The following is a 55,902-nucleotide window of genomic DNA, read 5'->3' as shown; positions in this document are numbered from 1 at the left end:
TCGTCGTACACCGCCGCGGCGTAGTTGCCGGAAGGCATCAACCACCCGTTGTGGTGCTCGTCGCGAAGTGCTCCCATGCCGCGCCTCCTTGCCTCGTCCCGTACCGTCCCCCCGGGTGTTCGTGTCCTTTTGACACGTCATCCACTCGTCGGAACTGTCCGAGTATCGCACTGATCACCGCTCCGGTGCCCGCTCGCGACCGCCGTACGGTACGTGGCGAGCAGGCCGGTTCGGTATCTGCTGCGACGTCACAGTCCGGTCAACGGTTGCGCGCGTAGACCATATCGGTGTCTGTCGGTGGCGAATTGACTCCCTGTCAACGATCGTGTAACAGCTTCACTCGCCGGTGGTGCCGTCGATCAATTCCCGGATCAGATCGGCGTGTCCGTTGTGCCGGGCGTACTCCTCGATCATATGGACCAGGATCCAGCGCAGCGTCACCTGCTCGCCGGCGCGGAGCTTCTTGCCGGGCGTCTCCAGCGGGACGCCGGCGGCGGCCTCGCGGGCCAGTTCGACCTGGGTCCGCCAGGTGGCGAACGCCTCGTCGGCGTCGGCGGTGTCCACCTGGTTGAAGTCGCCGTCCCGGTCCTCCTCGCAGTACAGGCTCTTCGCGTCGCCGCCGGAGAGGATGATCTGGAACCAGTAGCGCTCCACCTCGGCCAGGTGCCGCACCAGGCCGAGCAGGGAGAGGGACGAGGGGGCGGCGGAGCGCAGCCGGAGCTGCTCGGCCGTCAGGCCCTCGCACTTGACGGCGAGCGTGGCCCGGTGGAAGTCCAGCCAGGCGGACAGCATCGCCGTCTCGTCGGCGGCCATCGGCGGCTCGACACGGACCGGGCGGGCGGAAGCGGAGTCGGTGCTCATGCCGGACATTGTGGCGGGTGGCACTGACGGGCTGACAGCGAATTTGGCCGCAGGCGGGCACCCGGCGGCGGGGTCAGCGGCCGTCCCCGGTGCCCACCTGCGTCGGCTGCGGCGCCACGAGGGCGTTCTTGCTGCGGCGGCGGGAGGTGCGCCAGAGGGAGAGCAGGCTGAGGACGGTCATCAGGCCGATCGCGGCGGCGGAGAGCAGGAAGGCGGGGGAGCCGGGAGATCCCGCACTGGCGCCCGCGAGCACGTAGGCGGCGGTACCGGGCAGGACCCCGAGGGCGGTGCCGCAGAGGAACGGCAGCGCCCGTACGCCGGAGAAGGCGGCGCCGTAGTTGGCCGCCTGGAACGGGATGCCGGGGACGAGGCGGAGCAGCAGCACGCTGCGGAAGCCCTGTTCGGTGAGCCGGCGGTCGAGCGCGGCCAGCGCCTTGGCCTTCAGCAGCGGGCGGAGGGCGTCGCGGCCGAGCAGCCGTCCCAGCGCGAAGGCGACGGCCGCGCCGAGGGTGGTGCCGGCCACGGCCAGCGGAAGCCCCCAGCCGATGCCGAGGAGCAGCCCGGCGGCGGTGTTCAGGGCGGGCTTGGGCACGAACACCAGCGTCCCGAGGGCGTAGACCAGGGCGAAGACCGGCAGCCGCCACAGCCCCGGTGCCCCCGTGGTCAGCACCCGGGTCGGGTCCCAGAACAGCAGCGAGGCGGCCGCCGCCCCGAGGATCGCCAGCAGCAGGCCGAGCCGCAGCCACGGCGAGCGGTCCGGGCGCGCCCGGGGCGGGGCCGCCCCGGCCGTCGGCGGTGGATCCGCCGGGGTCGGGCCGTGCGGGGCCGGGGCGCACAGCGCGGTCGGCGCTGCGGCGGCCGGCGGCGGTTCGTGGAGCATCCGGCGAGCCTAATGCCTGTCCGGTGATTCCCGCGTCGGGCCGATCCGCCGCGAACCGTCGGCCCGGCCTCAGCCCTTGCGGTCCCGGTCGCGTCGGTGCCCGCCGCGCAGGACCAGCGCGGGCGCCTGGTCGTCGTACGCGCCGCAGGCGCTCACGGACCACGGGGACCACTGCTGGGGGACCGCGTAGTACGGCACCAGCAGCGGGCCGCCGCTGCGCCCGGCGGCCTTGGCGGGGAGCAGGGCGGGCAGCACATCGGGCGTCTGGCCGGCCAGGATGGCCCGGCGGCAGTCGGTGCAGGCGGGCCTGCGGTCGGCCGCCGCCTGCCGGGCGCTGGTCCTGGGCCGCTGCCGCTCCTTCTTCGGGCTCCGGCCGGCCGTGGGCGAGGCGCTCCCGTGCAGGGGGTTGTAGAAGCAGCGCAGCACCGGTGCGGTGGGCCGCAGCCCGGCGTGGACGGCGTGCGCAGCCGCGAGCCGCTCGACCGCGCGTTCGGCCAGCACCGCGGCGGCCGCCAGGTCCGGCAGGTCGGTCGCGTCGTCGAGGAGCCGGCCGGCGGCCTCGTACGCCTCCAGCGCCCACAGGTAGTCCCGGCGGGCGGACGCCTCCTCGGGGGCCAGCCGGAGTTCGGCGGCCTGGATGATCTCCCCGGCCGTGGTGACCCGCTCGCTCGCGTGGACGGTCAACCGCTCGCGCAGCACCTCCCACTCGCGGCGCACCAACTCGTCCTGCTCCTTGGAGTGGTGACGGCGCGGGGCGGCGGACTCGGGTTCGCCGCGCAACAGTCCGACGAACCACCAGCGGCGGAACACCTGGGCCTCCTGCATGTGGGTGGGACGCTCATTGTCCGCACCCGGAGCTCGAGAACGGAAGGCGGGTCAGCGTCCGGGCGCCGGCCGGGCCTCGGTGCGCAGGCGCTTGAGCAGGTCGAGGTCGGCGGTGTGGCGGGCGCCTTCGACGCGGTCGGGGTCGTGCCGGCCGTCCGGGGTCTCGATGATCAGCGGGACGCCCTCGGTGGCCGGGTGGGCCAGCAGCGTGCGGAAGGCCTCCGCGCCGATGTGCCCGGTGCCGATGTTGGCGTGCCGGTCCTTGCGGGCGCCGACCACGTCCATCGAGTCGTTGGCGTGGATCAGCCGCAGCCGTCCGGGGCCGACGGCGGCGAGCAGCGCGTCCAGCGTCCGCCCGACGCCGTCCGGGGCCGCGAGGTCGTGCCCGGCGGCGAAGGCGTGGCAGGTGTCCAGGCAGACGCCGACCCTCGGGTGGTGGTCGAGTGCGGCGGCGTACGCGGCCAGGTCCTCCATCCGCGAGCAGAGCGAACTGCCCTGCCCGGCGGTCGGTTCGAGCAGCAGCCAGGGGGCGTCGTCGCCGAGCGCGTCGAGTTCGTCCAGCAACGGCCTGACGTCCTCGCGTACTTGGGCCATCGCCGCCGCGTGGCGGGAGGTGCCGTCCGCCGCCCGGCCCACCGCCGAACCGGTGTGCACCACCACACCGAGCGCGCCGATCCGGTGGGCGCGCAGCAGCGAGTGGCGCAGTGACGCGGCGGAGCGGGTCCTGGTCGCGCCGGAGTCCGAACCGAAGTTGATCAGATAGGGGGCGTGGACGTACGCCGGTATGCCGGCTGCCGTGCAGGCCGCGCGGAACTCCTCGTCCTGGGCCGGGTTGCCCTCCGGGGTGGCCCAGCCGCGCGGATTGGCGACGAAGACCTGGACCGCCTCCGCGCCGACCTTGCGCGCGTACGCGAGCCCGGTGCCCGCCAGCCCGCGCCCGGCGACGGGTACGTGGGCCCCGACCGGGTTGCGGAGGGCGGAGAACGGGGGTCGGGCTGCGAGGTCCATGGGAGCGAGGATGCCATGCCCGGTGCGTCGGCCCGCACCGCGGGACGTCCAGGACCGCGCCCCTGCGCCCGCGCCGCTCCGGTCCCGCTCCCGCGTGGTGCACAGCTGCCGGGCCGCCGCGCTCCGGTGTCTGCGGCGGCCCGGTGCTCAGCCGGTGGAGCGCTCCAGGTCCGGGGCGGCGCTCTCGGGCGGGCCGCCGCGCGGTCGCCGCCGGAGGGCACCCGCGCCCGCCACGAGCGCGGCCGCCAGCAGCGTCACCACGGTGAAGGAGACCGTCAGCGAGGTGGCCTGCGCGATGCCGCCGACGATCGCGGGCGCGACCAGCCCCGAGGTGTAGGTGACGGTGGCGACACCCGCGATGGCCCGGCTCGGATCGGGACCGCTGCGCCCGGCCGCCGCGAAGGCCAGCGGGACGACGACGGCGATGCCGACGCCGATCAGTGCGAAGCCGGGGACGGCCACACCGGGGGTGTCCGCCGCGACCACCAGGAGGCCGCCGAGGGTGGCGACGGCCCCGCCGAGCCGGACCGCGCGGACCGGTCCGAGACGGCGGATCACCAGGTCCCCGGTCAGCCGGGCGGCGGTCATGGTGGCGGCGAAGGCGGTGTAGCAGGCGGCGGCGGTACCGGCCGAGGAGCCGGTGACGTCCCGCAGGTAGACGCCGCTCCAGTCCATGCTGGCGCCCTCGGCGAAGACGGCGCAGAACCCGACCAGGCCGATCACCAGCGCCGAGCGGGGCGGCAGCGCGAAGCGCGGTGGGGCCTCGGCCTCCGGTGCGGGGCGGACGTCGAGCAGACCGGCGCAGGCGGGCTGCGCCAGCAGCGCCAGTACCACTGCGGTGACGGCGAGTTGGAGCCGTGCGTCCAGCTGCTGGCGGGCGGCGAGCACGCCGAATCCGGAGGCGACCAGGCCGCCGGCGCTCCACATCCCGTGCAGACCGGACATGATCGAGCGGCCGAGGCGCTCCTCGACCTCGACGCCCTGGGCGTTCATCGCGACGTCCGCCATCCCCGAGGTGCCGCCGTAGACCAGCAGGGCGAGGCAGAGCGTGGCGAGGCCGGGCGCGAGCGCGGGCAGGGCCAGCGCGAGGCACCAGAGCGTCAGCAGGCCCCGGACGGCGGCGCGGGCGCCGAAGCGGTGCACGATCCGGCCGGCGAGCGGCATCGCGAACGAGGCGCCGAGTGCGGGGGAGACCAGGGCCAGGCCCAGCTGACCGGGGCTCAGGTGGAGGTGGTCCTGGAGCCACGGGATGCGGGTGACGAAACTGCCGGTCACCGCGCCGTGCACGGCGAAGACCAGGGCGACGCTCACCCTGGCCCGGCCGGCGGTCCCGGAGCCCCGTGCGTGCTGCTGGTGCGGCATGGCCTCGTCCCCTCCCGGACAGTACGGCGCGGCCCGGCGGTGCGGGCACGGCCCTGGCGTTCGATAAGCTATCAGGCAGGGAACCTGATAGAAACCTCTGGAAGGATGCATTCCCATGACCACCGCGCGCACGGCCACCCCGAGCACCGCCCGCGCCATCAACGACCGGCTGGCGCTGGACCTGCTGCTCGGTCAGGGCCCCCTGACCGCTCCCGAACTGCGCAGCCTCACCGGCCTCTCCCGTCCCACCGTGGCCGACCTGCTGGAACGGCTGCAGCGCAGCGGCCTGGTCGCGGTGGTCGGTGAGAGCGGGGAGGTGCGCCGCGGCCCCAACGCCCGGCTGTACGCCCTGGTTGCGGACCGGGCCCACCTGGGCGGCCTCGACATCCGGGAGGCCGGCGTCAGCCTGGTGGTCGCCGACCTGACGGGCCGTACGCTCGCCACCGCCGAGATCCGGGCCGGTGCCGGCGCCGCCACCGGGGACGTCGCCGCCCGTACGGTCCGCACCCTGCGCGAGCGCGCGCGGGAGGCCGGAGCCGAGGTCCTGCACACCGTGGCGGTCGGCGCGCCGGGCCTGGTGGACCCGGCCACCGGCGAGCTCTACGGCTCGGGCGGGCTGCCCCGCTGGCACGCCGGACTGCTGGCCGCCCTGCGGGCCGAACACGGCACCGGACTGATCCTGGAGAACGAGGTCAACCTGGCCGCGGTCGCCGAACACCGGATCGGCGCCGCCCGGGACCGGGACACCTTCGTCCTGCTCTGGCTCGGCCACGGCGTCGGCGCCGGCGTCGTGCTGGACGGACGGCTGCGGCGGGGAGCCTCGGGCGGCACCGGTGAGATCGGCTTCCTGCCGGTGCCCGGCACCGGGACCCTCCCGAGTGCCGCCGGCTGCGAGGGCGGGTTCCACTCCCTGGCGAACAGTGCCGCGATCTGCGCCCTGGCCGCCGCGCACGGCCTCCCGGAGCCGGCGGCCGGCCGGCCGCCCCGGGCGCGGGCGCAGGCCGACGTGGTGACCCGGGCCGAGGAGGTGGTCCGCACCGCGCTCGGCGGCGGCCCGGCCGCGGCGGCCTTCCTGGACGAGCTCGCCGAGCGGATCGCGGTCGGCGCGGCGGCGGTCTGTGCGGTGCTCGACCCGGGCTGCGTGGTCCTGGGCGGCGAGATCGGACGGGCGGGCGGCGAACGGCTGGCCGCACTGGTGGAGCGCCGGCTGGCCGGGCTGCTGCCGCTGCGCACCGAGGTCCGGGCCGGGACGGCGGGCGGCGGTGCGGTGCTGGCCGGGGCGGTGCTCACGGCGGGCGACACGGTGCGGCGGGAACTGTTCGGGGGCGGTGACCAGCTCGCCGGCGCTGCGGGGGCGAGGTGAGGTGTCCGGCCCGGCGCTCCCCGGCGACCCGGCGGGGCCGGGTCGCCGGGGGCGGCTCGGATCAGGTGGTGGGGGTGCTCAGGGCCGACATGCCCACCAGGACGGCCGTGGTCAGGGCCGCCACCACCAGCAGGGTGACCAGCACCCCGCCCAGGACCGATTTCATCGAACGCCGTTCCCGCGCGGGCGGGGTGACGTTGCTCTGGTAGCGCTCCGCCTCGGCGACGAACGCGAACGGGACCGACTCCGCCCCGGGTGCCATCCGGATCTCCTCTTCAGTTCTCTGTACCGTCAGATCGGGCAACGGCCGGATACATGCGATCGTGCCCAATTCATACTATTTAAGACAGGTCAATGGTGGCGCCCGGCATACGGGGGATGGTGACGGGGGTCCCCCGGCGTACGGCAGGATGGCCCGGACGGGATCAGCACCCACCGGACCACACCGCCAGGAGCACTCATGGGCCAGCCCGACCGGCCGATCAACCCCTATCGCATCGGCGAGGCCGCGGCGATGCTCGGCGTGAGTGCCGACACCATGCGGCGCTGGGTCGACGCGGGGCGGCTCGCGGCCCAGCGGGACGAGCACGGCCACCGGATCATCGCCGGTGCCGAACTGGCCTCCTTCGCCCGTGAGCTGGCCAGGCCCGAGAACGCCGAGTCGGAGGGCCGCCCCTCGTCCGCCCGCAACCGCTTCCCCGGCATCGTCACCGACGTGCTGCTCGGGGACGTGGCCGCGCAGGTGGAGATCCAGGCCGGTCCGTTCCGGGTGGTGTCGCTGATCAGCCGGGAGTCGGCCGAGGAGCTCAACCTCGTCCCCGGCGCCCCCGCCACCGCCGTCATCAAGTCGACCAACGTGGTCGTGGAACGTCGCAGCTGACGAGCTGTCATCATGGTCCGCCATGTTCCGCCACACACCGCCGAGTGAGATAACCGTGCCCGCTCCGTCTTCCCGTCCGGTGCTCGCCGTCGCCCACCGCGGCGACCCGTACCGCCACCGCGAGAACACCCTCCCCTCGGTCGAGTCCGCGCTCGCCGCCGGGGCCGACGCCGTCGAGGTGGACGTCCAGCTCACCCGCGACGGCGTCCCCGTCCTGCTGCACGACCGCACCCTCGACCGGCTCTGGGGCGACCCCCGCCGGATCGGCTCGGTCACCCTCGACCGGCTCGGCGAGATCGGCAGCGGCGAACTGCGCGTGCCGACCCTCGCCGAGGCGCTGAAGGCGGTCGCCGCCACCCCGGCGGCCAAGCTGCTCATCGACCTCGACGACGCCGCGCCGGCGGCCGCCACCTGGGCGGCCGTCACCGGCCTCGGAGCGGAGGACCGGGTCGGCTTCTGCGGCCCGGTCGCCGCCATGCTCGCGGTACGGGAACACGCGCCGGACGCGGAGCTCGCCCTCACCTGGAACCACCCCCGGCTGCCGGGCCGCCCGCTGCTGGACGACCTCCGCCCGCGCTACGTCAACCCGCCCTTCGGCCTGGTCGACCCGCTCTACGTGGACGCCGCGCACGAGCTCGGACTCGCCGTCAGCACCTGGACGGTGGACACCCGCCGCACCATGCTCAGGCTGGCGGCAGCGGGAGTGGACTCGATGACCAGCAACCGGATCGGTGTGCTGCGCCGGGTCCTGGACCGCAGGCGGTAAGCGGTCCGCGGTCAGCGGTACGGGCAGGAGCCGCCCGGTGCCCGGTGCCCGCGCGCTCGACCGCGCCTTCCCGGCCTCCCTGCGCTGCCGAGGTGGACGCGCCGAGGCCGGGAGACCGGGCGTTCCGTCGGATCGCGTGCTGAGATGGGCCTGACCACGGCCGGCTAGTCGGAGGTGCAGGCGGGAATGTCGGCAGATCCCACACCCCCGGGAGCGTCGGACGGCCGGCCCGGGGACGACCGCAGGCCGTACCACTCGCTGCCGCCCGTGGTGCGGAGCGCGGCCGCGTGGTCGGCCGCCGTGATCCTCTTCCTCGCGGTGGCCGGGTTCGTCGTCTTCGCCCTCGTCTCGCTGCGGGCGGCCACGGTTCCGGTGATCCTGGCGCTGCTGGCCACGGCGCTGCTCCAGCCCGTGATGCCGAGGCTGGTGGACCGTGGCCTGGGACGCGGCGCGGCGGCCGCGCTGACCTGTGCGGCGCTGCTGGTCGCGGTGTTCGTGGTGCTGGCCGTGCTGACCAACTCGCTGGTGCACAGCGCCCCGCAGATCGCCGACTCGCTGCGGCAGGCCGGTGATCAGCTGGCCTCCTGGTTCGGGCCGCTCGGCGAGAAGATCAGGTACGCGCTCTCGCAGTCCGCCGGTTCGGGGAGCTCGCTGGTCTCCTCGCTGGCCAACGGTCTCCTCTCGGGACTCGGGTTCGCCACCCAGGTGATCACCGGCGCCGTGCTGACCCTGGCACTGGTCTTCTTCTTCCTGCGCGACGGCCACCGCAGCGGCGACCTGGTCCGCTCGGTGCTGCCGGACGACCGGGCCGAGACGGTGATCGCCTGCGGGCGGAAGGCGTTCGCCGCGCTGGCCGGGTTCATGCGCGGCACCACCCTGATCGCCCTGATCGACGCCGCCTTCATCACCGTCGGCCTGGTCGTCCTCGGGGTGCCGGGCGCGGCGGGGCTGGGCGCGCTGGTGTTCATGGGCGCGTACATCCCGTTCGTGGGGGCGTTCCTGTCGGGGACGGTGGCCGTCCTGGTGGCGCTCGCGGACGGCGGTCTCGGCACCGCACTGTGGACGCTCGGGGTGGTGCTCGCCGTGCAGATGATCGAGGGCAACATCCTGCAGCCGGTGATCCAGAGCCGGACCGTCGAACTGCACCCCGCCACCATCATGGTCGCCGTGGTGGCGGGCGCCGGGGTGGCCGGGATCCTCGGTGCGCTGCTCGCCGTCCCGGTCAGTGCGGCGGGCCTCGGCGTGATCACCGTCCTGCGCGGCGGGGCCGCACCGGTCCCGGACGGCGCCGAGGGCTGAGACCAGGAGCCCGACCGGTATCGTCGGTGCTCCGGTAACGGCAGGTCAGACAGAGATAGGGTGCGGCAGCAGACGTGGAGTTCCGAGAAGACATCCTGGGTGCCCCGTACGAGGCGGCCGAGTTGCCGCTGGTCGCCGACGAGGAGGGTGACGTCAGCGCGACCCTGGTCAGGCGGCTGGTCCCCGGGGCCCAGCGGGCCGTGCTCTACCTCCACGGCTACACCGACTACTTCTTCCAGACCAATCTGGCCGAGCACTTCGTCGCGGCGGGCTTCTCCTTCTACGCCCTGGACCTGCGCAAGTACGGGCGGTCGCTGAGGCCGCACCAGTCGCCGAACTTCGTCCGTGACCTGCGGGCCTACGACGAGGAGCTGGACGAGGCCGTCCGGATCATCCGGGACGTCGACGGGCACACCCAGCTGCTGCTCAACGGCCACTCCACCGGCGGGCTGATCGCCGCGCTCTGGGCCGCCCGCCGGGCGCGGCGCGGACTGCTCGACGGGCTCTTCCTGAACAGCCCCTTCCTGGCGATGCCCGCCGCCCCGGCCGTGCGCACCCTCGGCGCGCCCGCCGTCGAGGCGATGGGCCGGCTCGCCCCGACCCGGGTGCTGCCCACGGCCATCAACCCGCACTACGTGCACAGCCTGCACCGTGACCACCGGGGCAGCTGGGACTTCGACCTGACCCTCAAGCCGGCCGAGGGCTTCCCGCTCTACGCCGGCTGGCTGGCCGCCATCCAGCAGGGCCACCGCCGGATCCGCCAGGGCCTCGCCATCGACTGCCCGGTCCTGCTGATGGCCTCCACCGCGTCCATCGTCACCACCAAGTGGGACCCGGCGATGCTCCAGCGCGACGCCGTCCTGCGGGCCGACGACATCGCCGCGCTCGCACCCCGCCTGGGACGCCACGTCACCACCGTCCGGATCGAGGGCGGGATGCACGACCTGGTGCTCTCCGGCGAGCAGGCCCGCGCCCAGACCTTCGCGGAGCTGGACCGCTGGATCGGCGCGTACTTCCCGGCGCCGCCCGCATGAGCGGGGAGGAGGCGGAGCGGGAGGAGGCCCGCCCGGTCGAGCGGGAGGTCGCGCTCGGCACCGCGAAGCTGATGCCCGACCTCGACCGCGAGCACGGCTGGCTGCTGACCCTGAACGGCACCACCCAGTCGTACGTGGACCTCGCCGACCCCACCCACCTGGAGTTCGAGTACATCCAGCGGATCGCCCACCTCCTCGACGCCCTCGCACCCACCGGGGAGCCACTGGAGGCGCTGCACCTGGGCGGCGGCGCGCTCACCGTTCCGCGCTACCTGGCCGCCACCCGGCCGGGGTCGCGCCAGCGGGTGGTCGAGGTGGACGGCCCGCTGATACGGCTGATCGCCGACCACCTGCCGTGGCCGTCCGGGATCGAGGTCGCGATCGGGGACGCCCGCGAGGGGCTGCGCGACACCCCGGCGGGACGTGCGGACCTGGTGGTGGCGGACGTCTTCCACGGCTCGCGCACCCCCGCGCACCTCACCTCCCTGGAGTTCCTCCAGCAGGTGCGGGCCGTCCTGCGCCCCGGCGGCTGCTACGCCGCCAACCTCGCCGACGGGCCGCCGCTCGCCTTCGCCAGGGCCCAGGCCGCGACCGTGAGCGCGGTCTTCCCGTACACCGCCCTGGCCGCCGAACCCTCCGTCCTGCGCGGCCGCCGCTACGGCAACATCCTGCTGATCGGCTCCGACCGCCCGCTGCCGGCCGGGGAACTCGGCCGCCGCCTGGCCGCCGACCCGTTCCCGGCCCGGCTCTGCGAGGGTCCCGACCTGGCCCGGCTGATCGGCCGCAGCCGGCCGGTACGGGACGCGGACGCCCAGGACTCCCCGCCGCCGCCCGACGGCGCGTTCGGTCTCGGCTGACCGGCCGAGCCGCCGGCGCGGTGCCGGAGCGCAGGCGTCGGACCAGGTGCGGGTCAGGCGGAGGAGAGCCGGAAGACGGTGGATCAGCCCGACGGTCCGGAGACCTCGCCCGCAGCACCGCCGACCGTGAAGGTGCCGGCTTCGTCCTGGACGCGGTGCCGCGCCGGTTCGGCCGCCTGGCCACTGCGGGACGGCTGCGCAGCCGGGGCTACCGGGTGCCGCCGACGCACTTCGCCACGGACGCCGACGAACGTGCCGGGCCGGCCACCGCGCACCCGGGCACCGCGCACCCGGGCACCGTCGAGCTCCGGGACGTGCTGCTGCTCCGGGGCCGGGGCCGCGCGGCGCGCTGATCCCGTTCGGGGCCCGGCTGCCGCCGGTCGGGGCTTGGCGACCGTCGGTGGTGGTGCTGCGTTTCACCGGGCGGGAGCCGGCCGGTGGCGGCCGGCGGTAGGAACCAAAGGCGGGCACTGTCCGTTACCGGTGCGGGCCGGCCGTCGGGTTAGGCTGCCCTCACGGGGACTCGTAGGGGAACGCGGGCCCTTCCTGCTCGTTTCGGGCGAGACGCGCCGTCTCGTCCTGCCCACGGAGGTAACCGGCCTTGCACATCGATCAGTGGATCGAGAGTGTCCCCCCGGCGGCGGTCTACGCGCTGGTCGGACTGATCATCGGACTGGAGAGCCTCGGCATTCCGCTGCCCGGTGAGATCGCCCTGGTCACGGCGTCCATCATGGCCGCCACCGGTGCGGTCAATCCCTGGGGGGTGGCGATCTGCGCGGTCCTCGGGGCGATCATCGGTGACTCGATCGGCTACTCGATCGGGCGCAAGGGCGGCAAACCGCTCTTCGAGAAGCTCGGCCGCAGGTTCCCCAAGCACTTCGGGCCCGACCATCTGGACAGTGCGGAACGCTCCTTCCACAGGTGGGGCATGTGGGCGGTCTTCTTCGGCCGGTTCATCGCCCTGCTGCGGATCTTCGCCGGTCCGCTCGCGGGTGCGCTGCGGATGCCGTACTGGAAGTTCCTGGTCGCCAACGTGCTCGGCGGTGTCATCTGGGCCGGTGGCACCACGCTGCTGGTCTACCAGGTGGGCAAGGTGGCCGAGAAGTGGCTGAAGGACTTCTCCTACATCGGCCTGGCCGCCGCCGTGCTCGGCGGTGCGTTCTCGGCCTGGCTGTTCAAGCGCCGGGCGGCCAAGGCCCGTGCCGACCACCCCGAGACCTTGGGCGGCAGCAGCGGTGAGCCGCTGGAGTCGGTCCGGGACTGACGGTGACGGGGCCGCCGGGGGCGGCCGTCGGCGGTGGAGGTGGCGGTGCGGGACGGAGGCGGAGGCATGCGGGTAGGGCTGTTGGGTACCGGGCCGTGGGCCGGGCGGGTGCACGCGCCCGCGCTGGCCGCGCACCCGGAGGTGGAGTTCGCCGGAGTCTGGGGCCGGCGGCCCGAGGCGGCGGCGGCGCTCGCAGCCGAGCACGAGGTGCCCGGGTACGGCGGGCCGGACGGCCTCGACCGGCTGCTGACCGAGGTGGACGCCGTCTCGATCGCGCTGCCGCCGTCCGTCCAGGCCGAGCTGGCGGTCCGGGCCGCCGAGGCCGGGTGCCACCTGCTGCTGGACAAGCCGGTGGCGCTCACGGTGCCCGAGGCCCGGCGGGTGGCCGACGCCGTCGAGCGGGCCGGGCGCGCCTCGGTGGTCTTCTTCACCCTCCGCTTCGGCGGGGACCAGGCGGCCTGGCTCGCCGAGCAGTCAGGGCGGTCGGCGCCGGGCGAGTGGTTCACCGCCCGCTGCGAGTGGCTCGGCTCGGTGTACGCCGCCGGGAGCGACAGCCCGTACGCCGCCTCGCCGTGGCGGCACGAGAAGGGCGCCCTGTGGGACGTCGGGCCGCACGCGCTGTCCGTCCTGCTGCCGGTGCTCGGGGACGTCGTGCGGGTGACGGCCGCGGCGGGGCCCGGCGACACGGTGCACCTGGTGCTCCGGCACGCCGAGGGCGCCTCCAGCACCGCCACGCTGAGCCTCACCACCCCGAAAGCGGCCGCCGTCTCGGGGGTGAGCCTCGAAGTACGGGGTGAGGCCGGGCTGGTGCGGATGCCTGAGCGCAACGAGAGCCCGCTGGCCGGCTTCGGGCGGGCGCTCGACGCACTGGTCGCCGCGGCGGACGGCGGGGCGGCGCACCCGTGCGGGGTGGCCTTCGGCCTGCGGGTGGTGGAGATCCTGGCGGCCGCGGAGCGGTCGCTGGCGACGGGTGAGACCTGCCGGGTGTGACGGGTTCCCGGTCCCGGTGAGAGTCGGGCCCGCCGTGCTGTGCCGGAGAGCCGGCTCCTACGGGACTCACTCGAGGCGCTGCGGCGGGGCAGTTCTACGAGCCTGTACTCCAACCAGGGCAGCAGAACCGCCATGGGCTCGTTTCGCGATGAACGGACCTCGTCGACGCCGTTGCGGTGACGCGGAGCAAGCCCGCCTCCCTGACCGAAGCCCGCTTCCGTCGGAGGCCGGTCGGGTGAACCACTACGGAGCGCCGTCAGTGCTCGGGGTGGAGTTTGCGGGCGGCTTCGTGGCGGGTGTGGACGCCGAGTTTGGCCAGTACCGCGCCCACGTGATGCCCGGCGGTCTTGGGGGCGATGTAGAGGCGGGCGGCGATCTCGGCATCCGACAGGCCCTCGTACAGCAGCTTCAGGACGTCCAGCTCCCGGTTGGTCAGCCCGTACGGATTGGCCCGGGTGGCCGCCCGCGGACCACGCCGGACCGGGCGGACACCGCGGGTGCGCATCACGGCGCGGGTGCGCGCCACGGCCGGCCGGGCGCCGAGGGCCTCGAAGGCGGCCAGGGCCTGCTGCAGCGCGGCTGCGTCGCCGGACAGGCGGGCCAGCGCGGCGTCGTACGGGCAGCCGAGCCTGTCCCATCGTGCCGCGGCGCCGGCCCAGTCACCGGCCAGCTCCAGCGCGTAGGGTTCGGCCGCCGGCACCTGCGGGGGTGCTCCTCCGGCGCGGCGGATCCAGCAGGCCAGGGGCCCGGACAGCCAGGGATGGGTACGCTCCGCCAACGCGGCCAGACCGCGTCGTGCCTCTTCCTGCACCAGCTCGTGGTCACCGGCCAGCCAGGCCGCCTCGACCCGGGCCTCCCACCCCAGGCCCGTGTCCAGCAGGCAGTCCGTGTCGACCAGGCCCGCCGCCTGCTCCAGCAGCGGCGACACCTGGGCCTTGCCCTGACGGGCCCGCACCAGGCCCAGGACGGTCAGGGCCACGGCCCGGCCGACCGGTGGCGAACCGGGATGGGACAGGACGTCCTGTGCGGCATCCTCGGCCTGGGTCCACAAGCCCCGGTTCAGCAGCCCCCAGCTGCCCCAGGCCCTCGTGCACAGCAGGTAGGACAGCAGGTTGCGATCGAGGCAATGGGCTTCCGCCCGGTTCACGGCCGCAGTGGTCCGGGCGGCATCACGCTGCAGCGCGGCGAACCAGCACATGACGAGCTCCATGAAGCCCGCGTCCACCGGCAGATCCTGTGCCATCGCGCCGGACACCGCCTGTTCGCAGTCCCCCCAGCCGCACCCTTCGCTCAGCGCTCGTGCCGCCGCGGCGTGGAAGCGGGCCTGGACGACCACCCCCGCATCGCCGAAGCGCTCACCCAGAGCGATCGCCTGCGCGGCACGGGCGGCGACCACTGCCACCCCTTCGTGCTCGTAGCAGGCCAGCTGACAGAGGTTCAGGTACGCCCAGGCCAGCTCCCGGCTCGGCCCCAGTCCTTCGAGTACCCGCACTGCATCCAGGCCGGTCTGTCCGGCCTCGGCGGTCCGCCCGGACGGCCACAGCCAGCACGACAGCCAGCGCAGGTTCTCGCCCTCGCGCAGCCGGTCGCCGAGCGTTCGGCGCAGCCTCACCGCCGTACGGCGGGAAGCGACCCCCTCGTCCAGCCGGCCGGACAGGAGACAGGCCCGTGAATGGCCCTCCAGAAGGGAGGTCTGTTGGTCGGGCGGCAGGCGGTCGGCGTACCGCAGCGCGCGGGCGTACTGCGCGGCCGCTTCCTGGTGCGCGCCCAATGCGGCAGCACGGGCGGCCGCTGCGGGCGCGTACTCCAGCACGGCGGTCGGATCCCCGGCGCCCTCGGAATGATCGGCCAGCAGTGCCAGATCATCCGCAGCGACCGGACCGGACCGCATCGCCGCCAGCACGTGCTGGTGTACCTGCAGACGGTAGGTGGCGGGAACGGCCTCCAGCACCGCCAGCCGGGTCAGCTCCTGGCGGAACTCGGTCACCTGTCCGTCGGTGCAGACAATCCCGCAGGCCACGGCCTCATCGAGCGCCTCCTCCGGGGCCGGCAGGATGCCGGCCAGCAGCGGCAGCGAGACCCGGCGCCCCAGGACGGCCAGCACGTCGACGACGGTGCGCGCTGCGGCCGAGAGACCGGTCAGGCGACCGGCGACGGCCTCGCGCACCGTGGCGGGGATGGGCTCGGCGGGGGCAGCGAGGACCTCGGTGACGATGAACGGGTTGCCGGCGGAGACGCGGTACAGCTGCTCGGCGTCGACCGCGTGTCCGGTGGCCAGCCGGGCCACGGCCCGGCGGCTGAAGGGAGCCAGGTCGTGGCGGTACACCCACGGATAGCCGGCCAGGGTGCCGAGGAGAGAGGTCAGGTGGTGGGTGCGGCCGATCTCGTCGTCGCGGTAGGTGGCCGCCACCAGCGCCGGAACGCTCGGCAGGCGCCGGGCCAGGTAACGCAGCAGGTCCATCGTGGCCTCATCGGCCCAGTGGATGTCCTCCAGGACCAGCAGGCTGGGATAGGCGCTCAGGTCGGCGAGCAGACAGTCGAAGACCTCATCAGAACGGCAGGGGCCGGCCAACGCCCCGCTCAGGGCAGCGCGTACCGCCCGGCCCAGGCGCGGGGCCAAGTCCATCAGAGGGCCCAGGGGGCGGGGTGTGGCCAGCGGGTCACAGGCGCCGATCAGGACCCGGACGTTGGGATCAGCCAGCCGGGCCAGGTGGTGCACGACGGCGGTCTTGCCGATGCCGGCCTCGCCGCGCACAAGGGCCAGACGTCCAGGGCCGTTCACGGCCGCCCGCAGGTGACCGGCAAGGTCCTGGAGCACGGCCTCTCGCTCTAGCAGGTCCATCACGAGCCAGTTTCCCCTCGTGGCCGGAGCCGCGCAAAAGATCCGGACCGATCCAGACCGATCCACGCAGGCCCAGGCAGGTCGGCCGGCAGGGTGGTGTCGCGGGATACCGGGGGTGGGACGTGGGGTGTGCCGGGGTGGAACTTGGGGTGTTCACCCGATGTACCCCCCGGTTGCAGCAAGGCATGCTGGCGATGGAGTTCCAGAACCCGTGTCTCCCGGTTCGCGGCTTGAACCGGCCCGTGAGCATGCCGCTTACCCCGCGCCTTCGAAGTGACTCTGGAAGCGAATCCAGCCATAAATGAAAGGTAACTCAGGTTGCCGTCGTTTGCCGAGTCACGAGACTTCGGTGGGTGAAGTAGTGGGAGCGTCAGCGGCTTAAATGAGTCATCGGGTCATCCGGATGGCTCACTCGAATCGCCGGGAACTGACCTGGTGGCGTATTTTTCCTAGAAAATCCCCGTAATCAATTTGGCTGCGAATCAGTACGACCAGTACTCATTTGATTAAGGAATCATCATGTTCAGCAAATTTACAAAGCGTACGGCGTTGCTGACGGCATCGGCTGCGCTGGTTGCAGCGGGTGCTATGACTCCCACCGTCGCCTTCGCTGCCCCGGCACCTACGGGCGTTCACACGATGGTGCCGAATGATAACGGCGGCAATAACAACAACAACAACAATAACAACAACAACGGCCGGGGTGGCAACAACAACAACAATAACAACAACAACGGCGGCGGGGCGAACAACAACAACAATAACAACAACAACGGCGGCGGGGCGAACAACAACAACAATAACAACAACAACGGCGGCGGGGCGAACAACAACAATAACAACAACAACGGCGGCGGCGGAGCCAACAACAACAATAACAACAACAACGGCGGCGGAGCCAACAACAATAACAACAACAATGGCTGAATTTCGGGGTCCGACGGCCGGGTGGTCTAAAGTCACCCGGCCGCCGGACTGTCACGTGCGCGCCTTGCGGTGGGCGGAGGCGGGTTGCTCCTGGCCCGATGCCTGTGGATCCTCGAGATCGGCTGGCTCGGACACCCCAGAGGCCGTACGGCCTCGTGCCGGGTGCTCAGGTTCCGCGGAGTGCTCCACGGCGCAGTCCACAGCGCCCCGGAGCCCGCGCAGCCTTGGGGCGGGCAGCCCGGGCGGCTGGCGATTCCAGGCTCACGTTGCGGTGCGCCTCGTCCCGGAAGCAGCGATGCCCAGGGTGGGAGTGCGTCGGCAGGCAACTGCCTGCTGGTCGGCGGGGGAGGAGGCCGGGGTGTGACGGCGGCCGTGCATCGACGCCGAGTCCGGTGCAGGTGCGGGCGAGGTCGGATTTGAGGGTTCCCTCGGCGGAGCGGATGTGGTCGGCGATGGCGGAGCCACAGAGTGATGAAGGGCGTGGTGACCAGGCGCGGGCGGAGGTCGAACGGGCCGATGCCGCACCGGGAATCCGTGCCCAAGCGCTTGACGATGACCCCGGTCTGCCGACGGGATCACGGTGTTCACGCGGTCCCTGTCGCGGACAAGCTGAACTTGTTCTTCAACCGCCGGCCGGTGAGCAGAGGCCGACTCGGTCGTCGGGTTCTGTAACGGAGGGGCGGGTGCACCGCCTTTCGTCGGAATTACAAAAAGTGACGCCTGGCGGTCAGTGTAAGCAGCCGACCGCAGTGGCTGTGCATTGCAGAGGATTTCGTGGAAGAGGACCAGTTGCCCCGCCCGGACATTTTCCGTGGCGAGCGCCGACGGGCCGACAGTGCGGTCGATCTTCTCGGATGAAGGCGAATGGTCGGACACCTGGTGGTCTCGCGAGGCCGTGGCCGGGGGCCGACCTCGAACAACGCCCGCAGCGGCGCCGGCCCGAGGCGTTGCCGCAGGTGCCGAAGCACCTTCTCCGAGGGCGCACGTCGATCCGACCCGTGCAGGCCCGCGACAAGCTCGTCCCGCACCCGTCGGTAGCCCAGCGCCGGGAACAGACCCAGGGACGAGGAGGAAGTGCCCGCCCACGTGCGGGGGCAGGCAGCGCACGCGGGCCTGGACGGCGCGGGTCCGCTCCAGCACGTCGTCGACGAGTTCGAAGGGAACGTACTGCGTCAACTCGCCCAGGTGCCCTGGAGTGAAAACGCCCTCGGCGACGGTGACGGTGCGCGTCAACGTGGTGATGGCAGAAGGGTCGGGCGACGGGACCTCTCGGAGCAGGAACGTCTTGGTCGACTTCCCTGCCTCTACCAGAGGTCCCGTTCTCGTAGCTGCCGAACTATCAACTTCCGCCGCAGGGCCTTGACAAGGCTATCGGCCGCTCAACGTCGCGGCCTTGGTGCAACCGGAGCCTCGTTGCGTGCGTGACGGCCCAGCCCGCACCCCTCGGACCGCCGCGACCTGTGGACCCACACGATCACCGGGTTTCTGGAACGCCCTGCTGTCCGGACAGCCGGATCACCCGGCGGAGGCCGCCCGCAGGCCGCGTTCCCGACCTCACGAGACAGAACGGTGAGGCCCCACGGGCTGCTGCGTTCAGGGCGGGTCGTACCAGGAGAACGCCCGAGCCGAAAGGCGCTGCGGCGCCGCTGTCCTGACTCGACGTCAGGACAACGACGCCGCGGATCGCCGTTCAGTCGACGTTCGTGGAGCTCAGGACCTGCTGCGACGAGGGGAAGCAGGCGGTGGGCACCTGGACGGTGAAGAAGCCGAGCGGGACGGTCGCCGTGAAGGTCAGGCCGGGGGAGGCGTAGCTGGTGCCGCCGAGCATGGTCCGGACGGTGCCGCCGGCGGCACCGGCCGCCAGGTCGAGGGTGAGCGCGGGCAGCGTGAACGTGCTCCCGCCGGGGATCGAACCGTTCACCGTGACAACGACGTCGGAGCCGCTGACGGCGACGCTCGCGCTGCCCGGGCTGGTGCCGCCCGTGATCGACTCGCCGAGCAGGGTGGCGTTCGCGGGCACCGGGACGGTGAGCCGGATGCCGCTGATGGACCGCAGGGTGTACCCGCTCACCGAGCCCGGGACCGTGAGCGGGTCGGGGGCCAGGGTGACGGAGAACCGGCTGCCGGCGGCCACCGAGTCCGGCGCGGTGGCGTTGACCCCGGCGTGCAGGTCGAAGGTCTGCGCGGAGCCGATCGGCGGCGTCGCCTGGCAGGCCAGGTCGACCGGGGTGTCGGCGGCTGACGCGGGGGGTGCGACCAGCCCGGCCGTGACCAGTCCGCCGATCAGTACCAGTGTGACGCGTGGGAGGACGGACGTGCTTCTCATCTGCTGCTCCTGTCCTGCCTGTGGTTTGGGCCCCGAGGGGTTTCCCTGGCCATGCCAAGGGGTTTCAGGATGAGTGCCGCCTTCGACCGCAACAAGCCTTTCCATCAAGGTATCTGAGTCGATTTCAGCCATTCCCGCCGCCCGTGACCCGGAACGTGATATGGGACGTTCGGCCGGTGTCACGCGGCAGGTGCGGGTGCCGGCGGGGCAGACCGCTACGATCACCGGATGACCGATCCGAGTGTGCCGCAGCCGGTGTTGACCGAACGCCTGGAGCTACGGGCCGTCGGCCCGGCGGACCTGGCAGCCCTCTACGCCATCACCTCCGACCCCGCCACCTGGCGTCACCACCCCGAGGGCCGTCACACCGCTCCGGGGGTCACCGAGCGGTGGATCGAACGCTGCACCGAGCACCGGGAGTCGACCGGGGTCAGCTACTGGATGGCCCGGCTCCGCAGCGACGGCACGGTGGTCGGCGTCGGGGGCGCCCAGCGCCAGAACCCGGGTTTCTGGAACCTCTACTACCGCCTGGCTCCCGCCCACTGGGGCAACGGCTACGCCACGGAGCTCTGCCGGGCCGCGATCCGCACGGCCGTCCGGCAGGACCCCGACCTCCCCGTGGTCGCCTGGATCCACGCTCACAACACTGCCTCACGGGCGGTCGCCGCCCGCCTCGGACTGCGTGACCTCGGCCTGCGGCCGGAGCCCTGGAAGCACGAACCCATGCACGCCTACGCGGACCGCGACCTGACCTTCGGCTGACCCGGGCCCCGGTCGGCACTCAACGCGGTGCCGCCACCCGGCCCGGGCCGACCCAGTAGACCGTCTCCCGGCGGACCGGGACGAAGCCCGCCGCCTCGGCCAGGGCACGGCTGGGGCCGTTGGAGCTGGGCACCGACCAGGTCGGGATCCGCCCGCGGCGGCGGACGGCACCGCTGACCGCGCCGACGCAGGCGAGGCCGAGTCCCGCCCGGCGGAACTCCGGGACGGTCACCACGGCGACGTCCTCGTAGCAGCGGCCGCGCAGGTAGGTGGCCGCCACCGAGACCAGCCGACCCCGGTCGAAGGCGCCCCAGGCACCGGCCGCCGCGGCCGGCGCACGGTTCGGTCCCCAGGTCTCGGTGATCCAGCGCAGGCCCGGGTCCAGCCCGGCGAGCTGGGCCGCGGCGTCCGCCGTGGTCAGGGGGCGCAGCCGGATGCCGGGCGGGAGGTCGGGGAGGCGGGGCGGGTGCTGCTGGGTGCAGATCACCCGCACCCAGGGCATGACCGAGGCGAAGGTCCGGCCGAGCAGCGGCAGGAAGCGGTCGGGCGCGCTGAACTGGCCGCGTCCGAGCGGGGCGAGCCGCTCGGCCGTGATGAACCGCGGATCTCCGCGCAGGACGCGGTGCGGACCGCACTGCACCAGCACGGTCCGCGGCGAGAGCGGCCGGTCGGCCCAGTACACACCGTTCCCGGTGAGCAGGACGTGTGCGGCCAGGACGCCGGGACCGGGTGTCTCCGGCAGGAACCAGGGGTCGAGCAGCGGTTGACGGCTCGCGCCGTGCACCACCGGACGCGGCAGCACGGCGGCCGCCGGAGCGGACCTCGGAAGAGGACGGTTGGGCACCCGTCCAGTGAACTCCCTTTTCCGGGAAAAGCATGCGACGTTGACGTGCTTCTGGCGGCGCGCCGCGGGTTGCCGACGGATCCTTGGCGGAGGATCAGTCGGACTTGGGACGGCGGTCGGCCGGACGACGGGGCGGGATCGGGCTGGAGGGGAAGTCGCGCGGGCCGGACCACAGGGCGGGTACGGCGTCGCAGCGCCGGGCCAACTCGTAGGCCAGTGACTCGTAGTTGACCCGCCAGCCACGGAAGTGCGGCCAGGCGTCGACGACTTCACGCTCCTTCATGACTCCACTTGCGACGATCATGGCGACCGCCGCGTCGAACTCCTCGTAGCTGAGCCGGATCGGGGCTTCCGGCTCGGGGTCGGCGTCGAAGTCGATCCGCAGGGTCCGGGCGATGTCGCGCATGGCGGTGAACCCGGCGCGCAGCACCAGCCGGGCCTCCGGCGGAGCGGAGCGCGGGCAGATGGCGAGCTGGATCGCCGCCGCGTCCAGCACGGCGATCAGGGCGACCACCCAGTTGCGGTTGGGCTGCGGGGAGCGGAAGGAGAGCAGCACCGGGTAGTTGGAGTGTCCCTCGCCGATGTCGGCGGCCAGCCGCTCCCAGTCGCGGTAGAGCTGCGGCAGCGCGGTCTCGGTGTCCACCAGTGACTGACGGGCCAGCAGCTCGGGACCCCAGGCCGGTTCGCCCGCCCGGGACTCCAGCAGGGTCACCTCCACCTCGCGCCGGTTGTAGGAGCCGTAGAGGGTCGGCAGGTAGCCGATCAGCAGGGCGATGGTCAGCGGGCCGCTCGCGGCGGCCACGAAGTCCAGGGCGCTCAGCCGCAGCCGGTCGCTGCTGGCGAAGCCCAGGGTGAAGAGGCTGGACCCGGCCTCGCGGAAGGAGGTGCCCCAGGGCAGGGCCGAAGTACCGTGCAGCAGCAGGGTGTAGGCGCAGAGCATGCCGATCAGCCAGGTGCTGAGCATGCCGACCAGTATCAGCGGGGCGAGCCAGGTCTGTGCCCGGTCGTGCACCTGGTAGCCACCGCCGAACGGTGCCGCCAGCCACCTGAGCGCGCCGCGCAGCACGGCCCAGAGCCGGTAGACCAGGGCCGAGTACAGTCCGCGCGGTACCACCAGGGTGCGCAGGATGCTCGCCACTGTGATCAGCAGGACGAGCAGTCCGGCCAGGGTGTAGATCAACGTCATGGCGACATTGTGACCCGGCGGCCGACCCGCGCCGTGCGGGTCGTGGTCGAGATGAGGTCGAGGCCGACGGTGGGTGGCCAGGTCCGTGACGAGGGTCCGGGCGGTCGGCGGCCGGGTGGGGAGCGGCGGGGCTCCTTGGGGCAGGAGGGGCGGCCGGGCCGGACACCCGCCCCGGCGAGGAGCCCCTGCTGACCCGGGGGCGGAACCGGAGCCGGAGGCGGACCGGGGCCCGCCCGGTCACCGGCGCCCCGTCCGGTGCGGGCGGTGGCCAACTCCTCCGCACCCTCGCGGACTTCGAGGACCGCGAGGCGGCAGGCTGCGGGACTCGGGAGGGGCGGTGCCCGGAAGACCGCTTCCGGGTGTGGCACGATGCAGTCGGGCCGCTCGGAGACCGGCGGTCCGCGGAGCAGACGGAGCAGAGGGAGAGGCGCGTGTCGTCCGAGGGTGCTGAGCTGACGTTCCGTCCGGCCGGGGCGGCGGACGTGCCCGCGCTGGTGGCGCTGGTCGAGTCCGCCTATCGGGGTGACGCCAGCCGGGTCGGCTGGACCACCGAGGCCGACCTGCTGGACGGCCGGCGTACCGACGCCGAGGGCGTCACCGAGGCCATCGAGCACCCGCACGGCCTGGTCCTGGTCGCCGAACGGGCCGGCCGGCTGCTCGCCTGCTGCCAGTTGGAACGGCGGGACAACGTCGCCTACTTCGGCATGTTCTCGGTCCGCCCGGAGAGCCAGGGCGGCGGACTCGGCCGTGCCGTGCTCGAACACGCCGAGCACGTCGCCCGGGAGCAGTGGGGCGCCGCCGAGCTGGAGATGACCGTCATCGAGCAGCGGGCCGACCTGATCGCCTGGTACGAGTGCCGGGGCTTCCGCCGTACCGGCGTCTACCTGCCGTTCCCCTACGGCGACGAGCGCTTCGGCATACCGCGCCGGCCCGACCTGCGCTTCGAGAAGCTGGTCAAGGACCTCTGACGGCTGCGGCCGACGTCAGCGGGCTCGCTCGGAGCGGGCTGCCCGGTGCAGAGCGCCGGCGTGATCGGCGGAAGCGGTGACCGGTGGGGGAGACGGGTGGGGGACACGCAGTGACGGACCGGGGACTGGACCTCGACGGGTACATCGCCCGCGAGGGTGCGCTGAGCCGCGTACCGGACGCCTTCGCGCCCGTGGTGGACGCGGCCCGCACCCGGATCACCGAGTCCTTCGGCCCCTCGGTGCTGCACAGTGCCTACCTCTACGGCAGCATCCCGCGCGGCACCGCCGTCCCCGGCCGTTCCGACCTCGACCTGCTGCTGGCGCTGCGCCGCGAGCCCACCGCCGCCGACCGGACGGCGGCCGCGGCGCTCGGGGCGGCGCTCGACGCGCAGTTCCCGCAGGTCGTGGGCGGCGGTGTGCTGCTGTTCAGCGAGGCCACCGTGCTGAGCGAACTCGAACGGTACGACCTCGGCTGGTTCCTCGCCTGCCTGTGCACGCCGTTGCTCGGCGAGGACCTGGCCGGCCGGCTGCCCCGTTACCGCCCGACCTCACTGCTGGCCCGGGAGACCAACGGCGATCTGGCAGCGGCGATCCCGGGCTGGCGCGAGCGGCTGGCGCGAGGCACCGGAACCGGGGCGGGGGCTCTCGCCCGGAGCGTCTCGCGCCGCCTGGTCCGTGCCGGGTTCACCCTGGTGATGCCGCGCTGGGGCGGCTGGACCAGCGATCTGACCGCCTCCGCCGAGATCTTCGCGCGCTACTACCCCGAGCGGGCCGAGCAGATGCGCACCGCCGCGACGGTGGCCCGGACCTCCACCGCCGAGCCGGAGGTGCTGGCCCTGCTGGTCGAGGACCTGGCGCCGTGGCTGGCCGCCGAGTACACCGCCGTCCACGGGGAGAAGACGCCGCGCGGGTGAGCCGCGGGGCACCCGCCCGGCGGACCGGGGCAGCGGGTCGGGACGGCGGGCGGGAGCAGCCGGCCCGGGCAGCGGGCCGGGATCAGCTGCCGTAGAGGCTGCGGCAGAGCTTGGCCTGCTCCGACCCCGGCGCCCACTCACCGAGCCGCTCGGCCTCGGAGCACACCTTCAGGGACGGGAACAGATTGCCAGGGGTCCCGTTCGACGGCCGCGCGGGGTGCGGCCTGGGGTGGGGCGGCGCGGCCGGTCCGGGCCGACCGTGCTGACGGGGCGTCCGCGTCTGCTCGGGCTGCCGGTCGGACTCGTCCCCGGACGCGGCGGCCGCCGTGCCGGGGTCCGTGCCCGGGTCCGTGGTCGGGCCCACGTCCGGGGCCGTCGACGGCGAGGGGGACGGCGAGGGGGAGGACGAGGCCGACGGGCTCACGGAGCCCGTGGCCGCGGCGGCGGTCGGGTCGAGGGCGGCGCTCGCCTCGCCGCTCGGGCCCGGGCTGCCCGAGACGGGCGCGGTGACCAGCTCACCGGTGCTCCGGCCGGACGGCCCGCAGGTGGCCAGCAGCGCGCCCAGCAGCGCGAAGCCGGTGAGGCCGCCGATCACCATCGCCGCCCGGCGGGCCCGGCGTCCCGGTGGCGGCGGAGGAGTGACCGGCGGCTCCCACGGTGTCGGCGGCGGCGCCAGCGGCCTCGGCGGGACGGGCGGTGCCGCCGGGAACGGGGCGTCCGGCTGCTGCTCCCACTCGTACTGCCACGGTGCCTGCCACTTCTCTTCCACGCGTCCTCCCGCACACTCCGGGCCCGCGCGGGCGGCGGGCCGCCGTGTTCAACGAGCCAGGACCGTGCGGCGGAACGCCCGTCCCGCGGCGTGTCGGCGCGCGCCGCGCCCCGGGCAGGACCGTCGGCCGGGTGCGGTTCTGAGGGGCCACCAGGACAGCGGCGCGGCATCCGCACGGCGGTCGTGCGGGTGCGCGAACCTGCGGGCCCGCCGATCCTGAGGACATGAGCAGCAACAAGGACGACGCGTCCGAGACGACGCCGTTGGTGGAGATCGCCGAGTTCCGCACGGACAGCCGCTACCGGCTGGTGCACTTCCACGGGACGGGCTGGGAGCCGCTGGCCCCCGAGGAGTTCGAGCCACGGATCAAGCAGCTCTTCCCGGATCTGGACCCGCACGACGCCGTCCGGGTGCGCTGGGCGGACCGCCCCTGGGAGTGGCCGGCCTGGCACCCCGGCGAGGCGTAGGGCCCGTCTTCGAACTCCCGTCGTCCGCCCCCGTCCACTCGTCCGCCCCGTCCACTCCGTCATCCACCCCCTTCGTCGGCACCGACCGGTCTCGGACCCCATCCCGGCCTCCGGGCGGGTGACCCCCACCCGAGCCTGACCGGTCTGCCGGAAGCGGTCCCGGCGGGCCTGTCCGGACCGTACGCTCGGACGATGCGAGCCGCATCGTGGCAGGACGCCTGGACGGGTGGCCGACGAGCCGTTCACCTCGGCAACGTCGCCGACTTCAACGGGCAGTTCCTCCCGCAGGGTCCGGAACTGCGCAGGCTGGGCCACCACTACTCCTGCCTGGCCGCGTTCTACACCCCGCACCCCGCCCTGCTCGTCCTCCCGCACCAGGCCGAGGAGGGCTGGCTCCGCCGGCTGGCCGAGGTGCTGGCCTGGGAGCCGGTGGAGGTGCACAGCGGGATCGCGGACGAGCACTCCACGCTCGCCGAGGGGCTCGCGGCCCGTCCCGCGCTGCGGCGGCGGATCGAGGAGCTCGGGCTGCCGGTCCGCCCCTGGGGTGCGGCCGCCGCGACGGCCGAGACGCCGGGCGCAGCGCCGCACGCGGTGCTCGAAGCCGTCCGCCGCTTCGAGTCCAAGGTCGAGTCGCACGCGCTGTTCAGCCGGCTCGCCCCGCACCATCCCGCGGTCCGGGTGCCGGGCCGGCAGACGGCCCGGTCGCCGCGCCGGCTGGTCCGGCTGGTGCGGGAGCACGCCGCACGCGGGCGGACCGTCGTCCTCAAGGCACCGCACGGCGTCGGCGGTTACGGCACCGTCATCCTGACGGCCGACCAGGTCGGTGCGGCGGGCGGTCCCCGGGCGGCGCTGCGCGGGCTGACGGCCGCCCGGGTCCTCCCCGCGCAGGGCGGGATCCTGCTGGAGGAGCACATAGCCGCCCACCGCGGCCTCCCCGACCTCACCTTCGACGGCGTGGTCGCCGAGGACGGCAGTGTCCACGCCGTGGGGGTGGCGGTGATGGACGTCGACGAGGTGCACTACCGGGGTGCCACGGTCGGCCCCGGGGTGGTCCCGGAGGCGCTCGCGGCCCCGGCCACCGCCTTCGGCACCGCGGTGGGCCGGGAGCTGGCCGAGGCGGGCCACCGGGGCTGGTACGACATCGACTTCGTCGTGGACCGCACCGGCCGACTCGCCCCGACCGAGACCAACCTGCGGCTCACCGGTCCGGCGGTGGCCTTCATGCTGCAGGCCAGGCTCGACGCCGTACGCGACCGGGCCGGCCACTGCGTACGCACCATCGACCAGGTCCCGCTCGGGGTCCGTCTCCCGCAGCCGGCCCTGCTCGACCAGCTGGAACGGGTCGCCGTCCGCTGCGCCCGGCTCGGGGCGACGCTCCTGCCGACCATCCCGACCGCCGGGTTCGAGGAACTTCCGACGGTGGGGGTCGCGTTGGCCGCCCGTTCGACCGACGTGCTCACCGCGGCCGAGGCGGTGCTGCGCACCGCGCTCCGTGCGGTCGGGGACTGCTGGGAGTGACCGGGCCCGGCGGCGACGGCCCGTCCGCATCGGCGGTTGCACCGGGTGTGCGGGCGGACACGCGGGGGAATCCCTGCGGTTGGGACGCCGATCCGTGCGGCCGGGCATGCCGGTGCGGCGGGCCGGGGTGTCCCGGTGCTGTCCGAGGGTTGCCACAACCCCGTAACGCGCGGGTATCCGGGGTTCCAGCGGGCAGGTTGGAAGTGTCAGGGCTCGCAGGATCAGTGCCGTTGCAAGGGGTACAGCCAATGCGCATCAGGTCTGTTCATCGGATGGGCGCCGCGGGGCGCGCGATCGCGGCGCCGGTCGCCGTCCTCGCTGCCGTGGCGCTGACGACCGCGGCGTGCTCGTCGTCCTCGGGCGGGGCGTCGGCCGGCTCGTCGGCCGCGGCGCCGCCGGCCGCGGCGGCCTCGGGGAGCGGGTCCGCGGGAGACCCGGGAGGTACCGGAGGCACCGGGTCGGCGAGTGCGGGCGCGGGCGGTGGCGGCGGGCAGTCGCAGTCGTCCGGGGCCACCGCGGTGCGCGTCGGTACCGCTTCGACGCGGGCGTGCACCAGCAGCCAACTGTCGGTGGTGCAGAAGGATCCCAGCGTCGGTGCGGGGCAGTACTACGCGACCCTGGTGTTCACCAACACCTCGGCCGGCAGCTGCACGCTGACCGGCTACCCCGGCGTCTCCTACGTCGGTGCCAACGGCGTGCAGTCCGGCAACGCCGCCGCGCGCGCCGCCGGCAGCGTCGCCGCCGTGACGCTCAAGCCGGGCGGGACGGCGAAGGCGACCCTGCACGACAGCAACGGCGTCGGCGGTTACGACCCGGCGGAGTGCCAACTCGCACCGGCACAGGGACTGCGGATCTACCCGCCGAACGAGCAGGCCGCCCTCTTCCTGCCCTGGAAGACCGACCACTGCGCGGGGCCGGCCGTCCACGCCCTCACCATCGGCCCGGTCGAGCAGGGCTGAACCCGGGGGCCGCAACCGGGTCGGCGAGGCCCTCGGGGTGCTTCGGGCGTCCCGCGCGCGGGGTTCCAAGCGCAACGTCCCGCTACCGGTCCCGTGTCCGGTCCGATCGCCCCGGAACGACACTCCGGAACGACACGCCGGCCCCCCGGGAACGACAGAGGGTGGTACCACCGAGTTGCCGGTGGTACCACCCTCCCTTCCTGCGCCGTCAGTCCTCGATCACCGGGGAACAGGGCGAGAGGAACGGGTCGAGACGCTCGGTCACGGTTCCGCGAGCCATGACGCTCACCCGGAACGCGCCCGGTCCGGGCGGTTCGACGAGGTCGTCCGACCGCTCGTACAGCAGGCCCCAGGATCCCGGGAACCGCTTGGCGACGTGGTCCAGCAGCGCGGCGACCTCCTCAGCCTCGTCCCGGCGCCGGTTGACCAGACCGTCGAGGTTCAGGAAGAACTGCCCGTTGTGATCGGTCAGCCGGACCTCGGCGGTTGCCCACTGAATTCCCGCGATCCGCTCCCGAAGGTCCTGCACGCCTTCCGAGAGTGCCCCGGCGTCGGCCTCCTCGGTGGACTCCGCAATGCCGAACCATCCGTGAAACTCATACATCGGGGTCACCCTCCCAGCGGGTCGGTGTCGATCACGGGCTGGAGGCCGTAACGCTGTGCGTACTCCTGCAACTTCGAGATCACGCCCGGATCCGGCGAGCCCTCGAAGTGGAAGTAGGGCGTACGGCCGGTGCGCAGTGCGGCCTCGAAGGTGGCCTTGGCCTGGTTCCGGAACGCGCTTCCCACCTTGAAGTCCTCCGGCTTGGACTGCGCAACGTACTGATCACTGATCACATCATATTCGCGAGGGTCGGAGCCATCCGCGAAGCGGACGCGGGAGACACCGCCGATCCTCTTGGCCAGGGCGTCCGCGGCGGGATCCGGCTTGTTCACCTTGATCAGGCCGTCCATGTCACCGCTGCCGGAGGATCCGGCAGCGGCACCGGACTGGCTGCTGTCAGCGGCCTCCTGCAGTGCGATTCGAACGCCGTCGCTGAAGCGGGTCACGCCGTCGGTGGTGATGTACGCACCACCCGCGGCGATGGCGGTGCTGGCGGCGATGGCGGGGGCGCCGGCCAGACAGCCGACACCGGTGAGGCACAGGCCGCCACCCGCGACGTCGCCCGACGCACCGAACGTGGTCACCGCGGCGCCGAACACCGTTTCGCTCGCCCCGACCCAGAGCTCGGGAGTGGTGAAGACGGCCTTGGTGTAGTTCCACGCGGTACTGGCGCCGCTGGAGAGCCAGTCCGGGATCCAGCTGTCGTCGTCGTGGTCGGGCTGGTGCTGAGCCTCGGCCTTCTTCCGCAGCTGTTCCTGCAGCTCCCGCCATTTGGCGAGCTGCGCCTCGCGCTTGGTGACCGCGATGCCGAAGGCGTCCTTGGCCGCGGAGTCGGCAGCAGCCGAGTCGCGCCCGGCCGCCGCGGCCGAGCTGCGGGCCTGCTGGGCGGCGGTGAATGCCGAACTGGCGGAGCCACGGGCCCAGTTCGCCGACGTCTGGGCGTCCGCCGCGGAGTCGAGAGCGCGGGCGACGGCGGCGTTGGCGTCGGCTTCCGCCTTGCGGGCGGTCTGTGCGGACTGGGACGCCTGCGCGGCGGAGGCAGCGGCGTCGTTGGCGGACCGGGCGGCCTGGTCGGCGTAGTTGTGCGCGTCGTTGGCCGAGTCGCGGGCCTGGCGCGCGTAGTCGGCGGCCTGGTCGGCGGCCTTGCGGGCGGTGGCTGCGGCCTGCCCGGCCTCGGCCGCGTTCTGCCGGGCCGTGGCGGCGGTCGCCGAGGCGTCGGCGATCAGCCGGTCGATCTGCGCGTTGTGGACGTCGGTGAGCTGGTCCTGACGCTGGGCCTGGTACTGGCCGACCTGGACGAAGGCGTGCAGCAGGGCACTCGGGCCCTCCAGGGCGATCCTGGCGGCGGCCTTGACCCTCGGGCCGCCGCTGTCGATCAGCTGTGCGGCGCGGACCCGCTCGTCCTGGTACCGGGCCGAGTACTGTCCGGTGGCGACGAACTGCCGGTAGGCGTCGACGGAGCCGGCGTCGAGCGCGGACCGGCCCGCCGCCTGCACCTCCGGGCCGCCGATCGAGATCGTCTTCGCGATGAATACCCGCAGGTCCTGTACGGCCGCCTGGTACTGACCGTTGTTCAGGAAGTCCGTGACCTTCGCGGGACCTCCGTCGAGTGCGGTCACGGCGGCGGAGCGAATCGGATCCGAGCTGGACAGCACCGAAAGCCGCTGGACCTGCGCGCGCTCGTCCTGCTGGGCGGCCTGGGTGAAGCCGGTGCCGATGTAGTCGGCGACGGCCCGGTCGGATCCGGTCAGGGCCACCTCGGCCGCGGTCTGGCTCCACGGCCCGCTGGTCTTCATCGCCTGCAGGGCGACCTGTCGGCCCTGCGCGGCGATGGCCCCGGTGTCGGCGCCGGGCTTGGCGGCGTCGGCGGCGAGCTGCCGGGCCCGGGCGGTGAGGTCCTTGGCCTGCTGGACGGCGGCGGCCTGGACCGCGGTCGTCCGGTCCTCCTGGGCCTTCAGGTCGCGGGCCCTCTCGATGGCCGCGTTGGTGTGCGCGGTCAGCTCCTCGGCCTCGATCTGCTGGGCGAGGTCGTGGGTGGCCTTGGCCTTGGCGACCGCCGCGCCCGCCTCGTCGGCGGCCTGCTTGGCCGCGTCGGCGTGGGCGGCGGCCTGGTCGGCGGCGGTGGCCGCGTCGGCGGCGTGGGCGGCGGCGTCGTCGGCGGCCTTCGCGGCGGCGTTGGCGTGGGCGGCGGCCGAGCGGGCCGCATCCCGTGCTTCGCCCGCGGCGGAGGCGGCCTTGCCGGCCAGGGCCTCGGCGGCGTTCGCCGCACGGGTGGCCTCGCGGGCGTGACGACGCGTCGCCGCCGCCGCGGCAGCCGCCGCGTCGGAGTGCGCCCCGGCCTGGTCCGCGTAGCTGCCGGCCTGGTCGGCGGCGTCGGCGGCGGCGTTGGCCTGGTCGCCGGCGCCGGCCGCGGCCCTCGCGGCGTCGCCTGCGGCCTTGGCTGCGACACCGGCCTGGTCGGCGGCGTCGGCGGCCATGTCGGCGCCCGCGGCAGCGGTACGGGCGTTCTCGGCGGCCTGGTGGGCGGCGGCGGCATCCGTCGCGCCCGAGGCGGCGCCGGCCGCCGCACTCTGGGCCCGGGCGGCGGCGTCGGCCGCTCCGGCCGCGGCCGAGGCGGCCTGGGCGGCCGCGTTCGCCGCCACCCGGGCCGAGTTGTTGGCCGCGCGGGCGGCGTCGATGGCCTGCTGCGCCGCAGCGGCGGCGTCCGCGGCCGCGGTGGCGGCCCGGCCGGCCGCGGAGGCGGCGTGCTGGGCGTCGCCCTTGGCCGCCCGGGTCTCGGCGGCCGCCTGCTGCGCGGACTCCCTGGCCTGCTGCGCGGCGGTCACCGCACGGGCGGAGGCGTCCTTCGCGGCCTGGGTCTCGGCCGCGGCCCGCTGCCCGGCGTCGCGGGCCTGCTCGGCCAGCTGGGCGACGGTGGTGTGCTCCTGGTCCCGGTTGCGGGCCACGTACTGGCCGACCTCCAGGAACTCGCGGATGTCCTCCGCAGAGCCGTGCAGGGCGAGCCGGCCGGCCGCCTGGACGTTGGGCTCGCCGGTGCTCATCAGCTGTGCGACCTGGACCCGGTCGTCCTGCGCGCGCTGGTCGTACTGGCCCTGCTCCAGGAACGCCCTGATGTCGTCGGGCGTACCGTTGAGCGCGGCCCGGCCGGCGTCCTGGACGTTGGGCCCGCCGACGCTGATGATCTGCGCGACCCGCACCCGCTGGTCCTGTGCCAGCGGGGCCTTCCAGCCGTCCGCCAGGAACGCCGTCAGGTCCTGTGCGCTTCCGCCCAGGGCCTTGCGGCCGGCGTCCTGGAGGCCGGCGCCGCCGACGCTGATGATCTGCGCCACCGCGACCCGCTGGTCCTGGAACTGCTCCCCGGGAGCCTCCTGGAGGAACCGGCGCACCTCGTCGTCCCGGCCGGTGAGGGCGACCTCGGCGGCGGCCCGCACACCAGGACCGCCGTTCAGCCACAGCTGGACCACCCGGCCGCGGTCGGTCGCCGGGAGCGGTCCGGCGGGGTCCACGGCTCCGGCGGCGCCGTCGGCCCAGGCAGCCGGTGCGGCCCCGATCAATCCCAATATCAGAGCGGAAGGCAGCAGTGGAAGGCACAGCGCGCGTAGTGCGCGAGATTCCCTCCCCCGGCTGCCTTTCCAACGCAATACACGCGTCAAGGCAAACTCATCTCGCTGAATGGCGGCCAATTGCCGCCAGCGCCGCACATCGGCATGGCCGACGATACCCATGCCGCTTAACCGGCTTTGACCGAACGCTCAGGAAACATACAGGAACAGCCACTTGGCGGGGTACGAATCCGTCATATCAGCCATCGCCCCCGTCGGCCGGCGACACAATCTCCTTCCCGGGAACGGTGCCGTTCGAAATTCCCGGTATATGGGAAACGAATTCGACTTGACGATCCGCAGGCCGGGTCGGATAGTTTCCCCGCATCACCGGGGCATAAAACGCCATCCGCAGTGATGAATACCCGCCCTTTGACGCAAGGGAATCCCTGATGACATCACGTGCCCGCAAGCTGTTCGTCGCTCTGGCCTCCACCATCGCCCTGGCCGGTGCCGGCGCCCCGGCTCTCGCCTGGGCCGCGCCCACTGCCGGCCCGGCGTCCGGCGCGGCCGCCGCTCCGACCGCGTCCGCCACGCCCGGTGCCGACGCCGACACCCCGCCGTCCGCGGTCGAGGACTTCTCCTACCCGGACGCGGCCCGGATCCTGCAGGACAAGAAGATCAAGCTGATCAAGGGCGACGGGCACATCATGCTCACCGACTGCGGCGCCTCGGACCAGCAGATCCACGTCATGAGCACCACCGGCGACGTGTGCTTCAGGACTCTCGGCAAGACCGGCTACCTCAGCCTGGAGATCCCGCGGGTCTTCTACCTGGAGACGGTCGACCACCCGATCAGCGCCGACCTCAGCGCCAACGGCACGACCAAGACCGTCAACATCGCCCAGGGCGGCTTCCAGAGCGTCGGCGAGGGCACTCCCGGCGGCGCCCGCTCCGTCCTGCTGGAGCTCCGCGTCACCGGCTGACCCGCACCACGCCGAACCCGACATCCCAACGCACAGACACCCTGGGGGGATCACATGACCACGACCCGTCCACGCGGCCGATGGGCCGCAGCTCTCGTCGCCACCGCGTTCTGCGCCGGCATCGCCACCACCGCCACCACCGCAAGCGCCCTCGTGGGTGACTCCGCGTCAGCCGACGCGTACGCCTTCACCGCGAAGCTCGACATCGGCGGCAAGCGGAGCTGCTCCGGAGCGCTGGTCGACCCGCGGTGGGTGGTCACCGCGGCAAGCTGCTTCGTGGACCAGCCGGCCCAGGGCGCCAAGCCCGCCGCGGGCGCGCCCAAGGACCGGACCACGGTGACGGTCGGTCGCGGCAACCCGGCCACCTCGGCCGGGCACGTCGTCGACGCGGCCGAGCTGGTGCCGCGCGACGACCGCGACCTGGTCATGGTCAGGCTGGCCCAGCCGGTCTTCGACGTCACCCCGCCGGCACTGGGTACGTCGGCCCCGGCCAAGGGCGACACCCTGCGCGTCACCGGCTTCGGCCGCACGAAGGACGAGTGGGTCCCGGACCGGCTCCACGCCGCCGACTTCGGGGTGGACTCGGTCGGCGCAGCCACCATCGGTGTCGTCGGGAAGTCCCCGTCGGGCGCGAGCATCTGCAAGGGCGACACCGGCGGCCCGGCGTTCCGGGAGAGCAACGGCCGGACCGAGCTCGTCGGCGTGAACAGCCTTTCCTGGCAGGGAGGTTGCCTCGGCAGCAGCGAAACCCGCACCGGCGCCGTGGAGGTGCGCACGGACGACGTCGCCGGGTGGATCGACACGGTCCGCAACCGCCGCTCCGCCGCCGTGGACGAGGTGGGCGGCGCCGGCCGGTTGCGCTTCGCCGACTTCGACGGCGACGGCAAGCCCGACTACGTCACGATCGAGGACGACGGTTCGGTGAACGTCTGGCTCAACCACGGTGGCGACCCCGCGGGCGGCTGGCAGTCCCTGGGCCGGGTCGCCACCGGTGTCACCACCGACCGCAGCCGGGTCAGGCTCGCGGACTTCGACGGTGACGGCCGGGCCGACTACATCGTGATCAACCCCGACGGCTCGGTGAACGTCTGGCTCAACCGAGGAGGCGACCCCGCCGGTCCGAACGGCTGGCAGCCCATCGGCCGCGTCGCCACCGGTACCACCACCCGGCAGGACCAGGTCCGGTTCGCCGACTTCGACGGCGACGGCCGGACCGACTACCTGACCATCAGCGACGACGGCTCGGTGAACGTCTGGCTCAACCGCGGTGGTGACCCCGCCGGCGGAAGCGGCTGGCAGAGCATCGGCCAGGTCGCCACCGGCCTGACCACCGACCAGAACTCCGTCTTCCTCACGGACTTCACCGGCGACGGCAGGGCCGACTACCTCTGGAACCCCGGTGACGGGAGCACCCACGCGGCGGCCAACCACGGCGGCGACCCGGCCGGCGCAGGCGGCTGGGCGGACCTCGGACGGATCGCCACCGGCGCCTGATCCCGCCTCGGCGAGCGGGTGGGCACCCGACCCGGCGGGTTGGGCGCCCACCCGCTCGCGTGACCGCCCACCCGCTCGGCGCGCCGCACGACACGCGAAGCGGTCGTGCCCCACCGCGAAAACCACGGCCGGCCACCACCGGCCCCGTTCGAAAACCGGATCCTCTGCCATGAAACTCACCGTCACCCGCACCCTGGCGGTGCTGACCGCCCTGACCGGCGTCAGCCTCGGTCTCGCTCCGACCGTCGCCCTCGCCGCGCCGAAGCCCGCGCCGCCCCTGGTCAAGGTCATGCCGCTCGGCGACTCGATCACCGCCGGCGCCGGCAGCTCCACCGGTGCGGGCTACCGGGCGCCGCTGTGGGACCTGACCGCGCAGCAGTCCCCCTACACCATCGACCTGGTCGGCTCGGGATCCGCCGGAAGCGTGCCGGACCCGGACCACGAGGGCCACAGCGGCTACCGGATCGCACAGATCCAGGCCGGCATCGACAACTGGCTGTCGGCCGCCGACCCGGACGTCGTCCTGCTGCACCTGGGCATCAACGACCTGAAGTGGGACAAGGACGCCGACGCGGTGCAGGCCGCGCACCGACTGTCCGACCTCGTCGACCGCATCTACGCCGACAAGCCGCGGGTGACCGTCATCCTCCAGGGACTGCTCACCGCCACCCCCGGGCTCGAACAGAAGACGGCGGACTTCAACAGCACGGTCAGCGCCCTCCAGGCCGACAGGCAGCGGGCCGGCCGGCACTTCCGGTACGTGGCACCGGCCGCCCTCGATCCCGCCGCCGACCTGCCCGACCAGCTGCACCCGAACGACAACGGCTACCGGAAGATGGCCCAGGTCTTCCACGCTGCCCTCGACCGGGTCGTGGCCGACGGCTGGGCCTCCCGACCCGCCGTCCCCCGGGCCGGCACCGAGGCCGGTGGCAGCGGCCGCGTACGGTGGGCCGACTTCGACGGCGACGGCCGACCCGACTACGTCACCATCAGCGACGACGGTTCGGTGAACGTCTGGCTCAACCACGGTGGCGACCCCGCGGGCGGCTGGCAGTCCCTGGGCCGGGTCGCCACCGGTGTCACCACCGACCGCAGCCGGGTCAGGCTCGCGGACTTCGACGGCGACGGCAGGGCCGACTACATCGTGATCAACCCCGACGGTTCGGTGAACGTCTGGCTCAACCACGGTGGTGACCCCGCCGGCGGAGGCGGCTGGCAGTCCATCGGCCGGGTCGCCACCGGCACCACCACCCAGCAGGACCAGGTCCGGTTCGCCGACTTCGACGGCGACGGCAAGGCCGACTACCTCGTCATCGCCGACGACGGCTCCGTCACCGCCTACCTCAACCGTGGCGGCGACCCCGCAGGCGCGGGCGGCTGGGTCGGCCTCGGGCAGGTCGCCACCGGTGTCACCACCGACCGAAGCCGCGTCAGGCTCGCCGACTTCGACGGCGACGGCAAGGCCGACTACCACGTCATCAACCCCGATGGCAGCGTCACCACCTGGCTGAACCACGGCGGCGACCGACACGGCGGCTGGCAGTCCATCGGGCGGATCGCGACCGGTGTCACCACCGACCACACCGGCGTCCAGCTCGTCGACTTCACCGCCGACACGCACGCCGACTACCTCCACACCGAGGCGGACGGCCGTGTCACCGCGTATGCCAACAACGGTGGCGACCCCGCCGGCGCGAACGGCTGGAGTGACCTCGGTGAGATAGCCACCGGCAACGTCTGACCATCGACGCCTCCGCACTCGCCCGCGACGGTCCGGTGGCAGGGCGCAGCGGGATCGGGTCGGTGGTGCGGGCGGCGGGAAGCCGTGCGGCGGGGACCGCTACGATGCCGGGCCCACCGCCGCCCGGTCGGCACGGGCTCACCGAGGCCCCACCGACCGTCCTTCAGGATCGGGAGGTGTCCGCGTCGTCCAAAGCCCGACGGCCGGGGGATCCGTCCATCGAACGCCCCCTCAGGGCACCACGGTGACCGGCCAGCGCGCGGCCTTGACCAGGCGGACGGCGAGTGAGCCCATCACCCGGTGACCGGCCTGCTCGGAGGCGCCGACCACCACGGCGTCGGCGCGCAGGCCGTCCGCCGTGTCGGCGAGACCGGTGAACGGGTCGCCGACCAGGGTGTGGAACTCCCAGTGGACGCTGAAGGTCGAGCCGAGCCGTTCGGCGGCCTCGCGGGCCTGCTGCACGATCTCCTCGGCGACGCTCTCGGTGGTGCCGCCGAGCTCGCCGCCGAAGCCGGTCATCGCCAGCATGGCGGACACCGGCTGGACGTACACCAGCGCGAGCTTCGAGCCCTGTCGGCGAGCCAGTCCGGCGGCGTAGGCGGCGGCTCGCCAGGACGAGTCCGAGCCGTCCACGCCGACGACGATCACCTTGGGGCCGTCCGTGCCGCGTTCGAACATCGCCGCGCCTTCCCTGGGGAACGTGTGACCCCAGTCTACGGACGGCCTGCCGGGGCGGCGGGCGCAGGGCGGGGGAGCAGGGCGCGGGGTGGCGGTGACCCGGTGGCCGCGCGACAGGGCCTCGGCCACCGCTCGCCCCCCGTGCCTCCGTCTGCCCCGAGGACGGTGACGCGCACGGTGCCCGGCTCCTCCACCGGGTGGCCGTGACGGCCTGCCTGTCACTTAGCGCTAAGGCATGACCACTACACTGGGCCGATGGCAGATCACGTCGACCGCGTAGTGGAGCAGTGGGCTGCGGAGCGCCCCGATCTGGACGCGTCGCCGATGGCGGTGATCGGTCGGCTGAAGCGCCTCTCGCGGCTGGTCGAGTCCGAGCTGCGCCGGACCTTCGCCGAGCACGGGCTCGACGCCGCGTCGTTCGACGTCCTCGCCACGCTGCGCCGCAGCGGGCCGCCCTACCGGCTCACCCCGACCGGGCTGATGCGCGCGTCGATGATCACCTCGGGGGCGGTCACCCAGCGGCTCGACCGGCTGGAGGCGCGCGGTCTGGTGGCGCGCGTCTCCAGCGAGTCGGACGGCCGCAGCGTGCTCGTCGAGCTCACCGATGAGGGCCGCGAACTCGTCGACCGGGCCCTGCCCGATCACCTCGACACCGAGCACCGCCTGCTCGCCGGGCTCACCGGACCGCAGCGGGCGGCCCTGGCCGAGTCGCTCCGGACCCTCCTGGAGTCGCTCGGGGACAGTGCGGACTGACCCCCTGCGGCCCGCTCAGTCGAGGGCCAGCACCGCGAGGTCGTACCGCTCCGGGACGGGCCAGGGTGCGGCGGCCGGTTCGGACGCCGCGTCACCTGCCAGGCGGCGCAGCCCGTTCTCGAACTCCTCCGTCGTCAGACAGCCGAACTTCGACTGCGGCCGGGTGCTCATCCGCTCGTGGTAGGCCCGCAGGCCCGGGGTGACCGGCTGGGCGAAGGAGGTGACCTCCCGGACGGCGAAGCCCGCTCGGGTGAAGTCCGCGAGGACCTCCTCGCGGCCGGGGAACCGCTGCTCGTCCACGGCCCGCAGCCGGGGCCAGTAGTCGTAGACGAGTGCGTCCAGCCGCTCCCGGAACGTCGTACGGATCACCGCCACCCCGCCGGGCCGCAGGACGCGCGCCAACTCCCGGGCGCACGACGGGCGGTCGGGCAGATGGTGCACCACCCGGGAGAGCAGAGCGAGGTCGAAGCTCTGCGCGCGGGTCGGCACCGCCTCCGCGCTGCCGACCACGTAGTGGACGCCGGGGTGCGCGTTGTGCCGCCGTGCCTGCTCCAGCATCGGTACCGAGGGATCGACCCCCAGCACGGGAGCGGCCCGCTGCCAACGGGCCAGCGCCGCACAGAACATGCCGGTGCCCGCGCCGATCTCCAGCACGGCGGGAGCCGGGCGCGGTGCGAACGAAGCGATCAGCCCCGCCCAGGCGCGGAGCGAGGACTCCGGCATCCCGTTGCCCGCCTGGTAGGCGCCGGCCAGGCGTACGTCGTCGTGTAGTCGCGTCATCACGCGATCCTCGCGGGTAACCCGCCTCTGCGGCAAGGGCGTTGGGCATGTGCCGACGGCAGCTTCGGCCGGTCCCGGTCCCGCCGGGAAACCGTTGGACAGGGTGGCGGGGTCGTCCTCTACCGTGCACTGCGGAAGATCGGCGGGTCCGGCGGGAGGTCGGGGTATGTGGTCGGAGGTTCCGTTCGGGGACGGCCTGCGGGCCGGACTGGGTGCGCTCCGGCGGCCCCGTCGGCTGGCCAGCAGTCCGCGCTCACGGGTCTGGCGGGCGGAACTCGCCCGAGGGCCCGTGGTGGTGAAGCAGCTCGTGGCGGGGCCCGGCGCCGAGGAGCGGTACGACCGTGAGGTGGCCGCGCTGCGGATCGCCGCCCGGACGCGGACGCCGGTGGTGCCCGTCCTGCTCGGTACCGACCCCGAGGAGCGCGTCCTGGTGCTGGAGCACCTGGAGCACCGGCGCCCGTCCGGCGACTGGATCGTCGGCTACGCCGGGGCACTGGCCCGGCTGCACGCCACGGCAGGTCCGCAGGACGCCGGCGCGCTGCCCCGCTGGCAGGGGCCGGACCGGGGGGACATCGACTCCTTCCTCGGGCTGGCCGAGACGCTGGGGGTCCCGGTGGCGCCCGGTGTCCGGGGGGAGTTGGACGATCTCGTGCACCGGCTCGGGGAGGCGCCCGGACACGCCCTGCTGCACGGGGATCCGTGCCCCGGCAACGACCTGCACACCGGCGACGGGGTCAGGTTCATCGACTTCGAGCAGGCCTCGCTGGGCAGCGGGCTGATGGAACTCGCCTATCTGCGGATCGGCTTCCCGACCTGCTGGTGCGTCACCGCCGCCGCCGATCCGCTGCTGGACCGGGCGGAGCGCGCCTACCGTGAGGAGTGGCGCACGGCGACCGGCACCGGGCTGCGGGACGGTCTCGCCGACGCCTGCGCCGGCTGGCTGATCCGGGGCGACGCGCTGGTCCAGCGGGCCCAGCGCGGAACCACCGACCAACTGGCCCGGATTCCGGAACGGGACTGGAAGTGGGGCACCGTGACCGCCCGGCAGCGACTGGCCCACCGCCTCGGCGTGGTGGGCCGGATGGCGGCGGACCGCCCGGAACTCCGTGACCTGGGCCGGCTCGGCACGGACCTCCGCCAGCGGATGCTTACCCGCTGGCCCGGGCTCCGGCCCGTGCCGTCGGAGCGGCCGTGACCGCCGGCGCGCTCGGTGCGGCAGCCGTCGCGTGCCCCGGTGCTCCGTCACGCCGGGGCCGGACCGGGCCGCCGTTCCTCCGAGAGAAGGCCCGCCGGGCCGGCCGGGCCCGCCATCGGGCCGTGCCCGGCCGGTCGCCGGCTCCGGCTCCGCGGCCGATGGCCGGCCGGACACCGTCCCGCCCCGCCTCCGGCCGCTCAGCGGGTGCCCGTGGAGGTACCGGCGGACTTCGGCGGCTTCCAGGCGAAGAACCGTACGACGACCAGGGCGGCGATGATCAGGGTCACGTTGAAGCCGTAGACCAGGGCGGCCTGACGCGGCCAGTCGGTGGCGCGGCTGGTGCGGTACCAGTTGTCCTGCGGCCACCAGGCGATCAGCAGCCAGGCGACGGCGAGGAGCGTCGAGGTGGTCAGCAGTGGCGGCCGGGCTGGCTGCTGGCGCTCCAGGACCGGTCGGCCGAGGACGAGGAAGGCCACGCCCGCGCCGAACCCCAACCACTCGGCGATGTAGAGCAGTTCGAAGAGCAGGGCCCAGGGCGACGGTACGGCGGAGAGATCGGTCGAGCCCGGCCAGAAGAGATCGGTGCCGGCGAAGGCCAGGGAGGCGACGAACAGCGTGATCAGCGCGCCCGCCGTCCCCAGGTCGGACGAGGTCTCGCCGCGCGCGGCGCGGACCGGCCCGTAGCCCGCCTTGGCGCTGCCGAGCGGGCGCGCCCCGGCCTTGGCCGAGCCCCGACGGGCGGCGGGGGCCGGTCGTGACCCGGGTGCGGCGGCGTGGCCGCGCGGGGCCGGCAGCGGCAGGCTGCGGCGGTCCAGCTTGCCCGCCCGGGTGCGCGGCAGGGTGGGCAGCGGCACCACCGCGTCCGGTATCAGCCGGTCCGGCAGCCGCTCGGCGAGGTACGCGCGTAGGGCCCAGCCCTCGGCCACGCCGTCCGCGTCCGTGCCGTCCGCCGGGGAGCCGGCTGCGGCATCCCGGGCCGGAGCGGCGGTCACCACGTAGGCGACGAGCCGGGGTTGGTCCGACGCCGTCCGGATCCGGGCGACCGCGCTCTCCCGGACACCCGGGTGGCCGCGCAGGACCGCCTCGACCTCGGCGACCTCGGCGAGCTCGGTGACGGTGCCGGCCTCGCCCGCGGCCGGCCCGTCGGCGTCCCGGCCCAGGTACTCCAGGCGGCCGTCGGCACGCAGCCGTCCGATGTCGCCGGTGCGGTAGACCCGGCCGTCCTGGTCGAGGTCGGTGGAGCGGAAGCGGGCCGCGGTGAGATCGGGCCGGTTGAGGTAGCCGCGGCCGACGCCGGGGCCGGCGAGGCAGATCTCGCCCGGCTGCCCCTGCGGCACCGGCCGCCCGGCCGGATCCAGCAGGTGGACCCGGGTGCCCGGGAACGGCCGTCCGATCAGCGAGATCAGCTCGGCCTGCTCCGGGGCCTCGGTCAGCGTCGAGCTGTCGAAGTACGTGCTGTCGACGGCCGCCTCGGCGACGCCGTACACGTTGACGTGGCGGACCCCGGGGCCGAGGTAGCGCTGGAGGCGCAGCTGCTCGTCCAGGTACCACTTCTCCGCGCCCACCGAGAGCAGCCGGACCTCACCCAACTCCAGCCCGCGCGGCCGGAGATGGGCGAACAGGCGCCTGAGCGTGTGGACGTTGGTCTCCATCACCGTCACCCCCTCGCGCAGCACCAGCTCGTGCAGCTCGGAGATCTCCGCCGTGCGGTCCAGGGTGAAGTTCCGCCGGGCCATCACCAGCGTGCCGCCGCTGCCCAGCGCCCGGATCCAGTCGGCGGTGAAGACGTCGAACTCCAGCGTTGCCGTCTGCAGGAACCGGTCGGTGGCGGAGAGCCGGTAGACCGACTGCCAGCCCCGGTACGCGTGCAGCAGGTTGCGGTGCTCGATCAGCGCCCCCTTGGGCGTCCCGGTGGAGCCCGAGGTGTAGAACACGCAGGCCAGGTCGGACGGTTGGACCCGGACGCCGAGCGGGGTCGCCGGCTGGGCGGCGATCGAGGCGGCGGAGGTGTCCACGCACAGCACGGTGCGGCTGCTCGCGTCCGTGAGCCTGACCCGGTACGCCTCCTCGGTGACCAGCACCAGCGGGTCCGCCTCCGAGAGTACGTGGCGGACGGTGGGGTCGGGGCCCGTCGGCTCCAACGGGACGTACGCGGCACCCGACTTGAGCACCGCCAGCAGCGCCGTCAGCAGCCCGGGGCCGCGACCGAGTGCGACCGCCGCCAGGCCGCCGGGGCCGAGACCAAGTTCGGCCAGCCGACGGGCCAGTCGCTCCGCCCCGGCATCCAGCTCCGCGTAGGTGAGCCGCTCGGTGCCGCAGATCACGGCGACCGCCTCGGGCGTCCGCCGGGCGTGCTCCTCGAACAGCTGGTGGACGGCCTGCGCCTCCCCGGGCGCATCTGTCTCCCTGGCCATTGCTCGTTCCCTCCCTTTCGGTGGACCGATCGGATCCTCCCCATCCCCACTGACAGTGTGCGGCCAGATCGGCTGAGTGATCCTCCCCGGGTACGGAGTAGTTGCACACCTGTCACCGCTTCGGGACGGTACGGGTGGTAGCGGCCCGGCCGCCGGGCCGGCCCCGGACCGGTGACCGCTCGGGGACGGCCGGGCCCGTGACCGCCGGATGGACGGTCCGGCCGCCGGGACGGCCGCGCTGTTAGCCTGGCGCACGATCGTTCGTACCGAGGAGGACCGGCATGGCGCGCGTCGAACCACCGCCCGGGGGACCGCTGCTGCGCACCCGTGAGGTGGACGTCGTACGCGACGGCCGCTACCTGCTGCGATCGATCTCGCTGACGGTCGAACCGGGCCAGCACTGGGCCCTGCTCGGCGCCAACGGGGCGGGCAAGAGCACCCTGCTCGGCCTGCTGGGCGCGGTCTCCCACCCCACCCACGGCGAAGTCCACGTCCTCGGCAGACGGTTGGGAACGGTGGACATCCGGTCGCTGCGCACCCACCTCGGGCACGTCAATCCACGGCACCCGCTGCGCACCCCGCGCAGCGTTCGCGAGGTGGTGCTCACCGGCCTCACCAACAGCATCGAGCCCGAACCCCGCTGGCAGCCCACCGCCGAGCAGAGCGCCCACGCCGAGCGGCTGATGGACACCATGGGCCTGGCCAGGATCGCCGGCTCGCCCTGGACCGCGCTCTCGCAGGGCGAACGCGGCCGTGTCCTGATCGCCCGCGCCCTGATGCCCAGGCCCGGGCTGCTCCTGCTCGACGAGCCCGCCACCGGACTCGACCTCACCGCCCGCGAACTCCTGCTCGGCAGCCTGGACCTGCTCCGCTCCCAGCACCCCGAGCTCGCCACCGTGCTGGTCACCCATCACCTGGAGGAACTCCCGGAGACCACCACGCACGCCCTGCTGCTGCGCGAGGGCGAGTGCGTGGCGTCCGGTCCGGTGGACCAGGTGATGACCACCGAGCTGATCAGTGCTTGCTTCGGCCACCCGATCCGGATCAGCCGGGTGGACGGCCGCTGGAGCGCCCGCGCCGAGCCCCGCCGCCCGGCGGACGTCTGAGGCCGCCGGGCGCCCCCGCCGGGACGCAGGTGCTCCCACGGGACGGCGGAGGCGGGCGGCGGGCAGTCCCACGGCCCGGCGGAGGCGGGCGGCGGGCGGTCCCACGGGACGGGTTGGCCCGGGCAATCGGCCTGGAACTCCTCGCGCCCCGCCTCCAGTTGGACCTCGTCGGTGTCGAGCTGGGTCTGCAGCCGAGCCGGCCGTTCCCGGAGCAGTCGGGCCGTCGTCCCGGTACCGTCCGGATGCGCCTGCAGGGCGTCCAGCTCTCGGCGCCGTCCGGGTGCAGCCTCAGCAGGCCGTTCGGGGTGCCCGGCCGGCGCCGGTGCGGGCCGGTGCGGGCCTGGTCCCGATGACGACGGTGGCGTCCAGGTCGTCGCAGCCGGCCACCCGTACGGTGAGGCCGCCGGCGGTGCAGGCCGCCGCGGTCCGCGGGACCTGCCGCTCGCTCGTCTCGATCAGCAGGTGGCCGCCGGGGGCCAGCCAGCGGACGGCCTCCGCGGCCACCCGGCGCTGGATGTCGAGGCCGTCCGCGCCGCCGTCGAGCGTCACCAGCGGCTCGTGGTCACGCGCCTCCGGCGGCAGGAACCTGATCTCGTCGGTGGGTACGTACGGCGCGTTGGCGATCAGGACGTCGACGCGCCCCCGGAGCGTGTCCGGCAGCGGGTCGTAGAGGTCGCCCTCGTACACCCGGGCGTTGGCCGCGGTGATGTTGCGACGGGCGCACCGCACGGCGGGGGGCTCGATGTCGGAGGCGTGCAGCTCGATCCCGTCCAGGGACGAGAGCAGGGCGGCACCCACCGCGCCCGAACCGCAGCAGAGGTCGACCACCACGGCACCCGGCCCGGCCAGCGCGGCGGCCTGCCGGGCCAGGAACTCGGTCCGGCGGCGGGGGACGAAGACCCCGGGGTCGACACGGACCCGCAGGCCGCAGAACTCGGCCCAGCCCAGGACGTGTTCGAGGGGCAGACCGGTGACCCGGCGGTCCACCATGCCGGCGAGCTCGGCCGGTGTGCGGGCGGTGGAGATGATCAGCCGCGCCTCGTCCTCGGCGAAGACACAGCCGGCGGCGCGCAGCCTGGTGACGATGGTGGAGCGAAGGAGGGATGACGAGAAGACCGGCACGGGAACCTTTCGGGAAGCCTGTGGGCACTCCCGCGGTCGCCAGCTATGCCGGAGGGACCGCACGGTCGTGAGGGGGGAGCACCCGACCTGATACAGCGGTGATTGGTCCCACCTCCTCGACTCGTCAACTGTTGTCCACTCGTGGACACGGGAAACAGTACATGATCCCCGTCCTGCGGCGACCCGGTCCCGACGGCCAGGCCCGAGGACACGCCCGGAGGTACTCCCAACGGCGCGCCCCGGCCCGGAGACTGGCTCCGGGCCGGGGCGTACGGGCGTGCGGACGAGAGGTCAGGACGGCAGGTGCGCCTCGATCGCGGCGATCAGCTCGGCCGACTCGGGCTCGGTGCGCGGGCGGAAGCGGCCCACCACGGTGCCGTCGGGAGCGAGCAGGAACTTCTCGAAGTTCCAGGTGATGTCCCCGGCCTCGCCCTCGGCGTCGGCCGCCTTGGTGAGCTCGGCGTACAGCGGGTGCCGGTCGTCCCCGTTGACCTCGATCTTCTCGAAGAGCGGGAAGGACACGCCGTAGGTGGTCGAGCAGAAGGTCTGGATCTCCTCGGCGCTGCCCGGCTCCTGGCCCAGGAACTGGTTGCACGGGAACCCGAGCACGGTGAACCCGCGCTCGGCGTAGCGCTGCTGCAGCTGCTCCAGACCCGCGTACTGCGGCGTCAGACCGCACTTCGACGCGACGTTGACCAGCAGTAGGGCCTTGCCCTTGTGGTCGGCCAGTGAGGCGGGCCGGCCGGACAGGGTGTTCAGCGGGATGTCGTACAGGCTCACGGGGGTGTCCCTTCGGTAGGTAGGTGTTCGCCGGAGCGGACAACTGCCGGTCCGGCCCCGGTGTTCCCGGCCAGCCTGCCATCCCCGGGGCCGGTCAGCGGGCTGCGGGAACGCCGAGCTGGGTGAGCAGGGTCTGGTTGTCCTCGATGTGCCAGTCCTCGGTGATGCGGCCGGTGCCGACGTGCTGGATGTCGATGGCGTTGAACTCCACCCGCTGGCCGCTGCCCCGCACGCCCTCGAACGTGCCGGTGAAGTGGCCCCGGAACACCAGACGGGCCGTGAGCTTGTCACCGGTCACCAGGAGGTCGGAGAGCTCGCAGGTCAGGTCGGGGACGGCGGCGCGGAAGTGCTTCGAGGCGAAGACCGGACCGGACGGCCCCTGCGGGCGGCCTGCGGGCAGGGTGTTGTCGCGGAAGTCCGGGCCGACGGCGGCGTCGAGGTACTGCTGCTTCCCGGTGTCCCAGAACGTGTAGAGCTGTTGGGCGAGCCGGACCTCCAGCGCCGCCCGGCGTTCGCCGAGCGAGCGGTCGACGGTGAGCGACCTGGGCCGTACCAGCCCGGGAGCGCGGTCGACCAGCTGCCAGGGCCAGGAGTGCGGACCGTCCTGGCGGTGGCCGTCGGGGGCGGCGAGGGCGGTGGTGGTGGAGGTGGAGGTGCTGGAGGAGACGGCGGCGGAGGCGGTCGGCCGGTCGGCCGCGACCGCGACGGTCCCGCCGCCGAGGCAGACGGCGACCGCACAGGCGACGAGTGTGCGGGCGGAGAGAGCGCGGGCCGCGAGTGTGCGGGCCGGTGTGCGGAGTTGCATGGTGGTTGCTCCAGATGGGCACGGTGGTGCCCGGTCGGGCGGTCGGGCGGTCGGGCGGTCGGGCGGGGAGGGCGGTTCAGACGAGTCGGCCGCCGCCGTCGACGTGCAGCACGGTGCCGGTGACGTACGGGTTCCCGATGGCGTAGAGCACCGCCTGGATCAGGTCCTCGGGGGTGCCGACGCGTCGGGCCGGGTTGCGCTCGGCCACACCGCGCAGGAACGCCTCCTTGTCCGCGCCGAGTCCGTCCCAGGAGCCGGTGTCGACGATGCCCGGTGAGACGGCGTTCACCCGGACCGGCGCGATCTCCACGGCGAGTGCCTGGACCAGGAACGCCAGCGCCCCGTTGGTGGTGGCCATCACGGTCCGCGAGGGCGCGGGCCGCCAGGCGGCCACACCGGAGAAGAAGGTGAACGAGCCGGCCGGGTCGGCCTGTCCGGCCAGGTGCTTGGCCAGCAGCAGCGGGCCGGTCACCTTCGCTGCGAACGCCCGCTGCACGGCGGCGAGTTCGAGCTCGGCCAGCGGTCCATTGGCCGGCATCGCGGCGGTGGAGACCAGGTGGTCGAAGCGGCCGACCCGGGTGGCGAGCCGGGCGATCGACTCCTCGTCGGCGAGGTCCACCGGGACCACCTGGGCGGGGCCGGCCAGCTCGCCGGCGGTCCATTCCAGCTTGCGCGGGTCGGGACCGGCCAGCACCAGCTCGGCGCCGGCGGCCGAGGCGGCACGGGCGAGCAGCCGGCCGGTACGGGACCCGGCGCCGACCACGACGAGCCGACGGCCTGCGAGGGCGGGCGGGGCTTGGACGGTGGGAGAAGCCTGGAGGGCGGGGGAGGCGGTCATGGGGGCTCCTGGACAGGTGAAGGAAGGGGTGCCGGCCGCCCCGTCCGGTGCGTGGCGGCCACGTCACCACCCTCTCGTCGGGGTCCGTCATGAGTCCAAGGCTTGTGTCTCACCCCAGCGATAAAATCCGTTCATGGCAACGCTGAGGCAGCTCGAATACCTGGCCACCGTGGTCGACACCGGTTCCTTCACCCGCGCCGCCGAGCTGCTGCACGTCACCCAGCCCGCGCTCTCGCACCAGATCCGGGCGCTGGAGCGCTCGGTGGGCGGTCCGCTGCTGGAGCGCCTGCCGCGTTCGATCCGGCTCACTCCCATGGGGCGCGCGGTGATTCCGCACGCCCGCGCCGCCCTGGCCGAGGCCGAGCGCCTGCATGCGGCGGCCCGCCGCGCCTCGGGGCTGGACGGCGGGGAGCTGGAGGTGGCCACCGTCTACTCGATCAGCCTCGGCATCCTCCCGTCGGTCCTGCGCGCCTGGCACGAGCAGCACCCGGGCGTGCGCATCCGCCTGCGCGAGTACCCGCACGCGGCGGAGCTCCAGGCCGCGATGGCCGCCGGGCAGGCGGACCTCGCCGTCGGCCCGACCCCGAACGGGTGGGAGGGGCCGGTCCGCGACCTCGGGGTGGAGGAGTTCGTGCTCGTGCTGCCGATGGACGATCCGTCAGCGGGCGGGGCCGGTGGGGCTGGTGGGGCCGGCAGGGCCGGTCGGGTCGGCGGTGCGGGCGGGGGCGGGGGTGAAGGCGGCCGGGCCGCGGACCGCGTCGCGCTCGCCGCGCTGGCCGACCGGGACTGGGTGCACTACGCCCCGGGGAACGGGCTCGCCGACCTCCTCGACCGGGTCTGCCTGGAGGCCGGGTTCCGGCCGCAGGTGGCGATCAGAGCGGAGCAGACCTCCGCCGTACCGCTGCTGGCCGCAGCGGGGCTGGGCCCGGCCCTCGTGCCGGCCAACATCATCCCGCCCCGGTTCGACGGCCTCGTCCTCCCGCCCGACCCGCCGGTGCGCCGTACCCTCACCGCCTACACCCGGACCAGGCCCGACCCGCTCACCACGGCCTTCGCCGAGCTGCTGGCCCGCCGGGCCTGCCTCCTGCCGGAGCACGTCCGCACCCTCGCTGCCAGTGGTGCAGGCGCAGGTGCAGGTACCGCCACCGGCACGGGCACGGGCACAGGTGCCGCCACCGGTACGTCGGACCGGCGGTGGTGCTGAACGGTGCGGCTGCCGTCGGCGCCCGCCGCACCACGGCCAACCTGCCTCCGGCCAGGGCGACTTGGCTGCCGAGGCAGCCACGGGACGGATGTCGGGAGCGCCGGCCGGCACTCCGGGGCGTTCCGGCACCTCCAGGATCCTGCTGCCTGAACGCCACGGGGCACCGTCCTTGTGCTGCGCCGATGTTGACGGACCGTCCCGTCGACGTCCGGTGCCGAACCCCGCGGGTCGCGAACCACGGCGGACCGTACGTTGGCGGCGGACCCGTCGCATTCCCGGGTGCTGTCTTGAAACGCCCCTGACACGCAGTCAGAACAGGGGTACTCTTCTTTACCAGGAGCGCCCATTCGACACGCAGGGCGAGGACGTGATCAACCCTCGGCCGTCGCGGGATCCGTGGTGCTTTCCGCTGGACCGGCCGGCCATCGAACACCGCGCTCGGTGGGTGGTCGAGACCGGGAACCTTCGAGGTCAAACACCTTATGTAATGAGCCTGCGGATTCGCCGCACGGAACATGTGCGCCTTCCGGGACTCGACAGCATCCGACTGGAGAGTATGCATGTCTCACAAGCGCAAGATTCTGATCGCCGCTCCTGCCCTCCTGCTGACCGCCGTGACCATTTCTGCCAGCGCTTCGGCGGAGCCCCAGGGCGCCGGCGCGGGGCCGGACCACCGGAGCACCTCCGGCATCACCGGCACCTGGTACAACGAGCTGGGCTCGACCCTGGTGGTGACCGCCTCTGCGGACGGCGGGCTGACCGGTACCTACAACTCGGCCGTCGGCAACGCCCAGAACACCTACGCGCTGACCGGCCGCTTCGACAGCGCCCCCGCCACCGATGGCAGCGGCACCGCCCTGGGCTGGTCGGTTGCGTGGCGCAACGACTTCCGTGACGCCCACTCGGCCACCACCTGGAGCGGCCAGTACTTCGGCGGCGCCCAGGAGCGGATCGACACCCAGTGGCTGCTGACCTCCGGCACCACCGCGGCCAACGAGTGGCAGTCCACCCTGGTCGGCCACGACGTGTTCACCCGGACCGCGCCGTCCGCCGCTGCGATCGCCCAGGCCAAGCAGCTCGGTGCCACCTCCGCCAACCCGGCCGACAACGCCCGGAAGTGACGTGAGGAATTGACCGACCGAGCCGTCCGACGTGCGCCGAATCGACGTCGGACGGCTCGGCCGTGCCCGCCGACACCCCGTGGGGCACGCACGGGAAGGGGCCCGCCCAGTTCGGCTGCGTTCCGTCACCGTCGGCCGTTCGGCGTGATCACGTCGGGCTCGATGCCGTCGACCGGAGTGGCGGGCTGTGCAGCAGGTCCGCTGACGGAGCGGGATCTCTTGAGGGGTTTCCCACTCGACCTCTTCTCCTTTGATGCCGCATTCGCCCGAGCGCACCTCTCCGTGCCCCGCACCATGAGCCGGAAACGGGATTGCGGCCGGTGAACCGATACGGCGATTCGATCCGGAGGCATTCCTACCGGACAACCCGATCGACGCGGTCGGACGCCTGTCGGAGCGGATGCCGCGCAACGCCACGGAGATCAGGTCCGGCCTGCCGCTGCCGTGCCGCTTCACGGCACCTCGCACACACCCCGGCGGCCGTCCAGCAGGATGCTCCGCACCTTCCGGCGGTCGATCTTCCCGCCGGCGGTGTACGGCAACTCGTCCGCCGCGAACACCCGTTGGGGGCACTTCTGCGGCGACAGGTGCGCGGCGGCGCCCTCGCGCACCTGGTCCAGGCTCAGCGACGCGCGGCCGCGCCACCGGACCACCGCGCACACCAGCTCGCCCCACTGCTCGTCGGGCAGGCCGACCACGGCGACCTCGGCGATCTCCGCCAGCCGGAGCAGGGCCGCCTCGACCTCCTCCGGATACACGTAGCGGCCGCCGCTGGTCAGCAGGCCCGCCTCCCGGCCGACCAGGTGCAGGCAGCCCTGCTCGTCGAGCCGGCCGATGTCGCCGACGGTGAACCAGCCGTCCCGGTCCGGGGCGCCGCCGTCCCGGGCCGACAGGTACCCGGTGAACAGCATGTCGCTGCGGACGTGGACCCGGCCGATCTCGTTCACCCCGACCTCCGTGCCCGCCGGCGTCCGCAGCGACAGCTCGACACCGTCCACCGGCCTGCCCACCGACTCCGGGGGGCCGTCACCGTTGCCGTGCAGCACCGACACCAGGCTCAGTTCGGTCGCACCGTAGAACTCCACGGCGTCGGCGTTCGGGAACAGCGCCCCGGCCTGCGCCCGGCGGATCGGCGGCCACTTGGCCCCGGCCGACAGCAGTGTGCGGACCTGCGGGAAGGAGCGGTCCGGGTGCTGCCGGGCGTACCCGAGCAGTGACTCGAACATCGTGGGCACCAGGTAGAGCCGGGTGACGGCGTACCGGTCGAGCTGCTCGAAGACCGTGGCGGGATCGGGCTCCGGCGGCAGGTGGACCGTGGCGCCGACGTGCAGACCGTGCACCGCCCCGTACAGGAAGTGCGAGCGGGTGAGCGAACCCGGCAGCAGGATGCGGTCGGTGGCGTCGATGCCGAACTCGGACGTGGTCCGTTCGAAGGTGCGCAGCCAGGAGCGGTGCGAGCGGACCGCCCCCTTGGGCCTTCCGCTGCTCCCCGAGGTGAACGCGACGTAGAACGGCGCACTCTCCGGGACACCGGGGAACCCGGCCGGCGGGAGGGGCGGTCGGCCGTGCAGCCGGTCCGGGTAGCCCGGCCCGGGCACCTCGGTCACGGTGGCCGGGGGCAGCTGCCATCCGGTCGGCTCCGGGCCGGCCGTGCGGAACAGTCGTGCCGGTGGTGCGTCCCTGAGGATCGACGACAGTTCGGCGGAGCTCCAGGCCGGGTCCAGCACCATCACCGGAATCCCGGCGAGCGCCGCACCGTAGAAGACCTCCAGGAACTCCCGGCCGCTCTCCAGCAACAGGGCGATCCGCACCCCGGGCTCCGGTGCCCGGCCGAACTCGGCGCACAGTGCGGTGGCCACGGAGGTGGCGCCACGGAGCAACTCCCGGTAGCTCCAGTGCTGTTGCGGTCTCCGGCCGAGGACGAGAGCGGTGCGGTCGGGTGAGGTCGTGGCGTGCGAGAGGAATCCGCTGGCAACGGTCATGATCTCCTGCTCTCGATCGGCGGGCGGAGCCGGACGGCGCACCGGGGCCGCAGCACCCACTCCACCGCGGCCGCCGGGACCCACTCCACCACGGCCGTCGGCCGGACCGCCACCGTGGCCGCCGTCCCCGTCGTACCGTGTGAGTGGGATCACCGGACCGGTGCTCGAAGACGGCTGGAGAGTGCCCGCGGCGAGGCGTAGCGTGCAACCGGTGCGCCTGGTGGGCCGATGAGTTGACGATCCGTCACATCGGCGTCAAATGTGGCAGTTCTTGACCGCCTGTTGGCGCCGGACATGACATCATCGGCGTCATGGACTTGTACGACAGGTTGGCGGACAAAGCGCTTCGGCGGGAGCTACTGACCAGGGACGAGGCACTCGCGGTGCTCGCCGGTCGTGACGACGAACTACTGGAACTGGTGACCGCGGCATCCCGGGTCCGGCGGCACTTCTTCGGCAATCGGGTGAAGATCAACTACCTGGTCAATCTCAAGAGCGGTCTGTGCCCGGAGGACTGCACCTACTGTTCGCAGCGGGTCGGTTCCACGGCCGACATCCTGAAGTACACCTGGCTCAAACCGGAGGCCGCCGTGGCCGCCGCCGCGGGCGGGGTGGCCAACGGCGCCAAGCGGGTCTGCCTGGTCGGCAGCGGCCGGGGCCCGACGGACGGTGACATCGACCGGGTGGGCCGGACGATCTCGGCCATCAAGGAGAGCTACCCCGAGGTCGAAGTCTGCGCGTGCTTCGGGCTGTTGTCCGAGGGGCAGGCCGAGAAGATCCGCGACGCCGGCGCCGACGCGTACAGCCACAACCTCAACACCGCGGGCAGTAGGTACGCGGACATCTGCACGACGCACGAGTACACCGACCGGGTCTCCACCGTCGAACAGGCCAAGGCGGCCGGTCTCTCGCCGTGTTCCGGTTTCATCGCCGGCATGGGGGAGACCGACGAGGACCTGGTCGAGCTCGCCTTCGCACTGCGCGGGATCGACACGGACTCCGTCCCGGTCAACTTCCTGATCCCGTTCAGCGGTACGCCGCTGGAGGGCCGGTGGTCCCTCACCCCGCAGCGCTGTCTGCGGATCCTGGCGATGGTGCGGTTCGTCTTCCCCGACGTCGAGGTCCGGATCGCGGGCGGCCGGGAGATCCACCTGCGCAGCCTGCAGCCGCTCGGGCTGCACCTGGCCAACTCGATCTTCCTCGGCGACTACCTGACCAGCGAGGGGCAGGAGGGTCACGTCGACCTGCAGATGATCGCGGACGCCGGATTCGTGGTCGAGGGCGCCGAGGAGCGGTCGCTGCCGGAGCACCGGCCGGACTCGGTGCGGACCCGCAAGCGCGGGGCCGGCACCGACATCCCGGCGAACGCCTGAGCCGTACGCCGGATTCGTACGTCCGGGCCGCGCGTCCGGGTCATGCACCGTCCGCGGGTGCCGCACGGCCGACGCCGCTCGGCACCCGCCAGGACACGACACACAAGGGGGAGTCCTGTGTTCGGCAGGATCTCGACACTCGCGCTGGGCGCCTTCGCGGTCGGCACCAGCGGGTACATCGTCACGGGCGTGCTGCCGCAGCTGAGCGGTGAGCTGTCCGTTCCGGTGTCCACGGCGGGCCTGCTGACCACGTCCTTCGCGGTGGCGTACGCCGTCGGTTCGCCGCTGCTGGCGGTGGCGACCAGCCGGTGGGGGCGGCGTCCGCTGATCGTCGCCGCGCTGCTGGTGGCGGTGCTCGGCAACGCGCTGGCCGCGCTGGCGCCGAGTTTCGGCATCCTGCTGGGCGCGAGGATCGTCACCGCCGTGGGCGCCGCGGCGTTCACGCCGGCGGCCACGGCCGTCGCCGCCGAGCTGAGCGGTCCCGAGCGCCGGGCGCGGGCGGTGGCGCTGGTGTTCGGCGGCCTGACGATCGCCACCATCGTCGGCGTGCCCGCCGGAACCCTGCTGGTCGGCCCGCTCGGCTACCGGGGGGTCTTCTGGCTGGTCGCGGCGCTCTGCGCGGTCGCGACGGTGGCGGTGGCAGCGGCGGTGCCCGCGGTCGCCGCGCCGCAGCGGGTGACGCTGCGTCAGCGGTTCGCGGTGGCCGGGGACCGCCGGGTGCTGCCCGTCCTCGGGATCACGCTGGCGGCCAGTCTCGGGGTGTTCACCGTCTACACCTACGTCGCCCCGGTGCTCTCCTCCTCGGCCGGTGTCACGGGCGGTCTGCTGAGCCTGCTGCTGTTCGGCTACGGTCTCGGCGGCGCGATCGGCAACGTGGCCGGTGGCATCGCCGCCGACCGGTACGGCTACCGGACGCCGCTCGCGGTGGCGGTCGTCGGGAACGTGCTGACCCTGGTGCTGCTGTCGCTGGCGGGCAGTGCCCTGGTCGCCGGGGTCGCGCTGTTCCTGTGGGGCGTGTCCAGCTGGGCGTTCAACCCGCCGGTGCAGCGGCGGCTGATCGAGCTCTCGCCGAGCGCGAGCGGCCTGCTGCTCTCGCTCAACGCGTCGGCGCTGTACCTGGGGATCGGCCTGTCCGGGGTGGTCGGCGGCGCCGTGCTCGACGGCATCGGGGTCGGCACGGTCCCGTACGTCGGGGCCGGCTTCTGCCTGGTGGCGGTGGCGGTCCACCTGCTGACGGGCGGTCGGCCGGCGGCGGTGCCCGCGGCGGCCGGGCGCGGTCCGGCGCTCTGACGGTGCCGGCCGGTCCGTCGGCCGGTCCGCACCGGGCGGTTTCCGGCCGGGGTCCGGCCGTTGACCTGGGGCTGTGACCTGAATCTCAACCGGAATATCGACACAGCCCGGTTACAATTCATTGATTCGTCGAACGGGGGTTACGACGTGCAAGATCTCAAGGGCGCCGTCGGAATTGTCACCGGTGCGTCGCGTGGGGTCGGTCCTTTCATCGCCGAGCGGCTGGCGATGGAGGGTGTCCGGCTGGCGATCGTGGCCAGATCCGAGGACGGCCTGCGGGAGACCGCGAAACGCCTCGGGCGGTACGGCTGTGAACCACTCGTGGTGGCCGCCGACATCTCCGACGAAGACGATCAGCGGCGCATCGTCGACACGGTCCGCCGTGAACTCGGGGCGCCCTCGCTGCTGGTCAACAACGCCGGTCTGGAGCACATCACCCGGTTCCAGGACGCCACGGTCGAGGAGATCAGGAAGGTCATCCTGGTCAACCTGTTCGGCACCGAGGCGCTGACCAGGCTGGTGCTGCCGCACCTGCTGGCGGCCGGGCGCGGCCACATCGTCAACATCGGCTCGGTGGCCGGCCGCACCGCCTACCCGTACGGCACGATCAACTCCTCGGCCAAGCACGGCCTGGTGGGCTTCACCTGGTCGCTGCGCGAGGAGCTGCGCGGCACGGGCGTGGGCGTCTCCGCGGTCTACCCGACCCTGATCGCCGACGTGGGGATCTCCGCGGCCTGGCAGGGCGGCCGCCGTCCGCCGATGCTCGGTCAGGTGACGCCGCAGCAGGTGGCGCTCGCGGTGCTCACCTGCATCAGGAAGAACCGGGTCGAGATCACCGTCTCACCGGTCATGGAGCGGATCGCGGACGTCGTCAGTGCCGTCTCGCCCCGCCTGACCTCCTGGGTGGCCAGGAACACGGGCGTCTACGGTTATCTGCGCACGGTCGCCGACGCCCGCCGTAATTCCGATCTTCACCATCCACAGTAATTCGCCGGACATTCTGGCCAAAAGGCCGGATCGGGGGAAATTCATGGCTGCGCACGCGGCTGGGCAGATATCCGAAACGGCCGGGGACGTCGTCCGCCTCGGGGTCCTGCTCGCCGAGGTGAACGACGAGTTCGACCGCGATCTGGAGTCGGACGACCCGCTCTTCCTGGAATCACTGGACGCCACCGAGTTCAAGTCCGCGATCGACGCGGAATTCGGCGTGGACGTCCCGCTGGAACTGTTCTTCGGCACCTGCACGCTGGGCATGGTGGCCGACGCGCTGCGCAACCTCGCCCCGGCCGAGGGTGCCGCGCCCGTCGTGCTCCCGGCGCCGGAGCGGCGGTTCGAGCCGTTCCCGCTCACCGCCGTGCAGCAGGCGTACTGGCTGGGCAGCCGGGGCTTCGACCTGGGCGGCCGGTCCGCCCACTTCTACCTGGAGATCGACCTGTTCGCGGGCCGGGTCGAGCAGGCCGAGGAGGCGTTCAACCGGCTGATCGGCCGTCACGACATGCTGCGGGCCGTGGTGCTGCCCGACGGCCGCCAGCGCGTGCTGTCCGAGACCCCGTACTACCGCTTCCGGCACGCGGACCTGCGTGACCTCCCCGAACCCGACGGCCGATGTCGGCTCGAGGAGACCCGCGAGGAGCTGGCGGGCCAGGTCTTCGACCCGCACACCTGGCCGCTCTACGAGATCCGCACCCACGAACTGCCCGGCGACCGGCTGCGGCTGCACGTCAGCATCGACCTGCTGTTCGTCGACGCGGGCAGCCTCCAACTGCTGCTGACCGAGTGGATCCGGCTGGTCCTGGACCCGGGATCGCTCGGCCCGGCCCCGGAGGTGACCTTCCGGGACTACCTGGAGGGCGTCGCCGAGCAGCGGCGGGCGCCCGGCTACGAGCAGGCGCGCGAGTACTGGCTGGCGCGGGTGGACTCGCTGCCCCCGGCCCCCGAACTCCCCGTGCAGCCCCCGGCGCACGGCGGCGCACCCGTCTTCGTCCGCCGGCAGCACCGGGTGCCGGGCCACACCTGGCGGCGGCTGCGGGACCGCGCGGGCGCCCTCGGCGTCACACCGTCGGTGCTGCTCTGCACCGCCTACGCGGACGTGCTCAGGACGTGGAGCAAGACGGCCCGGTTCACCGTCAACCTGACGCTCGCCGAGCGGCCCAGGTGGCACCAGGACATCCACCGGCTGATCGGCGACTTCACCAGCACCATCCTGTTGGAGTGCGACCTGAG

The 55,902-nt window shown here is 73.5% G+C and carries 50 protein-coding genes and 1 pseudogene (2 of these 51 cut by a window edge); 28 read left to right on the top strand and 23 right to left on the bottom strand.

Going from position 1 to position 55,902, the window contains the following annotated elements; genetic code table 11:
- From ACFC1R_RS04870 to ACFC1R_RS04845, 6 genes are all read right to left on the bottom strand, one after another.
- On the bottom strand, positions 1-77 hold the 5' portion of the coding sequence (locus ACFC1R_RS04870; protein ID WP_375932755.1) for a cell division protein SepF. It extends 334 nt beyond the left edge of the window; 77 of the gene's 411 nt are visible here — the first part of the coding sequence; it begins with the start codon at positions 75-77; its stop codon lies off the left edge, out of view.
- Positions 78-336: 259 nt separating this feature from the next.
- Positions 337-861 (bottom strand): DinB family protein, encoded by a 525-nt coding sequence (locus ACFC1R_RS04865; protein ID WP_375932752.1) that lies wholly within the window; start codon positions 859-861, stop codon positions 337-339.
- 73 nt (positions 862-934) lie between these two features.
- Positions 935-1,741 (bottom strand): TVP38/TMEM64 family protein, encoded by an 807-nt coding sequence (locus ACFC1R_RS04860; protein WP_375932749.1) that lies wholly within the window; start codon positions 1,739-1,741, stop codon positions 935-937.
- 69 nt (positions 1,742-1,810) lie between these two features.
- On the bottom strand, positions 1,811-2,566 hold the full coding sequence (locus ACFC1R_RS04855; protein WP_375932746.1) for a hypothetical protein: 756 nt from the start codon (positions 2,564-2,566) through the stop codon (positions 1,811-1,813).
- Positions 2,567-2,617: 51 nt separating this feature from the next.
- Complete coding sequence (locus ACFC1R_RS04850) at positions 2,618-3,574, bottom strand: deoxyribonuclease IV (protein WP_375932743.1); 957 nt, start codon at positions 3,572-3,574, stop codon at positions 2,618-2,620.
- 147 nt (positions 3,575-3,721) lie between these two features.
- Positions 3,722-4,936, bottom strand: a complete 1,215-nt coding sequence (locus ACFC1R_RS04845) for an MFS transporter (RefSeq protein ID WP_375932740.1) — start codon at positions 4,934-4,936, stop codon at positions 3,722-3,724.
- A gap of 115 nt (positions 4,937-5,051) precedes the next feature.
- Here ACFC1R_RS04845 and ACFC1R_RS04840 point away from each other — a divergent pair, with 115 nt between their 5' ends.
- Positions 5,052-6,299 carry an ROK family protein gene (locus ACFC1R_RS04840; RefSeq protein WP_375932736.1) on the top strand — a complete coding sequence of 416 codons (1,248 nt, stop codon included), beginning with the start codon at positions 5,052-5,054 and terminating at the stop codon, positions 6,297-6,299.
- Between the two features lie 61 nt (positions 6,300-6,360).
- On the opposite strand, the gene ACFC1R_RS04835 is transcribed toward ACFC1R_RS04840, so the two are convergent.
- Complete coding sequence (locus ACFC1R_RS04835; RefSeq protein WP_375932733.1) at positions 6,361-6,561, bottom strand: hypothetical protein; 201 nt, start codon at positions 6,559-6,561, stop codon at positions 6,361-6,363.
- A 198-nt stretch (positions 6,562-6,759) separates the two neighbouring features.
- Between ACFC1R_RS04835 and ACFC1R_RS04830 the strand changes: the two genes are divergently transcribed.
- The 8 genes from ACFC1R_RS04830 (at position 6,760) to ACFC1R_RS04795 (ending at position 13,389) form a co-directional block, all read left to right on the top strand.
- Positions 6,760-7,179 (top strand): molybdopterin-binding protein, encoded by a 420-nt coding sequence (locus ACFC1R_RS04830; protein WP_375932730.1) that lies wholly within the window; start codon positions 6,760-6,762, stop codon positions 7,177-7,179.
- A gap of 55 nt (positions 7,180-7,234) precedes the next feature.
- Positions 7,235-7,945 carry a glycerophosphodiester phosphodiesterase gene (locus ACFC1R_RS04825; RefSeq protein ID WP_375932727.1) on the top strand — a complete coding sequence of 237 codons (711 nt, stop codon included), beginning with the start codon at positions 7,235-7,237 and terminating at the stop codon, positions 7,943-7,945.
- Positions 7,946-8,131: 186 nt separating this feature from the next.
- On the top strand, positions 8,132-9,244 hold the full coding sequence (locus ACFC1R_RS04820) for an AI-2E family transporter (protein ID WP_375932724.1): 1,113 nt from the start codon (positions 8,132-8,134) through the stop codon (positions 9,242-9,244).
- 74 nt (positions 9,245-9,318) lie between these two features.
- The gene (locus ACFC1R_RS04815) at positions 9,319-10,278 is read left to right on the top strand and encodes an alpha/beta hydrolase (protein WP_375932721.1); all 960 of its coding nucleotides are present in this window, start codon (positions 9,319-9,321) and stop codon (positions 10,276-10,278) included.
- On the top strand, positions 10,275-11,135 hold the full coding sequence (locus tag ACFC1R_RS04810) for a spermidine synthase (RefSeq protein WP_375932718.1): 861 nt from the start codon (positions 10,275-10,277) through the stop codon (positions 11,133-11,135). The genes ACFC1R_RS04815 and ACFC1R_RS04810 overlap by 4 nt, the downstream gene beginning before the upstream one ends.
- Positions 11,136-11,290: 155 nt before the next feature.
- A complete protein-coding gene (locus tag ACFC1R_RS04805) occupies positions 11,291-11,488 on the top strand; it encodes a hypothetical protein (protein WP_375932715.1) in 198 nt (65 codons plus the stop codon).
- Between the two features lie 248 nt (positions 11,489-11,736).
- Entirely contained in the window at positions 11,737-12,399 is a 663-nt protein-coding gene (locus tag ACFC1R_RS04800) for a DedA family protein (RefSeq protein ID WP_375932712.1), read from the top strand.
- A 66-nt stretch (positions 12,400-12,465) separates the two neighbouring features.
- A complete protein-coding gene (locus ACFC1R_RS04795; protein WP_375932709.1) occupies positions 12,466-13,389 on the top strand; it encodes a Gfo/Idh/MocA family protein in 924 nt (307 codons plus the stop codon).
- Positions 13,390-13,645: 256 nt separating this feature from the next.
- On the opposite strand, the gene ACFC1R_RS04790 is transcribed toward ACFC1R_RS04795, so the two are convergent.
- Complete coding sequence (locus ACFC1R_RS04790) at positions 13,646-16,231, bottom strand: AAA family ATPase (RefSeq protein WP_375932706.1); 2,586 nt, start codon at positions 16,229-16,231, stop codon at positions 13,646-13,648.
- 519 nt (positions 16,232-16,750) lie between these two features.
- Here ACFC1R_RS04790 and ACFC1R_RS04785 point away from each other — a divergent pair.
- Complete coding sequence (locus tag ACFC1R_RS04785) at positions 16,751-17,158, top strand: hypothetical protein (protein WP_375932703.1); 408 nt, start codon at positions 16,751-16,753, stop codon at positions 17,156-17,158.
- A gap of 890 nt (positions 17,159-18,048) precedes the next feature.
- Here the strand turns inward: ACFC1R_RS04785 and ACFC1R_RS04780 are convergent.
- Both ACFC1R_RS04780 and ACFC1R_RS04775 read right to left on the bottom strand, forming a co-directional pair.
- A pseudogene (locus ACFC1R_RS04780) lies at positions 18,049-18,436 on the bottom strand (transposase domain-containing protein); the annotation flags it as partial.
- Positions 18,437-18,848: 412 nt separating this feature from the next.
- Entirely contained in the window at positions 18,849-19,484 is a 636-nt protein-coding gene (locus ACFC1R_RS04775; protein WP_375932700.1) for a cyclase, read from the bottom strand.
- A 228-nt stretch (positions 19,485-19,712) separates the two neighbouring features.
- Here ACFC1R_RS04775 and ACFC1R_RS04770 point away from each other — a divergent pair, with 228 nt between their 5' ends.
- The gene (locus ACFC1R_RS04770) at positions 19,713-20,246 is read left to right on the top strand and encodes a GNAT family N-acetyltransferase (RefSeq protein ID WP_375932697.1); all 534 of its coding nucleotides are present in this window, start codon (positions 19,713-19,715) and stop codon (positions 20,244-20,246) included.
- Positions 20,247-20,265: 19 nt separating this feature from the next.
- Here ACFC1R_RS04770 and ACFC1R_RS04765 read toward each other — a convergent pair whose 3' ends face one another.
- Complete coding sequence (locus ACFC1R_RS04765) at positions 20,266-21,090, bottom strand: GNAT family N-acetyltransferase (protein WP_375932694.1); 825 nt, start codon at positions 21,088-21,090, stop codon at positions 20,266-20,268.
- 94 nt (positions 21,091-21,184) lie between these two features.
- Positions 21,185-22,276 carry a hypothetical protein gene (locus tag ACFC1R_RS04760; protein ID WP_375932691.1) on the bottom strand — a complete coding sequence of 364 codons (1,092 nt, stop codon included), beginning with the start codon at positions 22,274-22,276 and terminating at the stop codon, positions 21,185-21,187.
- A 431-nt stretch (positions 22,277-22,707) separates the two neighbouring features.
- Between ACFC1R_RS04760 and ACFC1R_RS04755 the strand changes: the two genes are divergently transcribed.
- Together ACFC1R_RS04755 and ACFC1R_RS04750 are read left to right on the top strand one after the other, a co-directional pair.
- Positions 22,708-23,244 (top strand): GNAT family N-acetyltransferase, encoded by a 537-nt coding sequence (locus ACFC1R_RS04755; RefSeq protein ID WP_375932688.1) that lies wholly within the window; start codon positions 22,708-22,710, stop codon positions 23,242-23,244.
- A gap of 110 nt (positions 23,245-23,354) precedes the next feature.
- A complete protein-coding gene (locus tag ACFC1R_RS04750) occupies positions 23,355-24,158 on the top strand; it encodes a nucleotidyltransferase (RefSeq protein WP_375932685.1) in 804 nt (267 codons plus the stop codon).
- A gap of 82 nt (positions 24,159-24,240) precedes the next feature.
- On the opposite strand, the gene ACFC1R_RS04745 is transcribed toward ACFC1R_RS04750, so the two are convergent.
- On the bottom strand, positions 24,241-24,927 hold the full coding sequence (locus ACFC1R_RS04745) for a hypothetical protein (RefSeq protein WP_375932682.1): 687 nt from the start codon (positions 24,925-24,927) through the stop codon (positions 24,241-24,243).
- Positions 24,928-25,151: 224 nt separating this feature from the next.
- Between ACFC1R_RS04745 and ACFC1R_RS04740 the strand changes: the two genes are divergently transcribed.
- The 3 genes from ACFC1R_RS04740 (at position 25,152) to ACFC1R_RS04730 (ending at position 27,871) form a co-directional block, all read left to right on the top strand.
- Entirely contained in the window at positions 25,152-25,394 is a 243-nt protein-coding gene (locus ACFC1R_RS04740) for a hypothetical protein (RefSeq protein WP_375932679.1), read from the top strand.
- A 192-nt stretch (positions 25,395-25,586) separates the two neighbouring features.
- Positions 25,587-26,912: a hypothetical protein gene (locus ACFC1R_RS04735; protein ID WP_375932676.1), complete on the top strand. Its 1,326-nt coding sequence runs from the start codon at positions 25,587-25,589 to the stop codon at positions 26,910-26,912.
- A 248-nt stretch (positions 26,913-27,160) separates the two neighbouring features.
- Positions 27,161-27,871, top strand: a complete 711-nt coding sequence (locus ACFC1R_RS04730) for a DUF4232 domain-containing protein (protein ID WP_375932673.1) — start codon at positions 27,161-27,163, stop codon at positions 27,869-27,871.
- A gap of 208 nt (positions 27,872-28,079) precedes the next feature.
- On the opposite strand, the gene ACFC1R_RS04725 is transcribed toward ACFC1R_RS04730, so the two are convergent.
- Complete coding sequence (locus tag ACFC1R_RS04725; RefSeq protein ID WP_375932670.1) at positions 28,080-28,475, bottom strand: Imm7 family immunity protein; 396 nt, start codon at positions 28,473-28,475, stop codon at positions 28,080-28,082.
- Between the two features lie 5 nt (positions 28,476-28,480).
- Positions 28,481-32,035: a restriction endonuclease fold toxin gene (locus ACFC1R_RS04720; protein ID WP_375932667.1), complete on the bottom strand. Its 3,555-nt coding sequence runs from the start codon at positions 32,033-32,035 to the stop codon at positions 28,481-28,483.
- Between the two features lie 434 nt (positions 32,036-32,469).
- Between ACFC1R_RS04720 and ACFC1R_RS04715 the strand changes: the two genes are divergently transcribed.
- The 3 genes from ACFC1R_RS04715 to ACFC1R_RS04705 all read left to right on the top strand — a co-directional run bounded on the left by ACFC1R_RS04715 (position 32,470) and on the right by ACFC1R_RS04705 (position 36,238).
- Positions 32,470-33,003 carry a hypothetical protein gene (locus ACFC1R_RS04715; RefSeq protein WP_375932664.1) on the top strand — a complete coding sequence of 178 codons (534 nt, stop codon included), beginning with the start codon at positions 32,470-32,472 and terminating at the stop codon, positions 33,001-33,003.
- Between the two features lie 54 nt (positions 33,004-33,057).
- Positions 33,058-34,497, top strand: coding sequence for an FG-GAP-like repeat-containing protein (locus ACFC1R_RS04710; RefSeq protein ID WP_375932661.1), 1,440 nt, complete (start codon positions 33,058-33,060; stop codon positions 34,495-34,497).
- Positions 34,498-34,666: 169 nt separating this feature from the next.
- Positions 34,667-36,238 (top strand): FG-GAP-like repeat-containing protein, encoded by a 1,572-nt coding sequence (locus ACFC1R_RS04705; RefSeq protein ID WP_375932658.1) that lies wholly within the window; start codon positions 34,667-34,669, stop codon positions 36,236-36,238.
- Between the two features lie 231 nt (positions 36,239-36,469).
- On the opposite strand, the gene ACFC1R_RS04700 is transcribed toward ACFC1R_RS04705, so the two are convergent.
- Complete coding sequence (locus ACFC1R_RS04700; RefSeq protein ID WP_045305661.1) at positions 36,470-36,916, bottom strand: universal stress protein; 447 nt, start codon at positions 36,914-36,916, stop codon at positions 36,470-36,472.
- A gap of 255 nt (positions 36,917-37,171) precedes the next feature.
- Here ACFC1R_RS04700 and ACFC1R_RS04695 point away from each other — a divergent pair, with 255 nt between their 5' ends.
- Entirely contained in the window at positions 37,172-37,669 is a 498-nt protein-coding gene (locus ACFC1R_RS04695) for a MarR family winged helix-turn-helix transcriptional regulator (protein WP_375932655.1), read from the top strand.
- Between the two features lie 15 nt (positions 37,670-37,684).
- Here ACFC1R_RS04695 and ACFC1R_RS04690 read toward each other — a convergent pair whose 3' ends face one another.
- A complete protein-coding gene (locus ACFC1R_RS04690) occupies positions 37,685-38,449 on the bottom strand; it encodes a methyltransferase domain-containing protein (protein ID WP_375932652.1) in 765 nt (254 codons plus the stop codon).
- A gap of 166 nt (positions 38,450-38,615) precedes the next feature.
- On the opposite strand from ACFC1R_RS04690, the gene ACFC1R_RS04685 reads away from it, so the two are divergent.
- The gene (locus tag ACFC1R_RS04685; RefSeq protein ID WP_375932649.1) at positions 38,616-39,644 is read left to right on the top strand and encodes an aminoglycoside phosphotransferase family protein; all 1,029 of its coding nucleotides are present in this window, start codon (positions 38,616-38,618) and stop codon (positions 39,642-39,644) included.
- Positions 39,645-39,841: 197 nt separating this feature from the next.
- Here the strand turns inward: ACFC1R_RS04685 and ACFC1R_RS04680 are convergent, their stop codons facing one another.
- Positions 39,842-42,058: an amino acid adenylation domain-containing protein gene (locus ACFC1R_RS04680; RefSeq protein ID WP_375932646.1), complete on the bottom strand. Its 2,217-nt coding sequence runs from the start codon at positions 42,056-42,058 to the stop codon at positions 39,842-39,844.
- A gap of 281 nt (positions 42,059-42,339) precedes the next feature.
- Between ACFC1R_RS04680 and ACFC1R_RS04675 the strand changes: the two genes are divergently transcribed.
- Positions 42,340-43,164 (top strand): ABC transporter ATP-binding protein, encoded by an 825-nt coding sequence (locus tag ACFC1R_RS04675; RefSeq protein WP_375932643.1) that lies wholly within the window; start codon positions 42,340-42,342, stop codon positions 43,162-43,164.
- 288 nt (positions 43,165-43,452) lie between these two features.
- On the opposite strand, the gene ACFC1R_RS04670 is transcribed toward ACFC1R_RS04675, so the two are convergent.
- The 4 genes from ACFC1R_RS04670 to ACFC1R_RS04655 form a co-directional block, all read right to left on the bottom strand.
- On the bottom strand, positions 43,453-44,286 hold the full coding sequence (locus tag ACFC1R_RS04670; protein WP_375932640.1) for a putative protein N(5)-glutamine methyltransferase: 834 nt from the start codon (positions 44,284-44,286) through the stop codon (positions 43,453-43,455).
- A gap of 291 nt (positions 44,287-44,577) precedes the next feature.
- Positions 44,578-45,066 carry a glutathione peroxidase gene (locus ACFC1R_RS04665; RefSeq protein WP_375932637.1) on the bottom strand — a complete coding sequence of 163 codons (489 nt, stop codon included), beginning with the start codon at positions 45,064-45,066 and terminating at the stop codon, positions 44,578-44,580.
- A gap of 94 nt (positions 45,067-45,160) precedes the next feature.
- Positions 45,161-45,871, bottom strand: a complete 711-nt coding sequence (locus ACFC1R_RS04660) for an ester cyclase (protein ID WP_375932634.1) — start codon at positions 45,869-45,871, stop codon at positions 45,161-45,163.
- Between the two features lie 76 nt (positions 45,872-45,947).
- The gene (locus tag ACFC1R_RS04655) at positions 45,948-46,709 is read right to left on the bottom strand and encodes an SDR family oxidoreductase (protein WP_375932631.1); all 762 of its coding nucleotides are present in this window, start codon (positions 46,707-46,709) and stop codon (positions 45,948-45,950) included.
- A gap of 133 nt (positions 46,710-46,842) precedes the next feature.
- Here ACFC1R_RS04655 and ACFC1R_RS04650 point away from each other — a divergent pair, with 133 nt between their 5' ends.
- Together ACFC1R_RS04650 and ACFC1R_RS04645 are read left to right on the top strand one after the other, a co-directional pair.
- Complete coding sequence (locus ACFC1R_RS04650) at positions 46,843-47,913, top strand: LysR family transcriptional regulator (protein ID WP_375932627.1); 1,071 nt, start codon at positions 46,843-46,845, stop codon at positions 47,911-47,913.
- A 560-nt stretch (positions 47,914-48,473) separates the two neighbouring features.
- Positions 48,474-49,034 (top strand): avidin/streptavidin family protein, encoded by a 561-nt coding sequence (locus ACFC1R_RS04645; protein ID WP_375932624.1) that lies wholly within the window; start codon positions 48,474-48,476, stop codon positions 49,032-49,034.
- Between the two features lie 452 nt (positions 49,035-49,486).
- Here the strand turns inward: ACFC1R_RS04645 and ACFC1R_RS04640 are convergent, their stop codons facing one another.
- The gene (locus tag ACFC1R_RS04640; RefSeq protein WP_375932621.1) at positions 49,487-51,016 is read right to left on the bottom strand and encodes an AMP-binding protein; all 1,530 of its coding nucleotides are present in this window, start codon (positions 51,014-51,016) and stop codon (positions 49,487-49,489) included.
- Between the two features lie 311 nt (positions 51,017-51,327).
- Here ACFC1R_RS04640 and bioB point away from each other — a divergent pair, with 311 nt between their 5' ends.
- The 4 genes from bioB to ACFC1R_RS04620 all read left to right on the top strand — a co-directional run.
- Entirely contained in the window at positions 51,328-52,389 is a 1,062-nt protein-coding gene (gene bioB, locus ACFC1R_RS04635; protein ID WP_375932618.1) for a biotin synthase BioB, read from the top strand.
- A 117-nt stretch (positions 52,390-52,506) separates the two neighbouring features.
- Positions 52,507-53,679 (top strand): MFS transporter, encoded by a 1,173-nt coding sequence (locus tag ACFC1R_RS04630; protein ID WP_375932615.1) that lies wholly within the window; start codon positions 52,507-52,509, stop codon positions 53,677-53,679.
- A gap of 147 nt (positions 53,680-53,826) precedes the next feature.
- Entirely contained in the window at positions 53,827-54,666 is an 840-nt protein-coding gene (locus ACFC1R_RS04625) for an SDR family NAD(P)-dependent oxidoreductase (RefSeq protein WP_375932612.1), read from the top strand.
- Between the two features lie 43 nt (positions 54,667-54,709).
- Positions 54,710-55,902, top strand: the 5' end (the start) of a protein-coding gene (locus tag ACFC1R_RS04620) for an amino acid adenylation domain-containing protein (RefSeq protein WP_375932609.1). Its footprint extends 3,523 nt past the window's final position; only the first 1,193 of its 4,716 coding nucleotides appear in the window; its start codon is at positions 54,710-54,712; the stop codon falls past the right edge of the window.

The sequence above is a fragment of the Kitasatospora sp. NPDC056138 genome, assembly GCF_042264695.1.
In the GTDB taxonomy this organism is placed as follows: Bacteria; Actinomycetota; Actinomycetes; order Streptomycetales; family Streptomycetaceae; genus Kitasatospora.
Note: the sequence above shows the minus strand (reverse complement) of the source record. Positions and strands in the feature narration are given on the sequence as shown.

What these genes read in the sequence shown, in the direction of transcription:
- ACFC1R_RS04865 (WP_375932752.1), bottom strand. Translation starts at nt 861, where the DNA reads ATGAGCACCGACTCCGCTTCCGCCCGCCCGGTCCGTGTCGAGCCGCCG.
- ACFC1R_RS04860 (WP_375932749.1), bottom strand. Translation starts at nt 1,741, where the DNA reads ATGCTCCACGAACCGCCGCCGGCCGCCGCAGCGCCGACCGCGCTGTGC.
- ACFC1R_RS04855 (WP_375932746.1), bottom strand. Translation starts at nt 2,566, where the DNA reads ATGCAGGAGGCCCAGGTGTTCCGCCGCTGGTGGTTCGTCGGACTGTTG.
- ACFC1R_RS04850 (WP_375932743.1), bottom strand. Translation starts at nt 3,574, where the DNA reads ATGGACCTCGCAGCCCGACCCCCGTTCTCCGCCCTCCGCAACCCGGTC.
- ACFC1R_RS04845 (WP_375932740.1), bottom strand. Translation starts at nt 4,936, where the DNA reads ATGCCGCACCAGCAGCACGCACGGGGCTCCGGGACCGCCGGCCGGGCC.
- ACFC1R_RS04840 (WP_375932736.1), top strand. Translation starts at nt 5,052, where the DNA reads ATGACCACCGCGCGCACGGCCACCCCGAGCACCGCCCGCGCCATCAAC.
- ACFC1R_RS04835 (WP_375932733.1), bottom strand. Translation starts at nt 6,561, where the DNA reads ATGGCACCCGGGGCGGAGTCGGTCCCGTTCGCGTTCGTCGCCGAGGCG.
- ACFC1R_RS04830 (WP_375932730.1), top strand. Translation starts at nt 6,760, where the DNA reads ATGGGCCAGCCCGACCGGCCGATCAACCCCTATCGCATCGGCGAGGCC.
- ACFC1R_RS04820 (WP_375932724.1), top strand. Translation starts at nt 8,132, where the DNA reads ATGTCGGCAGATCCCACACCCCCGGGAGCGTCGGACGGCCGGCCCGGG.
- ACFC1R_RS04810 (WP_375932718.1), top strand. Translation starts at nt 10,275, where the DNA reads ATGAGCGGGGAGGAGGCGGAGCGGGAGGAGGCCCGCCCGGTCGAGCGG.
- ACFC1R_RS04795 (WP_375932709.1), top strand. Translation starts at nt 12,466, where the DNA reads ATGCGGGTAGGGCTGTTGGGTACCGGGCCGTGGGCCGGGCGGGTGCAC.
- ACFC1R_RS04790 (WP_375932706.1), bottom strand. Translation starts at nt 16,231, where the DNA reads ATGGACCTGCTAGAGCGAGAGGCCGTGCTCCAGGACCTTGCCGGTCAC.
- ACFC1R_RS04785 (WP_375932703.1), top strand. Translation starts at nt 16,751, where the DNA reads ATGTTCAGCAAATTTACAAAGCGTACGGCGTTGCTGACGGCATCGGCT.
- ACFC1R_RS04775 (WP_375932700.1), bottom strand. Translation starts at nt 19,484, where the DNA reads ATGAGAAGCACGTCCGTCCTCCCACGCGTCACACTGGTACTGATCGGC.
- ACFC1R_RS04770 (WP_375932697.1), top strand. Translation starts at nt 19,713, where the DNA reads ATGACCGATCCGAGTGTGCCGCAGCCGGTGTTGACCGAACGCCTGGAG.
- ACFC1R_RS04760 (WP_375932691.1), bottom strand. Translation starts at nt 22,276, where the DNA reads ATGACGTTGATCTACACCCTGGCCGGACTGCTCGTCCTGCTGATCACA.
- ACFC1R_RS04740 (WP_375932679.1), top strand. Translation starts at nt 25,152, where the DNA reads ATGAGCAGCAACAAGGACGACGCGTCCGAGACGACGCCGTTGGTGGAG.
- ACFC1R_RS04735 (WP_375932676.1), top strand. Translation starts at nt 25,587, where the DNA reads ATGCGAGCCGCATCGTGGCAGGACGCCTGGACGGGTGGCCGACGAGCC.
- ACFC1R_RS04730 (WP_375932673.1), top strand. Translation starts at nt 27,161, where the DNA reads ATGCGCATCAGGTCTGTTCATCGGATGGGCGCCGCGGGGCGCGCGATC.
- ACFC1R_RS04725 (WP_375932670.1), bottom strand. Translation starts at nt 28,475, where the DNA reads ATGTATGAGTTTCACGGATGGTTCGGCATTGCGGAGTCCACCGAGGAG.
- ACFC1R_RS04715 (WP_375932664.1), top strand. Translation starts at nt 32,470, where the DNA reads ATGACATCACGTGCCCGCAAGCTGTTCGTCGCTCTGGCCTCCACCATC.
- ACFC1R_RS04710 (WP_375932661.1), top strand. Translation starts at nt 33,058, where the DNA reads ATGACCACGACCCGTCCACGCGGCCGATGGGCCGCAGCTCTCGTCGCC.
- ACFC1R_RS04705 (WP_375932658.1), top strand. Translation starts at nt 34,667, where the DNA reads ATGAAACTCACCGTCACCCGCACCCTGGCGGTGCTGACCGCCCTGACC.
- ACFC1R_RS04700 (WP_045305661.1), bottom strand. Translation starts at nt 36,916, where the DNA reads ATGTTCGAACGCGGCACGGACGGCCCCAAGGTGATCGTCGTCGGCGTG.
- ACFC1R_RS04695 (WP_375932655.1), top strand. Translation starts at nt 37,172, where the DNA reads ATGGCAGATCACGTCGACCGCGTAGTGGAGCAGTGGGCTGCGGAGCGC.
- ACFC1R_RS04690 (WP_375932652.1), bottom strand. Translation starts at nt 38,449, where the DNA reads ATGACGCGACTACACGACGACGTACGCCTGGCCGGCGCCTACCAGGCG.
- ACFC1R_RS04685 (WP_375932649.1), top strand. Translation starts at nt 38,616, where the DNA reads ATGTGGTCGGAGGTTCCGTTCGGGGACGGCCTGCGGGCCGGACTGGGT.
- ACFC1R_RS04680 (WP_375932646.1), bottom strand. Translation starts at nt 42,058, where the DNA reads ATGGCCAGGGAGACAGATGCGCCCGGGGAGGCGCAGGCCGTCCACCAG.
- ACFC1R_RS04675 (WP_375932643.1), top strand. Translation starts at nt 42,340, where the DNA reads ATGGCGCGCGTCGAACCACCGCCCGGGGGACCGCTGCTGCGCACCCGT.
- ACFC1R_RS04660 (WP_375932634.1), bottom strand. Translation starts at nt 45,871, where the DNA reads ATGCAACTCCGCACACCGGCCCGCACACTCGCGGCCCGCGCTCTCTCC.
- ACFC1R_RS04655 (WP_375932631.1), bottom strand. Translation starts at nt 46,709, where the DNA reads ATGACCGCCTCCCCCGCCCTCCAGGCTTCTCCCACCGTCCAAGCCCCG.
- ACFC1R_RS04650 (WP_375932627.1), top strand. Translation starts at nt 46,843, where the DNA reads ATGGCAACGCTGAGGCAGCTCGAATACCTGGCCACCGTGGTCGACACC.
- ACFC1R_RS04645 (WP_375932624.1), top strand. Translation starts at nt 48,474, where the DNA reads ATGTCTCACAAGCGCAAGATTCTGATCGCCGCTCCTGCCCTCCTGCTG.
- ACFC1R_RS04640 (WP_375932621.1), bottom strand. Translation starts at nt 51,016, where the DNA reads ATGACCGTTGCCAGCGGATTCCTCTCGCACGCCACGACCTCACCCGAC.
- bioB (WP_375932618.1), top strand. Translation starts at nt 51,328, where the DNA reads ATGGACTTGTACGACAGGTTGGCGGACAAAGCGCTTCGGCGGGAGCTA.